48 protein-coding genes and 1 pseudogene (1 of these 49 cut by a window edge) are annotated in these 56,314 nt (G+C 73.2%); 19 read left to right on the top strand and 30 right to left on the bottom strand.

The features are described from left to right. Window positions 1-2,615: the 5' portion of a DNRLRE domain-containing protein gene (locus AB0J46_RS36045; protein WP_364338578.1), read on the bottom strand. It extends 577 nt beyond the left edge of the window; 2,615 of the gene's 3,192 nt are visible here — the first part of the coding sequence; its start codon is at window positions 2,613-2,615; its stop codon lies beyond the left edge, outside the window. Between the two features lie 280 nt (window positions 2,616-2,895). Here AB0J46_RS36045 and AB0J46_RS36040 point away from each other — a divergent pair, with 280 nt between their 5' ends. Continuing rightward, on the top strand, window positions 2,896-5,703 hold the full coding sequence (locus AB0J46_RS36040) for a BTAD domain-containing putative transcriptional regulator (RefSeq protein WP_364338577.1): 2,808 nt from the start codon (window positions 2,896-2,898) through the stop codon (window positions 5,701-5,703). Window positions 5,704-5,783: 80 nt separating this feature from the next. On the opposite strand, the gene AB0J46_RS36035 is transcribed toward AB0J46_RS36040, so the two are convergent. Further along, the gene (locus tag AB0J46_RS36035) at window positions 5,784-5,987 is read right to left on the bottom strand and encodes a hypothetical protein (protein ID WP_364338576.1); all 204 of its coding nucleotides are present in this window, start codon (window positions 5,985-5,987) and stop codon (window positions 5,784-5,786) included. A gap of 154 nt (window positions 5,988-6,141) precedes the next feature. On the opposite strand from AB0J46_RS36035, the gene AB0J46_RS36030 reads away from it, so the two are divergent. Continuing rightward, entirely contained in the window at window positions 6,142-6,894 is a 753-nt protein-coding gene (locus tag AB0J46_RS36030) for a helix-turn-helix transcriptional regulator (protein ID WP_364338575.1), read from the top strand. Window positions 6,895-6,963: 69 nt separating this feature from the next. After that, window positions 6,964-7,737 carry an SDR family oxidoreductase gene (locus AB0J46_RS36025; protein ID WP_364338574.1) on the top strand — a complete coding sequence of 258 codons (774 nt, stop codon included), beginning with the start codon at window positions 6,964-6,966 and terminating at the stop codon, window positions 7,735-7,737. A 97-nt stretch (window positions 7,738-7,834) separates the two neighbouring features. Here AB0J46_RS36025 and AB0J46_RS36020 read toward each other — a convergent pair whose 3' ends face one another. From AB0J46_RS36020 to AB0J46_RS36010, 3 genes are all read right to left on the bottom strand, one after another. After that, the gene (locus AB0J46_RS36020; RefSeq protein ID WP_364338573.1) at window positions 7,835-8,605 is read right to left on the bottom strand and encodes a class I SAM-dependent methyltransferase; all 771 of its coding nucleotides are present in this window, start codon (window positions 8,603-8,605) and stop codon (window positions 7,835-7,837) included. Between the two features lie 537 nt (window positions 8,606-9,142). Next, window positions 9,143-9,712, bottom strand: coding sequence for a helix-turn-helix domain-containing protein (locus AB0J46_RS36015; RefSeq protein WP_364338572.1), 570 nt, complete (start codon window positions 9,710-9,712; stop codon window positions 9,143-9,145). A 280-nt stretch (window positions 9,713-9,992) separates the two neighbouring features. Then, window positions 9,993-10,646 carry a hypothetical protein gene (locus AB0J46_RS36010; protein ID WP_364338571.1) on the bottom strand — a complete coding sequence of 218 codons (654 nt, stop codon included), beginning with the start codon at window positions 10,644-10,646 and terminating at the stop codon, window positions 9,993-9,995. A gap of 380 nt (window positions 10,647-11,026) precedes the next feature. Here AB0J46_RS36010 and AB0J46_RS36005 point away from each other — a divergent pair, with 380 nt between their 5' ends. Both AB0J46_RS36005 and AB0J46_RS36000 read left to right on the top strand, forming a co-directional pair. Next, entirely contained in the window at window positions 11,027-12,298 is a 1,272-nt protein-coding gene (locus AB0J46_RS36005; RefSeq protein ID WP_364338570.1) for a cytochrome P450, read from the top strand. 78 nt (window positions 12,299-12,376) lie between these two features. Then, a complete protein-coding gene (locus tag AB0J46_RS36000; protein WP_364338569.1) occupies window positions 12,377-13,186 on the top strand; it encodes an NAD(P)H-binding protein in 810 nt (269 codons plus the stop codon). Window positions 13,187-13,215: 29 nt separating this feature from the next. Here the strand turns inward: AB0J46_RS36000 and AB0J46_RS35995 are convergent, their stop codons facing one another. Beyond that, on the bottom strand, window positions 13,216-13,992 hold the full coding sequence (locus AB0J46_RS35995; RefSeq protein ID WP_364338568.1) for a MerR family transcriptional regulator: 777 nt from the start codon (window positions 13,990-13,992) through the stop codon (window positions 13,216-13,218). 243 nt (window positions 13,993-14,235) lie between these two features. Between AB0J46_RS35995 and AB0J46_RS35990 the strand changes: the two genes are divergently transcribed. Together AB0J46_RS35990 and AB0J46_RS35985 are read left to right on the top strand one after the other, a co-directional pair. Beyond that, on the top strand, window positions 14,236-15,468 hold the full coding sequence (locus tag AB0J46_RS35990) for a serine hydrolase domain-containing protein (RefSeq protein ID WP_364338567.1): 1,233 nt from the start codon (window positions 14,236-14,238) through the stop codon (window positions 15,466-15,468). Window positions 15,469-15,532: 64 nt separating this feature from the next. Beyond that, window positions 15,533-16,126, top strand: a complete 594-nt coding sequence (locus tag AB0J46_RS35985) for a helix-turn-helix domain-containing protein (RefSeq protein ID WP_352354851.1) — start codon at window positions 15,533-15,535, stop codon at window positions 16,124-16,126. Window positions 16,127-16,183: 57 nt separating this feature from the next. On the opposite strand, the gene AB0J46_RS35980 is transcribed toward AB0J46_RS35985, so the two are convergent. Beyond that, complete coding sequence (locus tag AB0J46_RS35980; protein ID WP_364338566.1) at window positions 16,184-16,960, bottom strand: alpha/beta hydrolase; 777 nt, start codon at window positions 16,958-16,960, stop codon at window positions 16,184-16,186. A 157-nt stretch (window positions 16,961-17,117) separates the two neighbouring features. Between AB0J46_RS35980 and AB0J46_RS35975 the strand changes: the two genes are divergently transcribed. The 3 genes from AB0J46_RS35975 (at window position 17,118) to AB0J46_RS35965 (ending at window position 18,757) form a co-directional block, all read left to right on the top strand. Continuing rightward, entirely contained in the window at window positions 17,118-18,074 is a 957-nt protein-coding gene (locus tag AB0J46_RS35975) for a prephenate dehydrogenase/arogenate dehydrogenase family protein (RefSeq protein ID WP_364338565.1), read from the top strand. Between the two features lie 123 nt (window positions 18,075-18,197). Beyond that, window positions 18,198-18,440, top strand: coding sequence for a phosphopantetheine-binding protein (locus AB0J46_RS35970; RefSeq protein WP_352354845.1), 243 nt, complete (start codon window positions 18,198-18,200; stop codon window positions 18,438-18,440). A 53-nt stretch (window positions 18,441-18,493) separates the two neighbouring features. Further along, entirely contained in the window at window positions 18,494-18,757 is a 264-nt protein-coding gene (locus AB0J46_RS35965; RefSeq protein WP_364338564.1) for a phosphopantetheine-binding protein, read from the top strand. Between the two features lie 61 nt (window positions 18,758-18,818). On the opposite strand, the gene AB0J46_RS35960 is transcribed toward AB0J46_RS35965, so the two are convergent. After that, complete coding sequence (locus AB0J46_RS35960) at window positions 18,819-19,646, bottom strand: S-methyl-5'-thioadenosine phosphorylase (protein WP_364338563.1); 828 nt, start codon at window positions 19,644-19,646, stop codon at window positions 18,819-18,821. 405 nt (window positions 19,647-20,051) lie between these two features. Between AB0J46_RS35960 and metK the strand changes: the two genes are divergently transcribed. From metK to AB0J46_RS35940, 4 genes are all read left to right on the top strand, one after another. Next, window positions 20,052-21,239, top strand: a complete 1,188-nt coding sequence (metK, locus tag AB0J46_RS35955; RefSeq protein ID WP_358295093.1) for a methionine adenosyltransferase — start codon at window positions 20,052-20,054, stop codon at window positions 21,237-21,239. Window positions 21,240-21,390: 151 nt separating this feature from the next. Beyond that, entirely contained in the window at window positions 21,391-22,038 is a 648-nt protein-coding gene (locus tag AB0J46_RS35950; RefSeq protein WP_364338562.1) for an isochorismatase family protein, read from the top strand. A 145-nt stretch (window positions 22,039-22,183) separates the two neighbouring features. Then, entirely contained in the window at window positions 22,184-22,741 is a 558-nt protein-coding gene (locus tag AB0J46_RS35945; RefSeq protein ID WP_364338561.1) for a hypothetical protein, read from the top strand. After that, a complete protein-coding gene (locus AB0J46_RS35940; protein WP_364338560.1) occupies window positions 22,738-23,280 on the top strand; it encodes a hypothetical protein in 543 nt (180 codons plus the stop codon). Before AB0J46_RS35945 ends, AB0J46_RS35940 begins: the two co-directional genes overlap by 4 nt. Here AB0J46_RS35940 and AB0J46_RS35935 read toward each other — a convergent pair. From AB0J46_RS35935 to AB0J46_RS35925, 3 genes are read right to left on the bottom strand one after another with little or no spacing between them, the layout of a single operon-like run. Continuing rightward, window positions 23,224-23,949 carry an alpha/beta hydrolase gene (locus AB0J46_RS35935; RefSeq protein ID WP_364338559.1) on the bottom strand — a complete coding sequence of 242 codons (726 nt, stop codon included), beginning with the start codon at window positions 23,947-23,949 and terminating at the stop codon, window positions 23,224-23,226. The two genes, AB0J46_RS35940 and AB0J46_RS35935, sit on opposite strands and share 57 nt — an antisense overlap. Window positions 23,950-23,966: 17 nt before the next feature. Beyond that, a complete protein-coding gene (locus AB0J46_RS35930; RefSeq protein ID WP_364338558.1) occupies window positions 23,967-24,737 on the bottom strand; it encodes a 4'-phosphopantetheinyl transferase superfamily protein in 771 nt (256 codons plus the stop codon). After that, entirely contained in the window at window positions 24,734-25,069 is a 336-nt protein-coding gene (locus AB0J46_RS35925) for a hypothetical protein (RefSeq protein WP_357982071.1), read from the bottom strand. Before AB0J46_RS35925 ends, AB0J46_RS35930 begins: the two co-directional genes overlap by 4 nt. A 374-nt stretch (window positions 25,070-25,443) precedes the next feature. On the opposite strand from AB0J46_RS35925, the gene AB0J46_RS35920 reads away from it, so the two are divergent. Continuing rightward, on the top strand, window positions 25,444-26,886 hold the full coding sequence (locus tag AB0J46_RS35920) for an MFS transporter (RefSeq protein ID WP_364338557.1): 1,443 nt from the start codon (window positions 25,444-25,446) through the stop codon (window positions 26,884-26,886). A gap of 9 nt (window positions 26,887-26,895) precedes the next feature. On the opposite strand, the gene AB0J46_RS35915 is transcribed toward AB0J46_RS35920, so the two are convergent. After that, complete coding sequence (locus AB0J46_RS35915) at window positions 26,896-28,482, bottom strand: acyl-CoA carboxylase subunit beta (RefSeq protein WP_364338556.1); 1,587 nt, start codon at window positions 28,480-28,482, stop codon at window positions 26,896-26,898. 274 nt (window positions 28,483-28,756) lie between these two features. Between AB0J46_RS35915 and AB0J46_RS35910 the strand changes: the two genes are divergently transcribed. Further along, on the top strand, window positions 28,757-28,927 hold the full coding sequence (locus tag AB0J46_RS35910) for a hypothetical protein (protein ID WP_364338555.1): 171 nt from the start codon (window positions 28,757-28,759) through the stop codon (window positions 28,925-28,927). A gap of 145 nt (window positions 28,928-29,072) precedes the next feature. On the opposite strand, the gene AB0J46_RS35905 is transcribed toward AB0J46_RS35910, so the two are convergent. Further along, a complete protein-coding gene (locus tag AB0J46_RS35905) occupies window positions 29,073-30,059 on the bottom strand; it encodes a helix-turn-helix transcriptional regulator (protein WP_358295110.1) in 987 nt (328 codons plus the stop codon). Between the two features lie 96 nt (window positions 30,060-30,155). Beyond that, window positions 30,156-31,220, bottom strand: coding sequence for a hypothetical protein (locus AB0J46_RS35900; RefSeq protein ID WP_364338554.1), 1,065 nt, complete (start codon window positions 31,218-31,220; stop codon window positions 30,156-30,158). Window positions 31,221-31,451: 231 nt separating this feature from the next. Between AB0J46_RS35900 and AB0J46_RS35895 the strand changes: the two genes are divergently transcribed. Next, entirely contained in the window at window positions 31,452-32,954 is a 1,503-nt protein-coding gene (locus tag AB0J46_RS35895; protein WP_364338552.1) for a benzoate-CoA ligase family protein, read from the top strand. Window positions 32,955-33,046: 92 nt separating this feature from the next. Here AB0J46_RS35895 and AB0J46_RS35890 read toward each other — a convergent pair whose 3' ends face one another. Genes AB0J46_RS35890 through AB0J46_RS35870 form a run of 5 tightly spaced genes read right to left on the bottom strand, consistent with a single transcriptional unit; the run spans window position 33,047 to window position 37,699 of the window. Beyond that, window positions 33,047-33,850: a TIGR03084 family metal-binding protein gene (locus AB0J46_RS35890; RefSeq protein ID WP_364338551.1), complete on the bottom strand. Its 804-nt coding sequence runs from the start codon at window positions 33,848-33,850 to the stop codon at window positions 33,047-33,049. Window positions 33,851-33,863: 13 nt separating this feature from the next. Beyond that, a complete protein-coding gene (locus AB0J46_RS35885) occupies window positions 33,864-34,937 on the bottom strand; it encodes a carboxymuconolactone decarboxylase family protein (protein ID WP_364338550.1) in 1,074 nt (357 codons plus the stop codon). Between the two features lie 10 nt (window positions 34,938-34,947). Then, window positions 34,948-36,600 carry a GMC family oxidoreductase N-terminal domain-containing protein gene (locus tag AB0J46_RS35880; protein ID WP_364338549.1) on the bottom strand — a complete coding sequence of 551 codons (1,653 nt, stop codon included), beginning with the start codon at window positions 36,598-36,600 and terminating at the stop codon, window positions 34,948-34,950. After that, a complete protein-coding gene (locus AB0J46_RS35875; RefSeq protein ID WP_364338548.1) occupies window positions 36,597-37,157 on the bottom strand; it encodes a DUF5987 family protein in 561 nt (186 codons plus the stop codon). The genes AB0J46_RS35880 and AB0J46_RS35875 overlap by 4 nt, the downstream gene beginning before the upstream one ends. Window positions 37,158-37,171: 14 nt before the next feature. Next, window positions 37,172-37,699: a sigma-70 family RNA polymerase sigma factor gene (locus tag AB0J46_RS35870; protein ID WP_364338547.1), complete on the bottom strand. Its 528-nt coding sequence runs from the start codon at window positions 37,697-37,699 to the stop codon at window positions 37,172-37,174. A 210-nt stretch (window positions 37,700-37,909) separates the two neighbouring features. Between AB0J46_RS35870 and AB0J46_RS35865 the strand changes: the two genes are divergently transcribed. After that, window positions 37,910-38,761, top strand: a complete 852-nt coding sequence (locus tag AB0J46_RS35865; protein ID WP_364338546.1) for a metallophosphoesterase — start codon at window positions 37,910-37,912, stop codon at window positions 38,759-38,761. A gap of 217 nt (window positions 38,762-38,978) precedes the next feature. Beyond that, entirely contained in the window at window positions 38,979-39,734 is a 756-nt protein-coding gene (locus AB0J46_RS35860) for an AraC family transcriptional regulator (protein WP_364338545.1), read from the top strand. Window positions 39,735-39,803: 69 nt separating this feature from the next. Here AB0J46_RS35860 and AB0J46_RS35855 read toward each other — a convergent pair whose 3' ends face one another. From AB0J46_RS35855 to AB0J46_RS35805, 11 genes and pseudogenes are all read right to left on the bottom strand, one after another. Further along, the gene (locus AB0J46_RS35855) at window positions 39,804-41,174 is read right to left on the bottom strand and encodes a cytochrome P450 (RefSeq protein ID WP_358295132.1); all 1,371 of its coding nucleotides are present in this window, start codon (window positions 41,172-41,174) and stop codon (window positions 39,804-39,806) included. Then, window positions 41,171-41,710: a flavin reductase family protein gene (locus tag AB0J46_RS35850; protein WP_352329447.1), complete on the bottom strand. Its 540-nt coding sequence runs from the start codon at window positions 41,708-41,710 to the stop codon at window positions 41,171-41,173. The genes AB0J46_RS35855 and AB0J46_RS35850 overlap by 4 nt, the downstream gene beginning before the upstream one ends. Before the next feature lie 22 nt (window positions 41,711-41,732). Then, a complete protein-coding gene (locus tag AB0J46_RS35845) occupies window positions 41,733-42,161 on the bottom strand; it encodes an acyl-CoA thioesterase (protein WP_352329445.1) in 429 nt (142 codons plus the stop codon). 3 nt (window positions 42,162-42,164) lie between these two features. After that, window positions 42,165-47,900 carry an SDR family NAD(P)-dependent oxidoreductase gene (locus AB0J46_RS35840; protein WP_364338543.1) on the bottom strand — a complete coding sequence of 1,912 codons (5,736 nt, stop codon included), beginning with the start codon at window positions 47,898-47,900 and terminating at the stop codon, window positions 42,165-42,167. Next, window positions 47,897-48,868, bottom strand: coding sequence for an enediyne biosynthesis protein (locus tag AB0J46_RS35835; RefSeq protein WP_358007565.1), 972 nt, complete (start codon window positions 48,866-48,868; stop codon window positions 47,897-47,899). The genes AB0J46_RS35840 and AB0J46_RS35835 overlap by 4 nt, the downstream gene beginning before the upstream one ends. 4 nt (window positions 48,869-48,872) lie before the next feature. Beyond that, window positions 48,873-50,819, bottom strand: coding sequence for a CRTAC1 family protein (locus tag AB0J46_RS35830; protein ID WP_364338542.1), 1,947 nt, complete (start codon window positions 50,817-50,819; stop codon window positions 48,873-48,875). Further along, the gene (locus AB0J46_RS35825) at window positions 50,816-51,781 is read right to left on the bottom strand and encodes a DUF1702 family protein (protein ID WP_364338861.1); all 966 of its coding nucleotides are present in this window, start codon (window positions 51,779-51,781) and stop codon (window positions 50,816-50,818) included. Before AB0J46_RS35825 ends, AB0J46_RS35830 begins: the two co-directional genes overlap by 4 nt. A gap of 155 nt (window positions 51,782-51,936) precedes the next feature. Continuing rightward, entirely contained in the window at window positions 51,937-52,929 is a 993-nt protein-coding gene (locus tag AB0J46_RS35820) for a DUF1702 family protein (protein WP_364338541.1), read from the bottom strand. A gap of 35 nt (window positions 52,930-52,964) precedes the next feature. After that, window positions 52,965-53,147: an acyl-CoA carboxylase epsilon subunit gene (locus tag AB0J46_RS35815; RefSeq protein ID WP_358295148.1), complete on the bottom strand. Its 183-nt coding sequence runs from the start codon at window positions 53,145-53,147 to the stop codon at window positions 52,965-52,967. A 144-nt stretch (window positions 53,148-53,291) separates the two neighbouring features. Continuing rightward, the gene (locus AB0J46_RS35810) at window positions 53,292-56,063 is read right to left on the bottom strand and encodes an AAA family ATPase (protein WP_364338540.1); all 2,772 of its coding nucleotides are present in this window, start codon (window positions 56,061-56,063) and stop codon (window positions 53,292-53,294) included. Between the two features lie 71 nt (window positions 56,064-56,134). Next, window positions 56,135-56,314, bottom strand: a pseudogene (locus AB0J46_RS35805) (hypothetical protein); the annotation flags it as partial.

Here is a 56,314-nt window from a genome sequence, read left to right as displayed (position 1 = left end):
ATCAGGTCGGCGCCCGGCCGCCCGTCGAGGTTGCCCGGCGCGATGATCCGGGTGGCCGCCGACCAGTCGCCGCCGCCGGGGTGCCGCAGCTCCCGCCTGCCCTCGAAGTTCGGCCAGCCGGTGCCCTCGTTGGGGTACAGCGACAGCTTGCCCGAGGCCGAGCGGACGAAGATGTCCTCGTAGCCGTCCTTGCCCATGCCGTCCTCGGGGCCGACGAAGTCGCCGCGGTGGGCCAGCAGCGCGCCGCCGAAGCCGGAGGCGCCCACGTCGGTGCCGCCGTCGGTGGTGCCGTCGCCGCGGCCGGCGTACAGGCGCAGCGTGCCGCTGTTGTTGGTGGCCAGGATGTCGGGCCGGCCGTCGCCGGTCAGGTCGCCGTCGCGGTCGCCGGACACCGTCCCGTCGGGGTCGGCCACGAACACCGGCGGCGCGGTGACGATCAGCGTCGTGTTGGTCGCCGTCTGCGAGGGCGACCCGTCGTACGGCGAGACGTTGCTGGCCACGTCGATGGCCGCGACGTGCAGCCGGTTGTTGGGCCAGCGGTGCGGATAGATCTCGACGGTCGCCGAGCCGTCGGGACCGGCCTTGACCCAGGTGCCGGCCGCGCACTTCCCCCCGCCGACCGACAGCGGGCGGTTGAGCCGGTAGCAGAAGCCGTCCAGGTTGGCGTCGCTGGAGGTCAGCCTGACCTTGCGGGTGTAGCGGGCGGGCACCTCGCCCACGTCGATGCGGCGGCCGTCGGCGGAGGTGACGACCGGCTTGGTAGGAGCCGCCTTGTCCACCTTGAACGGGCAGGAGTTGGTGGACCAGTCGCCGTCCACGCCGTCGGAGACGCTGGCGTGCCACCAGTAGTGGCCGCCGTCCTGGAGCTGGTCGGCGGGCACGGTCACGGTCGCGGTCGACCCGCTCGCCACCGTGCGGGTGTCCGACCGCACGGCCGGGCCGTCGTGGAACCACAGGCCGAAGCCCACGTCGAGGTTGCCGCCGTCGGGGTCGCTGCCCGTCGCGGTCAGCGTGACGTCGGTGTTGCCGACCACCTCCCAGGCGGGGTTCGTGGCGCTGCACGGGATCGGCCGGTCGGAGGCGTTGTTGTTCCACGGCCCCTGGTAGGCGGTCTTGGAGACCAGGCGCGGAGCGCGGTTGTAGGTGACCTGGAGCACCGGGTTGGTGCCGTCCACCTTGAACTTCTTCCACCCGTAGGTGTCGCTCTCGTCGGCGGCGCGCAGCCCGAAGGTGATGTTGCTCTGGCCGTTGTTGGCCGCCTCCTGCACCGCCCCGGCCACCGCCCCGTCGGCGAAGTCCTCGCCGGCCGACCCGCACGAGCCCCAGCCGTGGGCGAAGGACTTGGTCTGCAGGGTGCGGATCCAGCCGGGCTGGTTGTTCCAGGTCACCCAGTTGCCGATGCCGCCGGTCCAGCCCAGGTCCACCGGACGGGCCGAGCAGCTCCAGGAGGAGACGTTGAAGACGTTGAGGGTGGCCCCGAGGATCCGGGCCCCCTGCAGGCCGTTGATGTTCATCTCGAAGTAGGCGCGGGCGGTCAGGCCGGTGTCGTTCTCATGGCCGACCCGGGCCACCGGCGGGTTCTCGCTGCCCACCTTGTTGCCGCCGTCGTAGTAGACGGTGTTGGCGACGCCGGAGTTGCTCGCCTTCTTCACCGCGTTGGCCCAGTGGTTGCGGTAGCCGCCGCTGAAGATCGGATCGATGACCACCGGGTAGACGGTGGCCGGGTCGTCCAGCAGGGCCTGGTCGGGCACGATCCGCAGCGTGCCGCCGCCCGCGCCGGGCTCCACGGTGGCCTTCATGGGCGCGTTGCGGACCGGGCCGTCCTCGTGCGGCTCGGCCGCGGCCAGGCCCTTGGCGGCGGCGGTGTGGGAGGAGTCCCACATGCGCGGCACCGGAGCGGAGAAGACCGGCGTGCCGCCGTCGGCGGCGGTGATCCCGCCCTCGGCGGTCGCGGTCACGTCCAGGCCCTCGCCGCGCACGCCCAGCTTCAACGTGCGCACCCGGGGGTCGGCCGCGGCGGCCCGGTCCTTGACGATCAGGTGGTGCACGAAGTTGTCGGGCTCGGCGATCACCTTGAGGTCCACGCCGGGCAGCACGTCGGCGTACGTGGCGGTGTCGCCGTCCAGGACGGGGGCGGGCAGCCGGGACGGCCAGCTCAGCTCCAGCTTCCTGCCGTCCTTGACCAGGGTGGCCAGCGGGCCGGCGCCGCCGCCGGAGAACGTCATCGCGAAGGTCGTGGCCCGGGGGGAGACCGTGCCGTCGGGGTTGCGGCGCAGGGTGTCGTCCACCGGGCGCCAGGAGCCGCCGATCCTGGCACGTACCGGGCGCAGGTGTTCGCGCCGGGTCAGGGTGCCGTCCGGGTTCGCCAGCAGCTCGCCGGTCTCGGTGCGCGCGGCGTCCACCTCGACCGGTTCGCCGGACGTGCCGGCCTTGGCCAGCGCCGCCGCCTCGGGGGAGGGGGCGGGGGTGGGTGCGGGCGTGGTGTCGGCCAGCGCCGCGGGGGCCGGCGTCATGAGCGGCGCCAGCAGCAGCGCCGCGGCCAGGACGAGCCTCCCGGTCCGGCGCCCGGACGGGGGCCCGCCCGTCCGCGCGACGGCCCTCAGCTTGTCGATCACTTGTGGTTTCCTTTCACCGGGGGACACGCGCCCTTCGAGGGCACGGCCGTACCGTCGCGGGGAGGTCGTCGGGAGTGGGGGCGTCACACGGCTCGGCCGCGCCGGACGGGTTCGGGTCCGGCGCGGCCGTCGTCAGTTGGCCGCAGGTTCACGGCGTGGTCACGCGCATCACGCTAGGACGGCCGATCCTTGATCCACCCTCGTCGCGTCCTCGCCGCGTCCTCGCCGTCGGACGGCGGCGATCCGCAAGCCGGCGGGGCCGGGAACAAGGGGGAACGCGATGGCCACAGCCTGGTTCGGCATGCTCGGACCGATGGACGTCAGGGTGGCCGGACGCCCCCTCGCGCTGCACGGGCCACGGCAGGAGAGGACGCTCGCCGCGCTGCTGCTCGACGCCGACCGGGTCGTCACCGTCGACCAGCTCGTGGACGTCGTCTGGGAGGAGCCGCCCGCCTCCGCCCGGCGCCAGATCCAGGACCTCGTCACCCGGCTGCGGCGCACCCTGGCCGACGCCGGCGCCGCCCCCGGCCTGATCACCACCCAGCGCGCCGGCTACCTGTTACGCCCCGGCGAGCGCGGCCTGGACGCCCGTACCTTCGAGAGCCTGACCGTGGCGGCGCGGCAGACCGCCCGCGCCGACCCGGCGGGGGCCGTCGCCGGGTACCGCGAGGCGCTGTCGTTGTGGCGCGGGCCCTTCCTGGCCGGCGTGCGCGGCCGGGCCTTCGAGGGCGCGGCCCGGATCTGGCAGGAGCGCCGGCTCGCCGCCGTGGAGGAGTGCCTGGCGCTGGAGCTGTCGCTGGGCCGCCACCACGAGGTCACCGCCGAGGCGCTGACGCTGGTGGAGCAGCATCCCTACCGGGAGTCCCTGGTGGAGCTGCTGATGCGGGCGCTGCACGGCGCGGGCAGGCTGGCCGACGCCCTCGACGCCTACCGGGCGCTGCGGCGGCGGCTGGCCGACGAACTGGGTCTCGACCCCGGCGCCGGGCTGCGTCGCCTGCACGACACGCTGCTGCGGTCCCAGACCGTCCCGGCCGCGCCCGCGTCCGGGCACGTCGCGGCGATGCTGCCGCCCGGCGTGTACGGCTTCGCCGGCCGCGCCGCCGAGCTCGCCCGCCTGGACGCCCTGCTCGCCGCGGCGGGTGAGCAGCCGGCCGCCGTGGTCGTCGCCGCCGTGACGGGCACCGCGGGCGTGGGCAAGACGGCGCTCGCCGTCCACTGGGCCCACCGCGTCCGCGACCGGTTCCCCGACGGTCAGCTCTACGTGAACCTGCGCGGGTTCGACCAGAGCGGACGGCCGATGACGCCGGTCGAGGCGATGCGCGTCTTCGGCGACGCGCTGGGCGCGCCGGCCAACCGCGTGCCGGCCACCCCTGAGGCCTGGACCGGGCTCTACCGCAGCCTGCTGGCCGGGCGCAGGATGCTGATCGTGCTGGACAACGCCCGCGACGCCGAGCAGGTACGGCCGCTGCTGCCCGGCGCGCCCGGCTGCCTGGTGCTGGTGACCAGCCGCGACCAGCTCCCGGGCCTGGTGGCCGCCGAGGGCGCGCACCCGCTCCGGCTGGACCCGCTGTCCGTGCCCGAGGCGCGGGAGCTGCTGGCCCGGCGGCTGGGCGGCGAACGGGTGGCCGCCGAGCCTGACGCGACGGCCGAGATCATCGACCGGTGCGCGCGGCTGCCGCTGGCGCTGGCCGTCATCGCGGCCCGCGCGGCCACCCACCCGGGCTTCCCGCTGGCGGCCATCGCCGGGGAACTGCCCGCCGTCCACGCCTGTCAGAACGGCGACCTGGACGCCAATCTGGACGCCTTCGACGCCGACGGCCCCGGTACGCAGGTCCGTCTTGTCTTCTCCTGGTCCCATCAGGGGCTCAGCGGCGGGGCTGGGCGCCTGTTCCGGCTGCTCGGGCTGCATCCGGGGCCCGACCTCAGCCTGCCGGCCGCGGCCGGGCTGGCGGGCCTGCCGGTGGCGCGGGCGCGGCCGTTGCTGGGCGAGCTGTGCCGCGCCCATCTGCTCAGCCAGCACGTCCCCGGCCGCTACAGCTTCCACGACCTGCTGCGGGTTCACGCCGTGGAGCTCGTCCAGGAGCTCACCCCCGAGGCCGAACGCCGTGCCGCGACGCGCCGTCTCCTCGACCACTACCTGCACACCGCCCGCACCGCCGCCACCCTCCTCAACCCCCACCGCGACCCGCCCCCCGCCACCCCGTACGAGGAGCCGCCCCCCGACGCCGGGACCGCCTTCGAGGAGTCAGCGGGCGGGGCGCTGGACTGGTTCACCGCCGAGTGCGCCGTGCTCGTCGCCGCGGTCGCGCGGGCCGCCGCCCTGGGCTTCGACACCCACGCCTGGCAGCTCGCCTGGACCCTGGCCGACTTCCTCGACCGGCGCGGCATGCGGCACGAGCACCTGGCCGTCCAGACCACCGCGCTGGCCGCCGCGCGGCGCGGCGGCGACCGGCTCGGGCAGGCGTGCGTCCACGGCAACCTCGGCTGGGCCAACACCGCGATCGACCGCTTCGAGGACGCCCGCACCCACTTCCGGCTCGCCCTCGACCTGTACGGCGAGCTGGGCGACCCGACCGGCCAGGCCCGCGTCCACGGCAACCTGTCCACGATGTACAGCCGTCAGGGCCGCCACCAGGACGGCCTGGCCCACGCCGCCCAGGCCCTCACCCTGTACCGCGCGGCCGGCCACCTGACCGGCCAGGCCCGCGCGCTCAACGCGGCCGGCTGGTTCCACGCCCAGCTCGGCGACCAGGAACAGGCGCTCGACCACTGCCGCCAGGCGCTCGACCTGCACCGGCGGCTCGGCGACGTCCTGGGCCAGGCCAACGCCTGCGACAGCCTCGGCTACGCCTGCCATCGCCTGGCCCGCCACGAGGAGGCCGCCTCCTGGTACGGACGCGCGGTCGAGCTGTTCCGCGCGGCCGGCGACCGCTATCACCAGGCCGACACGCTCATCCGCCTCGGTGACACCCTGCACGCGGCCGCCCTCCCGGACGCCGCCGCCGACACCTGGCGCCAGGCCCTCACCCTCCTGGAAGACCTCGCCCATCCCTCCGCAGCCCAAGTCAGAACCCGCCTGGCCGGGTGAACTTGCGCGTGCTCATGGAATCCTGTGGTGCCCGGCTCGGCTGTTCCGGGCGTCGCCCCCTCGCCGCGGGCGGTCGCGTGTCAGCGCCTTCCCTGCCAGGAGTAGAAGGCGCCCTCCAGGTGTTCGAAACGGTGATCGACGTGATCCTCCGACCACTCCACGTCCGCAAGGATCGGCGCCGGATCGCCCTGCGGGCTCCAGGCGTAGCCGTAGGGGCTCTGCAGAGCCTCGCCTCGCTGGAAGACGACCACGCCGTGCACGCGGCGGACCTCCTCGAACGCCATCCCGCCGATGGTGCGGGGGCCGAGCCGGTCCCCCTCCCTCACCGTGTGTGCGAACGCCTCCACCTCAGCCGCGAACCGTCCACCGACACGCGGCCTCCCTCTGATCGTCGCGAACAACAGCTACCGATGATCGCAAACCAACAGAACCCTGAACATGTGCGACGTCGGCATGCCCGCCGGCTCCGGCCGTCGTGCCAAGGGGTTGCGGCGCGAGGAGGTGGCGGTGCTCGCGGGGGTGGGGGTGTCCTGGTACACCTGGCTGGAGCAGGGGCGGGAGATCCACGTCTCGGCCGGGGTCCTGGACGCTGTCGCGCGGGTGCTGCGTTTCGACACGGCGGAGCGCGAACATCTGTACCTGCTCGCCGGGCTCAACCCGCCCCAGGCCGAGCCGTCGGACCGGCCGGTCTCCGCGGAGTTGCAGCGGCTGATCGACGGCTGGCTCCCGTCCCCGGCCTACATCCTCGACCGGCACTGGAACCTGGTCGCGGTCAACCGCGCCGCGCACCTGGTGTTCGGCTACTCGGACCGCGACCACAACTGCCTGGTGAGCTTCTTCACCAACGCCCGCTTCCGCTCCTCGCTGCCCCACTGGCAGGACGCGGCCCGGGTGATCGTCGGCCAGTTCCGCGCCGACGCGGCCCGCTACCCGGACGACCTGGAATTCGGCAGGCTGGCCGCCGACATGTGCGCCGCGAGTCCTTCCTTCGCCGAGATCTGGGCCGAGCATCCGGTCGGCAACGCGACCGAGGGCGTCAAGGTCGTCCACACCTCGGAGACCGATGAGCTGATCTTCGCGTACAGGTCACTGCCGTTGCCCGACCGGCCAGGACACCGGCTGATGCTGCACACGCCGCAGCCGGGCACCGCCACCGGGGCGCGGCTGTCCGAGCTGATGGCGAGCGCCTGAAGGTGGTGGTGCCAGACCTAGGTTCGGCCGGAACTGCCGGAAACGGACGATCCGCTTGAGGATTGCCGCATGAACCGATTCCTGAACAAGACCGTTCTGATCACCGGCGGCGCCGGCGGCATGGGCTTCGCCACGGCGCAGAGGCTCCTGGGCGAAGGCGCGTACGTCGTCATCACCGGACGCGACCAGGTCCGTCTCGACACCGCGGCCGCCCGCTTGACGGGCGCCCTGCCAGAATCCGGCTCGGGCCGGGTGCTCGCGGTTCGCGCCGACGTCGCCTCCCCGGCGGACCTCGACCTGCTGATGCGGCGGATCGAAACCTGGCGCGGGAGCCTGGACGCGGTCTTCGCGAACGCCGGCGTGGGCGTGTTCAAGCCGAGTGCCGAGATCACCGAGGCGGAGTTCGACCACACCGTCGGCGTCAACTTCAAGGGCGTCTTCTTCACCGTCCAGAAGGCGCTGCCGCTGATGCGGGACGGCGGCGCGATCGTCATCAACGCGTCCTGGACGCTGTATCGCGGGCTGTCCGTCGCCTCCGTGTACTCCGCCAGCAAGGCAGCCGTCCATAATCTCGCCCGGACGCTGGGCGCCGACCTCGCGCCGCGCGGCATCAGGGTCAACTCGGTCAGCCCGGGCTACATCGACACCGAGATGTACCGCGACGCCAACCCCGACCCGGAGAGCGAGGCGCGCAACTCGGCCGAGGTGCCGCTCGGCGCCCTCGGTCACGCTGACAACGTCGCGGCGGCGGTCGCGTTCCTGGCCTCTGACGAGGCTGCCTACATCACCGGGCAGGACCTGGTCGTGGACGGCGGGCTCGTCGCCAGTGTCCCCGCCGCCTGAGCCGGCGGACCGACTTTTCAGTGCCCGCCCCGCCAGCCAGCGCCCGGCACGACGATGCGGTCACGATCAGCCGGCAGGTCCAGGAAACAGAACCTGGCTAGCCGGCTTCGAGAACGAAGAACAAGAAGCACAGGAACCTCGTGCGAGTGGGCCCGAACTCGCGGAGATCCTCGGCGAACAGTTCGCGGGCTTCCGGCGCGAACGGCGGTTCGCTGATGACGCTGATACGAAAGCCCGCCGCCGTGAAGGCTTCGGTCATCGCGTGCAGGGGCCGGTGCCAGAAACGCATCTGGACGGTCTGCCCGCCCATGGTCCATTCGTCGGTCCGGCTGCGGGTCTCGAAGTAATTGGGCTTTTCCCCGGCCATGTGCTGAAAGAGAGTGACGCTGAAAGGATGGTCGACCGAGATGAGGAGCCGGCCGCCGGGCTTCAGCACGCGTCGCAGCTCGGCCAGTGTCGGACCCCAGTCTTCCAGGTAGTGCAGCACCAGGGACGCGATGACGTCGTCGAACGCCTCGTCGGGGAAGGGCAGTGGGTCGGCCAGGTCGGCGACCCGCAGATCGGCGTCGGCACCCAGCCGCCGTCGGGCCTGCTCCAGCATTCCGGCGCTCGCGTCGACGCCGGTCACGACGGCGCCTCGATCGCGCAGCTCGGAGAACAGAGGACCCGCGCCGCAGCCGGCGTCGAGGATGCGCCTTCCGGCCACGTTCCCGGCAAGCTCCAGCATCGCGGGCCGCTCGTAGTACGCGTTGAGAAGACTGGCTTCGTTCTCGGCCGCGTACCCCTCAGCCATCCTGTCGTAGTCGTTGAGTGAGGAGGGGTTCGCGGTCTCAACGTGATCTTTGGGCATGGCAGACATGCGAGCCATTGTGGCCCAGCAGCCTCGGCGGCACAGACATACGGCAGATCTTGGTCAAGCACGCAAACGGCACGACATCCTGCCCACCGGCAAATGCAGCAGCTCGACCCGGGCCGAAGCAGCGCCGCTCGTGTGCGCGGAACTCGCCTCAAGCGCCCATCCGCCAACTGAAGCGCTCAGTCTGCCCTGTCTGGCGGACACACGGGGCCAACTGCCGCCGGGCAGGGATGTCTGGAAGCAGCCAAGAGGACAGTGAGAGCTGCTTCCGACCTGGGCGCTGTCGCTTCGATGGCCGTCAAAGAATCGCCGCCCCCGTCATCCGGAGCACTTCGGCGTCAGCGGGTCGGCTGGCGGCCTCGGGACTCCAGGGCCGGTTCGAGATGATCAGCGAGGCGGCGGAGAGTGACCGCGAACCGCCCGCGGAGGCGGAGAAGAACACGCCGGCGCGAGCGCGGCGGAATCATCCGCAGGTGTGCGGCCTCGGCTCGCCGCTCAGCCAAGTCCGCGCGGACGAGCTCTTCCTGCAAGTGATGCACGAAAGGCTCCTCAGGGCTCTTCGGGAAATGCGTGGTAGAAGATGAAGATCGGACGGGTGTCGGGCGGAATCTCGCTCGATTCGACGCGCGCCCGGGTCAGTTCGCGCCACGGCTTCAACACGGCATTGAGCTGGTCGGCGAGCTGCGTGAGCTCATCCTTGGTGAGCCGCAGGTGGCGGCTGCTGCCGAAGGACGCGTGGCGCCAGTCCTCGGGAAGCGTCATATGAGTGCGTTCGAAGTCACGCAGCCGCTCGAACTGGTCGATCACCCACTGTGAAGTCCACGCCTGCAGCGCGGCTCTGGCCTCCGGGGCTTCGGAGTCCCGCACCAAGGCCCATCCGCTCAAAGCCGCCCGCACCCAGCGTTCCCGGCTGTCCCGGGCGAGCTCCGGCACGTCCTCGATCAACCCATGGGGCTGCATTTGCCGCAGGTGATAGCTCACCTGGCCCGGGTCGGCGTCCATCCGCCTGGCGAGCTCGCTCACCGTGACCGGGCCGATCCGGAACAGGAGGCTGAAGAGCTTCATCCGGAACCGGCTGGTCATGACCTTGAGCACGTCCATGTCGTCGATCTGGCGCATGGCCACGACGGTAAGACCAGCAGGTGACGATGCTCAAGACACCTACTGGATCTTGAAACTGCGTGTCCGTGGCGTAGCCGCGCTCGGCAGTTTCCTTGCCGGTCCTGCCGTTGCGGAGCCTTGAGGGAGCCGGTGTGTCAAGGTCATTGAGTAAGATCAAGGCGCCTGTGGAAGATTGGGCTGCCGCGAAGAACGTCGCCATCACAGATGGTTTTCACCGAGAAGTGAATGGACGTCTGTGGCCGCCCTTGCCATACCGGTCCCGCTCAGCCTCGCGCGCCTATTCGTTCATATCCGGATAGTTCGACTTGCGCGCCAGCCACCACCAGCCGTCACCCAGCCGGCTGCACCACCAGTAATCGTCGAACGTGGTCGCGGTGAGATCACAGGGACTTACCCGAGCGGCGTCAGGCCGGTCGTAGATGTAGAGGAACATGTTCTCCGGCACTTCCTCGTTCGACAGGCCCATCGTGAGAACACGTCCGGGGTAGAGCTCGATCGGCACATCCTGCGTATTGAGATGATCAAAGTGCAGGACATCGAACTCATCAGGCAGATGCGCCCAGCCACCCGAAGGCATGTCCGCCGCCAGCTTCCTGTCCTTGGCCAGCTGGGCCAGCGCGGTGAACTTGCCGTGTTGGACCGCGAACCACGTACGTCCGAAGATCCCGTTCCAGGGCAGCACCACAACGGCGGCGCACAGGACGACCGCCGCACCGGCCGCGACGAAACTGCGGATGTCACCACGGCGGCGTACGAATCTCTGCGCCCACCACGACGTGGAAAGCACGGCCACGACGAACGCGATCCCAAGGATCAGCTGCTCGATGATCCGATCGTGGTACTCCAGCCACAGCAGATACCGTCCAGTCGCGACCACGAGCCAGCTCGCCGCCATGGTCGCGGTCAACGCATGCGATCGTTTCTCGATCACGCCTCCAGAGCCGGTCGGCGAGCACTGCTCCACGTGAGATCGACCTGCGGCCCTCCGCGACGTAGCGGACCTCGAACGCGCTGTCGGTGAGGTGCAACGGACATCAAGCCCCAGCAGTCACTCAACCTTCGGTGGGACACCGTAGTGGTCATCAACCTTCGATGACAATGCTCAGTTTTCGCTGCGACAGGACACTCACTATCAGGTCAACTGTCAGGAATCGCGCCGAACTCTCAGGTTGAAGGATGCCAGACGGCAGGAACGTCGGTCGTGGTGGTGTCTTGACGTATCAAATGAATGCTTTTTTAATTCGGGTGAGGGTGCGATTCACCTCAGATCGACTCCGACCGGTTCATCGACGTCAGGGATGGAGCTGCGAGATGACCGTGGACGACCGCTTCGGCCGGGAGCTGGAAGAGACGCGCAGGAACCGGATGCGCGGCACCGTCAGCGAGATCGTCACCGATCCGGTCTCCGACTGGGCCACCGACTTCTCCCACGTCGACCCCCATTGGGCCGCGGACCCGTACCCCATCCAGGACGACCTGCGGCAGCGTTGCCCGATCGCGCACACCGACCGGTTCGGCGGGGTGTGGCTGCCGACCCGGTACGAGGACATCGCCGCCATCGCCTACGACACCGAGCGGTTCTCCTCCCGGGCCGTCGTCGTCGGCAACGTCAAGCCGCCCCGCGAGCTCGCGCCGGTGGGCGGGGTGCCGCCGATCTCGTCCGACCCGCCCTTCCACCACGACGCCCGCAGGTTACTGCTGCCGGCCTTCACCAAGACGGCGGTCGCCAAGCGGGAGGCGAGCACCAGGGCGTTGTGCCACGAGCTGATCGACGGCCTGGAAGGGCGGGAGGTCGTGGACGCGGCCCGCGAGTACGCCCAGGACATCCCGATGCGGGTGATCGCCGACATGCTGGGCTTCCCGCCCGAGGACGCCGACCGGTTCCGGCAGTTCGTGGAGAACGCCCTGGAAAGCGTGAACGAGCCCACCGAGAAACGGCTGGAGCGCATCGCCGAGCTGTCGTCCTACCTGGTCGAGCAGATCCACGACCACCTGGCCCACCCGCGGGACGACCTCACGACGTACCTGCTCGGCGCCGAGCTCAACGGCGCGAAGCTGGACCCCGTCCATGTCGTCGGGACGATGACGCTGCTGCTGATCGCGGGTATCGACACGACGTGGAGCGCGATCGGGGCGTCCCTGTGGCACCTGGCCAAGACCCCCGCCGACCGCGAACGCCTGGTCGCCGAACCCGCCCTGCTCCCCACCGCCATGGAGGAGTTCCTGCGCGCCTACGCCCCCGTCACCATGGCCCGCCTCGTCAAACAAGACATGCACTGGAACGGCGTCGACATGAAAGCCGACGACTGGGTCCTGCTCTCCTTCCCCGCCGCCAACCGCGACCCCGCCCACTTCGACCACCCCACCCACATCCGCATCGACCGCGAAGTCAACCGCCACGCCGCCTTCGGACTCGGCATCCACCGCTGCGTCGGCTCCCACCTGGCCCGCATGGAACTGCGCACCGCCCTCGACGTCTGGCTCCAGCGCATCCCCGCCTTCACCCTCGCCGACCCCGACGCCGTCACCTGGGCCGCCAGTCAGGTCCGAGGCCCTCGGACCCTCCCGCTCCGCATCGGCTGACCGTGCCCGCCTAAGTGGACGACCAGCTTCCGCTTGGTGTAGAACGGGAAGCCGGCATGCCGTTCAGGGGGTTGCGTGATGATCGTGGTGACGGGCGCGACAGGCACGATCGGACGTGCGCTGATCGAGGAATTGGGCGGCGCGGCGCGGGCCGTGGTGCGGCGCGCGGAACAGGGTGACGAACTGAGGGCGGAGCTGGGCTGCGACTACGTGGTCGGCGACCTGGAGCGGCCGGAGAGCATCCCGGTCGAGCCGGGGGACAGGCTCTTTCTCAACAGCGCGTTGTGGCCGGGCTTCGCGCGCGCCCACCGGGCGGTCATCGATCACGCGGCTGCCGCGGGGGTCGCCCAGGTGGTCACCGTGTCCGTACGTGGGGTCACGCCGGGCAGCCTGCTCGGGTTTGGCCTGCACGGGCAGGTCGACGAGCACCTCAAGGCCTCCGGAGTGCCGTGGTCGATCCTGGCGCCCGTCGGTTTCATGCAGAATCTCGCGGGCGACGTCGACGAGGAGGGGCGGATCGTCGGCTCGTACGGCAGGGGCAAGGTGGGGTACATCGACGCTCGTGACATCGGGGCGGTGGCTGCCGTGCTGCTGAGGCGTCCCGTCGGGGCCGACGCGGTCTACGAGCTGACCGGCCCGGTGGCGCCCACCCATGACGAGATCGCCGCCGAGCTGACCCGGGCGCTCGGCCGGGACGTGCGGTACGTGGACCTGCCCGTCGAGGAGGCCGCCGCGCACCTGGCGGGCCGCGGCATGCCCGCTCCCGCGGCCCACGACCTGGCCACCCTCATGTCGCAGCTCGGGGACGGGCGCTGGGCGACCACGACCACGACGGTGACCGACCTCCTGGGCCGCCGGCCTCGCTCGCTGCGGGAGTTCCTGGGGTAGCAAAGACACACTGGCCCCCTCCGGGGCCGTCACCGGCGGGGGAGGTCGATGCCGGACGCTCGCAGCTCCGCCTCGACCAGGGCGTTCAGCCGGGCGATGGACGGTTCCCGGTCCTCGCCGTGGTGGTTGACCAGCCCGTAGCGGGCGGCGGTGTCGGACCGGTTCCAGAACCCGGCCGGCATCGCCCGCGGCCCCGGGCCGGCCAGCAGCTTGGCGGCCAGGGCGCAGGCCAGTTCCTCGATGCGCGGGTCGTCCGGGTCCCAGGCCCTCGCCTCCAGGGCGCGTCTGGTCAGCTCGACGTGCTCGGGGTCGTCCAGTGAGTGTTCGAGCCGGGTCAGAAAGCTGTCGAAGATCGCCGGCATCAGCGCCCTGGTCAGGACCAGCGCCTCCCGCTGGGTGGACACGTAGTCGGCGCCGAACCCGAGGGCGGCCAGCCGGTCCAGGACGGCGCAGGCCCGGTCGGGCAGCAGGACCCGGTCGCCGTGGGCCAGGCGGTGCAACGTGTCGCGACGCGCGGTCAGGTCCTCGATCCGCTCGGTCAGCCGGCGGTGGACGTCGTCCAGGGCGGCGGCGAACGGCTCGGGATCGGCGTCGAGCAGGTCGCCGATCTCGGCCAGCGGCACGCCGGCCGCGGCGAGGGTCCGGACCTGGACCAGCCGGACCAGGTCGGCCGACCGGTAACGCCGGTAGCCGGAACCGTCGCGTTCGGGCTCGGCGACCAGGCCGAGCCGATGGTAGTGCCGCACGGTCTTGACGGTGACGCCGGTGAAGGCCGCCGTCTGACCGATCGTGAGCCCGTCCGTCATCGGCTCGGCGCGGCGGCGGACGGCAGGCGGACGCGCGCCGGTCGCCGGTCGGCGAGCGGCGCGCCCGGGTACGGGGTGCGGGCATTCACAGGGCCGAGAGTAGCGCGCACGGCCATGGCGGGGTTGACCTTGACCTTGGGTCAGGGTCCAGGCTCGTCGCACGGCCACCTCGGAGGAGCCGGTGGCCCCGTCCATCACGCCTTCGAACCGTGCCGGACGCCGACCACCACCGAAAGAGGGATCATGACGGCCGAGAACGACAACGGCTTCTCCGGAGCAGGGCTGCGCCGGTTGCGCGAGGTGCTGACCCGGCACGTGGAGTCCAAGCGGATCCCCGGGCTGGTCGCCCTGGTCAGCCGGGGCGAGGAGACGCACGTCGAGGCGATCGGGACCATGCGTCACGACGGCGGCGCGCCGATGAGCCGGGACACGATCTTCCGGATGGCGTCCACGTCCAAGCCGGTCACGATGGCGGCGGCGATGGTCCTGCTGGACGAGTGCCGGCTGCGGCTGGACGACCCGGTCGATCCATGGCTGCCCGAACTGGCCGGCCGTCGGGTGCTGCGGCGTCCCGACGGCCCGCTGGAGGACACCGTGCCGGCGCGCCGGCCGATCACCGTACGGGACCTGCTGACCTCCACGTTCGGCCTCGGCATGGACTTCACGCTGCTGAACTCCCCGATCAGGGCCGCCACCTTCGAGCGGACCGACTACAGCGTGGCGTCCGGGCCGGCGCCGGACCCGGACGAGTGGATGCGCCGCCTCGGCGAGCTGCCGCTGTCGTACCAGCCGGGGGAGCGGTGGCAGTACGACCTCAGCAACGAGGTGGTCGGCGTGCTCGTCGCGCGGGTCACCGGCCGGTCCCTGGAGGCGTTCCTGCGCGAACGCGTCCTGGACCCGCTGGGGATGCAGGACACCGCCTTCCACGTGCCCGCCGTGAAGATCGACCGGCTGCCGCCCCTGTACGGGCCCGACCCGGCGACCGGGGAGTTCCTGGTGTGGGACGAGGCGGCGGGCGGCAGAACCGCCCGGCCCCCCGCGTTCCAGGGCGCCGGCGGCGGGCTGGTCTCCACCGTGGACGACTACCACGCCTACTTCCGGATGCTGCTGAACCACGGCGTGCACGACGGCGAACGCATCCTGTCCAGGCCCGCGGTCGAGCTGATGACCACCAACCGCCTCACCCCGGCGCAACAGGCCGCCCGGGACGCCATGTACGGGAACATCGTCCATGTGTCCGCCGGCCAGGGGCTCCAGGGCGGCTGGGGCTTCGGGATGGCGGTGCGCACCCGCCGCGGCGACTACGCCTCCGTCGGCCAGTTCGGCTGGGACGGCGGGACCGGCACCACCGCCTACGCCGACCCGGCCAGGCGGCTCACCGGGATCCTGCTCACCCAGGTCGGGATGTCCACCCCGGATTCGATGCGGCTCATCAACGACTTCTGGACCACGCTCTACCAGGCCCTCGACGACTGACCGGCGCGGGCGGGGGATCCGGTCGATGGTCACGTCCCGGGTGGGCGGGCTGTTTAATGCTGCCATGGGCCGAATCGCCGGCGTCACCGCCGCCGAGACTCGTGAACGGTTGTTGCGCGCCGCCGCGGAGGCGTTCGCCGAACGCGGGTACGACGGCACCCGCGTCGCCGACATCGCCGCCGCCGCCGGGGTGAGCAACGGCGCGCTGTACGCGCACTTCGGCTCCAAGGCCGAGCTGCTGGTGGCGGCGCTGCGCGCGCACGGGCGGCGCGGGCTGGCCGACCTGTTCGCCGCCGACCCCGACCGGCCCGTCCCCGACCTGCTGCTGGAGATCGGACGCTGGCTGCCGCAGCGGCGCGACGCCCGCGGCTACCTCATCGTCGAGGCGCTCGTCGCGGCCCGCCGGGACGAGGAGGTCGCCCGGCCCATGCGCGACTACGTCGGCGAGCGCGCCGGGTCGATGGCCGCGCTGGCCCGCCTCGCCCAGGACCGGGGCGAGCTGGACCCGGCGCTGTCGCCCGCCGCGCTGGCCCACTTCTGCCTGCTGCTGTCCATGGGCAGTGCCCTGGTCACGCCCGACCTGCACGCCGTCGGCGACGAAGAGTGGGCCGCCCTGCTCGCCCGGGTGGTCGGCGCGCTCATGCCCGAACCGTCCTGACACAGCTGCTCGCCCGAACCGTCCTGACCGCGCTGCTCGCCCGGGGCGTCGGCGGGCTCACGCTCGAATCGCGCTGTGTCCCGCCGCGGCTTCTATGGCGGCGGTGATCAGGGGCCAGGTGCTCGACAGGGGGTCGATCAGGCTGAAGTGGCCGGCGTCCGACGGCTCGATCAGCACCGCCGACGGCTCGGCCGCCGCCGTCCGGCGGCTCATCGACACCGGCAGCACGCGATCCCGGACCCCGTGCACGAGCACCAGCGGGCCCCGGTCGTAGGGCAGCAGGCGCGCCGGGTCCACCTCGTCCAGCAGGTCGGCGCGGTCGTGGAGCAGGGCGCGGGCCGCGCCGCCGCCGAGCCCCGCCGTGAACGCCTCGCCCAGGTCGCAGACGGCGGCCAGCCCCACCACGCTGCGGACCGCCGGTTCGGCGTGCCAGCGGGAGCCGGGCGGCAGCCGGTGCCGCAGCGCCGACCAGAGCGCGAGGTGACCGCCCGCCGAGTGGCCCACCAGCAGCACCCCGGACGGGCACTCCGCTCCTACGAGGTCGAGCGCGGCGGCCACGTCGTCGAACGTGCCCGGGTGGCCGCCGCCCTCCTGGCCCACCCTGCGGTACTCGGGCAGCCAGACCGGGTGGCCGAGCGCGGCCAGGGCGACGGCCATGGGACGGGCGTGCCGCCGGTCGTACTCGGCCATCCAGTAGCCGCCGTGCAGCAGGACGAGGGGCGGGCGGCCGGCGCCGTCGTAGACGTCGATCACCTGGTCGGGGTGGCGGTCGCCGTAGCGCAGCACGCGGTCGGGCGGGCGTACCGGTCGGGACAGCAGGTCTTGGTAGGACATGTCGTGATCGTAGGAGCGCGTCCAGGGGGTTGACCTGGGGTTGCGCTGGCAGGAACGTGCCGTGGGGCGGCAGCAAGAAGACGGGCCGCGTACCGCCGCCGGGCGCCTCGCGCCGCGACCATGGGGGAGTGACGTCCGAGGGAAGCGAGGTTCGGCCATGTCCCCAATCCGCCGTGTCGTGGTGATCGGCTGTGGGTTGATCGGCACGTCCGTGGCGTGCGCGCTGCGGCGGGCGGGCGTCCGGGTCGAGCTGGCCGACCACGATCCGTGGGCGCTGGCGCAGGCCGCTCGGATGGGCGCGGGCACCGCGCTGCGGGCCGGGGCCGGCCCGGCCGACGTCGTCGTGATCGCCACGCCGCCCTCGTCGGTGGCCGCCGTCCTGCGGGAGGCGCAGGCCCGCGGGCTGGGGAGGGTCTACACGGACGTGGCCAGCGCCAAGACGCGGATCCTCGCCGAGGTCGAGCGCGGCGGTTGCGACCTGTCCTGCTACGTGCCCGGCCATCCGATGGCCGGGCGGGAGGTGTCGGGGCCGGGCGCCGCGCGGGCGGGCCTGTTCGAGGGCAGGACGTGGGCGTTGTGCCCCCATCCGGCGCTGTCGCCGCGCGCGCTGCGCACGGTGGCGGCGCTGGCGACCGCGTGCGGGGCCGAGGTGCGGCTGCTCGCGCCGGACGCCCACGACCGGGCCGCCGCGGCCGTGTCGCACCTGCCGCTCGTCCTGTCGGCCGCGCTCGCCGCCCGGTTCGCGACCGGCGCCCAGGGCGGGCCCGCCGAACCAGCCCCGGGCGGGGAGACGGGCATGGAGACGGGCATGGAGACGGGCACGGAGATGGACCGGGATGCGGGCGGGTTGTCGCTGGCCGCCGGGGCGTTGCGGGACGTGACGCGGGTGGCCGGCAGCCCCGCCGGCATGTGGCGGGACATCCTGGCGCACAACGCGACCCCGGTGGCCGACCTGCTGGACGAGCTGACCCGCGACCTGAGCCGCGTCGCCGCCGCCCTGCGCGCCGCCGACGACGGCCCGGTGGCCGAGGTGCTGGCCAGGGGGAACGAGGGGCACGCGCGCATCGTCCGGGCGCTGTCGCGTACGCGGGAGGCGGAACGGGCCGCGTCCTGACCCCGCCGCGCGACCAACGGGCCCGCACTTGCGAACGGCCACGAGTGCGCACGTGAGGACAAACACCCGCCTCCCCCGCGGCTTATGGTCCCCCCAAGGGAGCCTCACGGGAGGACGCGCGACGTGGACCCGGCGGACGTCGACAGGCACGTCACCGACATCTGGAACACCGTGCTCGGCGTCGGCCCGGACGAGGCCGGCGCCACCTTCGGCGAGCTCGGCGGCACGGCGCTCGCCGCGCTGCGGATGGCCGCCCGGATCGAGGACCGGCTCGGGGTGGCCGTCGAACCGGCCGTCCTGCTGTGCGACGGGACGCTCGACGCGCTGCTCGGGCAGGTCAGGGCCAGGGCATCCTCGGAGATGTAGCCGCCGAGGCGCCGTTGCGACAATCACCAGCAGACCTTGAGAAGGGACGGCCCATGACCGGCGGACGCAGCCTCGCCGAGCTTCGCGAGAAGGTCGGCGACATCTGGAACGAGGTGCTCGACGTGCCCGAAGGGCTGGAGGCGGCGACGTTCTCCGACCTGGAAGGGGAGTTCGCGGCCGCGGCGCGGCTGGTCGGGCGGATCAAGGAGGAGCTGGGCATCGCCATCGACGTCGGCGACGTCTTCGACGCGGACCCGAACCTGGAGGCGCTGGTCGAACGCGTCGCCCTGGACGCGCACGTGCCGATGGCGGTGTAGCCCCCGCGATCACACCCGGGTTCCCGCGGGGACCCGGGTTTCCGCATGCTCTAAGAAGGGTTCAGGCGGGGAGCGGGCCGAGGTGGTCGGCGTCGGCGGGGAGGGCGGCGTCCTCCAGGGCCCGCGCGCAGCCGCACGTACGGGTGCGCGGCAGCCGGGCCACGGTCGCCAGCACCAGTGCCCGCAGCCGGTCCAGCCCCTCGTGGAAGATCGTGAACAGCTCGTCCCGCCGCGCGCCGGAGCCCACGCCGAGCCCGGCGTCCAGGTCCGTCACCAGCGCGACCGGCACGTAGCACAGGGCCAGCTCGCGGGCGAGCGCCGCCTCCGGGCAGGCCGTCATGTCGAGCAGCGACCACCCCTGCGCGGCGTACCACTGCGCCTCGGCCCGGCTGGACAGGCGCGGGCCCTCGACCACCACCGTCGTCCCGCCGTCCACGCAGTCCTGGCCGGTCGCCACGGCGGTGTCGAGCACCGTCTCGCGGCCCACCGGGCAGTACGGGTCGGCGAACGGCACGTGCACCGCCGCGTCGTCGAAGTACGTCCTGACGCGTCCGCAGGTCCGGTCCACGAGCTGGTCGGGCACCACCATCACGCCCGGCCCCAGCTCGGGCCGGAGCGAGCCGACCGCGCACGGCGCGATGATCTGGCGCACGCCCACCGAGTGCAGCGCCCACAGGTTGGCCCGGTAGTTGATCCGGTGCGGCGGCCGGCGGTGGTCGCGCCCGTGCCGGGGCAGGAAGGCGACCGTGCGGCCGCGCACCCGGGCCAGCGAGAGCGGCGCCGACGGCTCGCCGTACGGGGTGGTGAGCGCGACCTCCCGGGCTCCGTCGGCGACCGAGGAGAACCCGCTCCCGCCGATGATCCCGATCTCCGCGCCGATTCCGTTCATGATCAGCCTTTCGTCGCCGGTGCGGCCGGGACCCGGCGTAGGTGATCCGCCCGGCGGGAAGAGCCGTCCGGGCATCAGGAGCATCGTGGCCTCCCGGCGCGTCCGGGGCATCTCCTGGATTGCCCGACCGGTCCCGACGCCGCACAGGGAAAGAACCCGCCACGCCCGGCCGTGGTTATTCTCGAAAGCGAACCTCCGTCGCGCAGGTCATCGGAGAAGAATGCTCGACGCGAAATCTTGGATGATCTGTGTCCGGGAAATTCGAGTTTTCCCGCCGCCGAGATGTGGAGCAATTCCATGCCCAAAGTGATTCGCGTGCCGAGGCCGAAGAAACCGCGTACCCCCGTGACCGCACTCGACCTGCGCACCCCCGCCGGGCGCCGGCTGCCCTACTAGGAGGCCCCGGTGTCACGTCGTTTGTTCACCTCAGAATCGGTCACCGAAGGCCACCCCGACAAGATCGCCGACCGGATCAGCGACGGCATCCTGGACGCCCTGCTGGCCAAGGACCCCGGCAGCCGGGTCGCGGTCGAGACGCTGATCACCACCGGCATGGTGCACGTCGCGGGCGAGGTCACCACGCAGACGTACGTGGACATCCCCGGCCTGGTCAGGGAGACGATCCTGCAGATCGGCTACGACGCCTCCCAGAAGGGCTTCGACGGCGCCTCCTGCGGCGTGTCGGTGTCGATCGGCACCCAGTCGCCCGACATCGCCCGCGGCGTGGACGACGCCTACGAGCACCGCGGCGCGGCCGCCGCCGACGAGCTGGACCGGCAGGGCGCCGGCGACCAGGGCCTGATGTTCGGCTACGCGTGCGAGGAGACGCCCGAGCTGATGCCGCTGCCGATCATGCTGGCCCACCGGCTGGCCCGGCGGCTGGCGGCGGTCCGCAGGTCCGGGACGGTGCCGTACCTGCGGCCGGACGGCAAGACGCAGGTCACCGTCGAGTACGAGGGCGACCGGCCGGTCCGCCTGGACACCGTCGTGCTGTCCACCCAGCACGCCGCGCACGTCGACCTGGCCGACATGCTGACCCCCGACGTCACGCGCGAGGTCGTCGAACCGGTGCTGGCCGAGGCGGGGATCGACACCACCGGCCACCGGCTGCTGGTCAACCCGACGGGCCGGTTCGAGGTCGGCGGCCCGATGGGCGACGCGGGCCTGACCGGACGCAAGATCATCATCGACACGTACGGTGGCATGGCCCGGCACGGCGGCGGCGCGTTCTCCGGCAAGGACCCCTCCAAGGTGGACCGGTCGGGCGCCTACGCCATGCGCTGGGTGGCCAAGAACGTGGTGGCCGCGGGGCTGGCCGGGCGGTGCGAGGTGCAGGTGGCGTACGCGATCGGCAAGGCGCGGCCGGTGGGCCTGTTCGTGGAGTGCTTCGGCACCGAACGGGTCCCCCGGGAGCGCGTCCACGACGCCGTGCGCGAGGTGTTCGACCTGCGCCCGGCCGCGATCATCCGGGACCTGGACCTGCTGCGTCCCATCTACGCGGGCACCTCCGCCTACGGGCATTTCGGCCGCGACGAGTTCACCTGGGAGCGGGTGAACCGGACGGAGGAACTGCGGGCGGCGGCCGGGCTCTGACCATGGGCCCGGTGTACACCCCGGAAAAAGAAAATGGCTGGAAACGGCGGCGGGAAGTCAGCTTCCTGCCGCCGTTCCGCATTTCGAGGGACGCCGTGGCGGCACATCATGGAAACAGCCTCAAAAAGCTGCGAGAAATTCGGAGGTCGCCGTGCCGGTCGTTTCAGAGATCGAGCCCTACCCGATGCCGGACGCCGCCGAGCTGCCGCCCGCCGCGGTCACCTGGACGCCCGACCCGCGCCGGGCCGTCCTGCTGCTGGTCGACCTGCAGCACGCCTGCCTCGACCTCTTCCCACCCGGCGAGGCGCCGCTCACCGACCTGGTGCGCAACGTGACGGCGCTGCGCGAGCTGTGCGCGCGCCTCGGCGTGCCCGTCGCCTACGCGGCCCAGCCGGGCCTGCTGACCGGTGAGCAGCAGGGGCTGGCCAGGGACTTCTGGCGGCGCAGCGACCGGCTGGAGCCCGCCCGGCGCGGCTTCCCCGAGCCGATGGCGCCGGGACCGGGCGACTGGGTCTTCACCCGGCGGCGCTACAGCGCCTTCCACGAGACCACCCTGCTGTGGTGGCTGCGCGAGTCGGGACGCGACCAGCTCCTCATCGCCGGCGTCTACGCCCACATCGGCGTCCTGACCACCGCGCTGGACGCCTTCACCCACGACATCCAGCCGTACGTGGTGGCCGACGCCGTCGCCGACCTCAGCGCCGCCGACCACCGGCAGGCGCTCGGCTACGTCGCCGGCCGCTGCGGCGTCACCCTGACGACCAAGCAACTGCTCGCCGGCCTGCCGCGCAATTTGTGAGTTGTCAGGCGCGGGATCACAACGGACACTGAACTCGCGATCTCCCGGAGCAGGCGCGACCGAAGGGGACCGAAGAGCATTCGCCGGCGACCTCGCCGTGCCGGGACGACGCGTGACCGACGATCCCGGAAGCCGAGGTTCCCGCATGGCCACCCACACGGTGTCGACGTCCGGCGGCCTGTTGAGCGCGCTCAACACCCGCTACCACAAGCCCGCCCTCACCCTCTACCTCGTCGTCGTGCTCGCCCACTGGGCCGAGCACGTCGCCCAGGCCATCCAGGTCTACGTGCTGGGCTGGCCGCTGAAGGAGGCGCGCGGCGTCCTCGGCATGCCCTTCCCCTGGCTGGTCAGCTCCGAGTGGATGCACTACGGCTACGCGCTGCTGATGCTCATCGGCCTGCTGATGCTGCGCTCCGGCTTCACCGGCAGGTCCCGTACGTGGTGGAACATCTCCCTGGGCATCCAGGTCTGGCACCACCTGGAGCACCTGCTGCTGCTCCTGCAGGCGCTCACCGGGAACAACCTGGCGGGCCGTCCGGTGCCGACGAGCATCATCCAGCTCCTCGTCCCGCGCATGGAGCTGCACCTGTTCTACAACGGCCTGGTCTTCGTGCCCATGGTGGTGGCCATGCTCCTGCACCGCAGCCCCCGTCCGGCCGAGCGGGCGGACATGCGCTGCGCCTGCGCGGTGTCGCCCGCGTGATGGCGCGCTCCGGGCGCCGCGGGGTCTCCCCGGCCTTCTCCTTCGCGCTCAGCCTGGTGGCGGGCTTCCTGCTGTTCCTGACCGTGCCGAACCTCGGCACGGTCGTCCGCGCCGCCCGCGCCGACGGCGTGCCCGGGGTGTTCGTGCCGCGCACGCTGGCGTGCATCACGCATCCGGGGCACGAGTCCTGCGTCTGGACGGGCGACTTCCGCTCCGACGACGGCACCACCGGCCGGACGGGCGTCGAGATGTACGGCAGCGACCGCTACACCCACCGGGCCGGGCAGCCGGTCCGCGCGGTGGACATCGGCTCCGGCGGCCGCGTCTACGGGCCGGGCGGGTCGAACGAGTGGGTCTTCAGCGCCCTGCTCCTGGCCGTGGCGCTGGGCCTGCTGTGGTTCCTGCACGCCGGTTCGCTGCGACGGCTGCTTCCCGCGTCCTCGCGGCCCGGGCTAGCACCGGGCCCGGAGGCCGCCGGCCGCTCAATGGCGGCCGGCGACGGCGTCGGACAGCAGAGCGCTGAGCGGGCCGGGCGCTGAGACCATCGGCCAGCAGCCGGTGTCCAGGGTGTGGAAGTCCCAGGACGGCGCCGCGCGCAGCGCGGACACGTCGGGCGACAGGCTGCCCTGGAAGTGGTCCAGGTCGCACACCACGTAGCTGGCCCGCTGCCGCTCCAGCGGCGTGCTGAGCACGGCGGCCTCGGCCACGGCCCGGCCGGGGTGGCCGACGAACCGGGCGGCCAGCCAGCGCGCCTGCGCCGCCGTGAGGCCCTGTCCCTCGGCCACCAGGGTGTGGTCGGGGGCGGGCCAGCGGCCCCCGCCCGACTCGATCAGGCGCAGCTCCTGCTCCCGCTGCCGGTCGGGGAAGGCGTGCAGCATCGAACGGCCGTCGTGCGGCAGGAACGCCTCGACGTAGACGGTGTGGGCGACGCGGCCCGGCGCCCGGTCGGCGACCTGACCGGCCACCAGCCCCGAGTAGCTGTGCCCGACGAGCACGACATCGCGCAGCCCCTCGTTCTTCAGCAGGGTCAGCACCTCGTCCACGTGCGTCTGGAGGCCGACGCCGGCGACGTCGTCGCCCGGCCCGGACAGGCCGCGCAGGGTGACGGCGCGGGCGTCGTGCCCGAGCAGGCGCAGCCGCCGGACGACGGGCTCCCAGATCCACGCGCCCGACCAGGAGCCCGGCAGGAGGAGGAAGGTCCTTCGCATCTGGATCGTCCTCCTCCTCACGCGACGCCGGCCAGCGGCCCCGGCAGGGGGCCCCGTGCGAAGTCTGCCCGCGCGGCGGGCAGGTGGAACTCCACCGCCTCGACCGGGCGGCCGGTGATCACCGCGACCGCGGCGACATAGCCGCGGCCCGGCGACAGGACCCGGAACCGCAGGCTCTCCGGCGGGATGTCCAGCGGCCAGCTCAACAGGGCCGGGTCGTCGGCCGGCCCGCTGACCGCCACCTCCGTCGGAGGCACCCGCAGGCCGTGCCCGGTGGCCTTGAGCGCCGCCTCCTTGCGCACCCAGACCTTCGCGAACGCCTCGTACCTGTCCTGCTGGGGGAACGCCTCCAGGACGGCCAGCTCGGCCTCGGTGAGCGCGCAGCGGGCCAGGTCGTCCACCGGGTCGGCGGGCACGGCCTCCACGTCCACCCCGAGCGGCCCCTCGGTCGTCACGGCCACCGCGACCCGGTCCTCGGAGTGCGAGACCGACACGTGCAGCGGGAAGCCGGGCGCCCGGACCTGCGGCTTGCCGTGGTACCGGGTGCAGTCGGGGCACGACCGGTCCACCACGACGTCCTCGGGACGGACCCCGAGCTGCACGGCGCTCGCGGTGCGCAGCAGCCACGAGCCGGTCAGGAAGCGCCTGCGGTCGGGCTCGCGGCGGAACCGCGCGGCCCGTTCGAGCTCGGGCTCGCTGAGCACCGACAGCAGGGTCCCCTCCGGATGGTCGCGCGGGCCGGCCCACCAGACCTGGCACTCTCCTGGCGCCACCACAGATGCGATCACTGGTCTTCCTCCCTTGCGGCTGTGCTGCTGTGGGACAGGACGCGGCAGGCCACCAGCTCCCACCGGTCCACCTCGGGGTTGGCGAGGGTCTGCGTCACCTCGGCGCGCACCTGCGCGCTGGTCAGGGGCTCGTCCACGCGCATCCGGATGACGATGTCCCCGCCGGCCTGGGTGAGGTCCTTGTGCCAGTGGCCCGGCAGGAGCGCCATGATGCGGATCCCGTCGATCGGGGAGCCGAGGATCGGCATCCCGCGCACCTGGCGCATCGTCACCTGGATCAGCATGGCTTCCTCGTCGCCGTGCGGCGTGAAGGGGCGAACATGGGGTCTCATCTCCATCTCGTCTGCCGGAGGTCTGTCTGTCGTACCTCCACTGTGGGATCCGGGAAGGGCGCGATCCAGGGATGGCGACGTCAGGAAGCTGCAGGCCGCCGCCGCATGCTGTCACCTGGCCGGCCCGCCCCTGGTCCTAGGTCCAAGGTCCCGGGTCACGGTGACCGGACGGCCGATCCCGCGGGCCGCGGCGGACGGCATAGTCGTCCCGGAGACGACGCGGGACACCTGGGGAGGGGCGATGACCGGACCGGACGGCCCGAGCCCGGGCGCCGCCCACCCCAGTGCCCTCAGGGGGTGTGCCAACAAATGTCCGCCGGTTCCGGTGCAGCCATGACAGGCCACCGAACCCCGTACGGACGAAAGGCACATCCATGTCCATCACCCGCTCCCCGGACCGCATCCGGCGGCCGGGATGGAGCCTCGCGCTGCTCGCGCTGGGGCATCTGATCATCAGTCTCGACTTCACCATCATCTACGTGGCCCTGCCGGACATCGCGTCCGACGTCGGCTTCACCGCGCACACCCTGCAGTGGGTGGTCACCGCGTACGCCGTCCTGTACGGAGGCTTCCTGCTGTTCGGCGGGCGCCTGTCCGACCTGGCCGGACGCCGGCGGATGTTCGTGCTCGGCATGGCGCTGTACGGCGTGGCCTCCGTGCTGGGCGGCCTGGCCACGGCGCCGGGGGTGCTGCTCGCCGCGCGCGCCGTGCAGGGCCTGGCCGGCGCGGTGCTGTTCCCCGCGGTGCTGGCCCTGGTCAACACCGCCTTCGCCGAGGGCAGGGAGCGCAACCGCGCGCTGACCGTCTGGGCCATGGCGGGCGCCGGCGGGCTGACGGCGGGCGCGCTGGCCGGCGGGGTGCTCACCCAGGCCCTGGGCTGGCAGGCCGTGTTCTACGTCAACGTGCCGCTGACCGCCGTGGGCGTCGCCGCCGCCTTCGCCCTGCTGCCCCCCGACGGCCGCGCCACCCGGGGCAGCGTGGACGTGCCCGGGACGCTGACCGGCACCGCCGGCATCACGCTGCTGATCTTCGCGGTCGCGCACGGCTCGGAGGCGGGCTGGGCGCGGGCCGAGGTGGTCGCGGCGGCCGTGCTCGCGGTGGTGCTCGTGGCGGTGTTCCTGCGCCTCCAGGCCCGCGGCCGGACGCCGCTGATGCCGCTGCGGCTGTTCCGTAACCGCGCGCTCAGCGGCGCGGTCGTGGTCATCCTGCTCTTCGGCCTGACGATGCAGGCCGTGCCGTACTTCCTGACCCTGTACCTCCAGGACGTCCTCGGCTTCAACGCCCTGGAGACCGGCCTGGCGTTCCTCGCCCCGACCCTGTCGATCACGGCCGGCAACTTCCTCAGCGAGCGGCTGGTCCACCGGCTCGGCACCCGCGGCACGCTGATCGCCGGCATCCTCGTCAACGCCGTGGGCGCCGTGCTCCTGGCCCCCGGCATGCAGGGGGACGGCTCCCTCCTCACCGTCCTGCCCGGGGTCGTCGTCATCGGCCTGGGCATGGGCATCACGTACGAGGCCATGTGGATCGCGGCCGGCACCGGCGTCCCGGCGGACGAACAGGGCCTGGCCTCCGGGGTGGCCTCCACCGCGCTCCAGGTGGGCACCGCGGCGGGCCTGGCGGTCCTGGTGGCCGTCGCCAACCAGGGCATCGGAGGGCTGGCCGGGCAGGCCCTGCGCGACGCCTCCGCCCAGGGGATGCGCGCGGCGGTCCTCGTCCTGGGCGCCGTCATGCTGGCGGGCGTCCTGGCCGCGCTCAGGCTCCCCGGACAGCGCGCCCGGACGGCCGCGGCCGTCCCCTGCGCCGACCAGGGGAACTGACGGGAAGCGCTACAAGGGAAGGTTGCCGTGTTTGCGCGGCGCCACGTGCTTGCGCTTGTCGCGCAGCATGGCCAGCCCGCGCGCCACCGCCGACCTCGTCTCCACCGGGTCTATGACGGCGTCCACCAGGCCGCGCTCGGCCGTGTACGCCGGATGGACCAGCTCGCGGGTGTACTGCTCCAGCAGCTCCGCCCGCCGGGCGGCGGGGTCGGCCGCGGCGGCCAGCTCCTTGCGGTGGATGATGTTGACCGCCCCCTCGGCGCCCATCACCGCGATCTCGTTGGTCGGCCAGGCCAGTGACAGGTCGGTGCCGATCGACCGGGAGTCCATCACGATGTACGCCCCGCCGTAGGCCTTCCTGACGATGACCTGGACGCGCGGCACGGTCGCCTCGCAGTAGGCGTACAGCAGCTTGGCGCCGTGCCGGATGACGCCCGAGTGCTCCTGCTCCTTGCCGGGCAGGAAGCCGGGCACGTCCACGAGCGTGACCAGGGGGATGGAGAAGGCGTCGCAGAACCTGACGAACCTGGCCGCCTTCTCCGCGGCCGACACGTCCAGCACGCCGGCCAGCACGGTCGGCTGGTTGCCCACCACGCCGACCACCTGGCCGTCGATCCGGGCCAGCGCGCAGATCACGTTGGGCGCCCAGCTCTGGTGCAGTTCGAGGAAGTCGCCGTCGTCCACCACCTCGGCGATCACCAGCCGCATGTCGTACGGCTTGGTCGGCTCCACCGGTACGATCTCGGCCAGCCGGGGCCGGGCGTCGCCGGCCGCGGCCCGCGCGGGCAGCGCCGGCGGGCGGCTCATGTTGTTGCTCGGCAACATCGAGACCAGGTCGCGCACGGCGGCCAGGCAGCTCTCCTCGTCGTCGTGCACGAACGTGGCCAGCCCGGACCGGCTGGCGTGCACCTGCGCGCCGCCCAGCTCGGCGTGCGTGATGCGCTCGCCGGTGACCGCCTCGACCACGTCCGGGCCGGTCAGGTAGAGCTGGGCGGTGTCGCGCACCATGAACGTGAAGTCGGCCAGCGCCGTCGAGTACGCGGCCCCGCCCGCGCACGGGCCGAGCACGACGGCGATCTGCGGGATCACCCCCGACGCCTGCACGTTGCGCTGGAAGATGCCGCCGTAGCCGTTGAGCGACAGCACGCCCTCCTGGATGCGGGCCCCGCCGCTGTCGTTGAGCCCGATGAACGGCGACCCGCTGGACAGCGCCAGGTCCATCACCTTGTGGATCTTCTGGGCGTGCGCCTCGCCGAGCGAGCCGCCGAAGACGGTGAAGTCCTGCGCGTAGACGAAGACGCGCCGGCCGTCGATGGTTCCCGATCCGGCCACGACCCCGTCGGTGTGCGGCCGCTGGGCCTCCATGCCGAGCCCCTGGGCCCGGTGCCGCCGGAACATCTCGATCTCCAGGAACGAGCCCTCGTCCAGCAGCAGGTCGAGCCGTTCGCGCGCGGTGCGCTTGCCCAGTGCGTGCTGCCGCTCCACGGCCTGCGGGCGGCCGCGCGCGATGTCCTCGCGCGCGCCGGCGAGCTCCTCGCGCAGACGGTCCATGGCCGACGGCGGGGCTTCCTGGAGGACCTCGGGGGAGATGGTCATCGTTTCCTCCTCGGACTCTTCCGGTACGTCCAGTTAAGGAGCGATGGCCGTTTCCTGTCACCTCCTGCAGTGCTTGACCGCGCCGGACGTGGCAGGAAGCGGAAACGCCCTGCAGCTTGCTGCCTCGCTGAAGCCTGGTTCGCGCCCTCGCCGCGGCGCAAAGTTGGAAGTGCAAGGGAACAGCGACAGGAACCGCCGAGAAAGAGGCAGTGAAATGACGAACAGCATTGTTGCCAAGAGGATTTCCCAGTGGATTATCGCGATTGTCTCCGGAATGCTCCTCTGGGCCGTCGGCGCCACCGCCGCGCAGGCCGCCGCCGCTGCCACCGCCACGGTGGTGCTGCAGGCGGACGGCAACACCTGGCCCGCGCCGGCCGGCACTGACGGCAACACCTGGCCGCTGCCCACCCCGCTGCCCTCCCCGCAGGGCAACACCTGGCCGTAAAAAGCCCCGACACCGGAAAGGAATTGACCGTGAATTTCCCCGAGGAGGTCTGCCTATAGGACGAGGGCCGAACACGAGAGAACCCCCGCGACCGGGTCGCGGGGGTTCGTCATGCCGTACGGCGAGAAACTGCGGAAGAAACGCCTCAGATCCAGTTCTCCTCCTTGGCGCGCAGCGCGGCCTGGAAACGGTTGACCGCGCCGAGCCTGGCCATCAGGTCGGCGACGTAACGGCGGTAGGTGCGCACCGAGATGTCCAGCTCGCGGGCGGCGATCTCGTCCTTGTCGGCCGTGGCCATGACCGCCAGCACCCGCTGCTCCATCTTCGACAGCGTCGGCTCCTCGCCGGGCGGGTCGAGGTGGTCGGCCAGCGGCACGGCCGCCTTCCACAGGCCCTCGAAGTAGATGACGAGCTGGGAGATCAGGCCCGGCTCACGGACCAGCAGCGCGCCCGTGGAGTGCGCCTTGGGATCGATCGGGACGACGGCCACGCTGCGGTCGTACATGAGCATGCGGTCCATCGGCTGGTCGGTGACGCGGATCTCGGCGCCCAGGTGTGCCAGCTCGCGCAGGTACGACACCATGCGCTGGTCCTCCAGCGCCTTGGGGTGGAAGATCTCGCGCAGGGCCAGGCCGCGCCGCAGCGAGCGCGTGTCGAGCGGCAGCGCCGACTCGATCATCACCTCGTTGAACGGCCCGCCCGGGTGCAGGCAGAGCGTCTCCTTGTAGGAGAAGAAGGCCAGGTCGTCCAGGCGCTGGCGGACCCGCGCGCCGCTCTCCACCCGCTCGATGTCCAGCACCGCGTCGGAGCGGTCGCCCTCCCGCTTGTCCTCCAGGAAGCTGGAGATGGCGTCGCGGGCGCCGAACACCCGGCGGATCTCCGCGTTCAGCTCCTCCAGGCGCTGCTCGACCAGACGCTCGATGGCGATCCGCGGCTCGGTCGCGGTGACCCGGTGGCGGTCGTTCAGGTCGAGCATGGCGAGCCGGTCGAGCGTCTCCACCGCCGACTCCACCGTCTCGGGATCGAGGTCCAGGGCCTCGGGCACCGAGCCGACGCTCTCGCCCCGATGGCGCAGGAAATAGCGGTAGACCGCCTCCGCTTCGGGGGTGACTCCAATGACGGACAGATCCACGCCCCACCTCCCGGGGGTTCGGCGGCCGGAGCTTGCACTTCCATTATCGGAATCCGGACGGCCGGCGCTCCTCGCAGGTTGCGGTGTCCGCTCAGGTCAGGGCACGGGACAGGGCAGCACGGTGGCCCCGGGCGCGGCCCGGTAGCACGCGGCCCCCGGGCACAACACCTTGACGACCTCGCCGCCGGCCCGCACGGCGACCGGCTCGTGCCCGAACCGGCGCGCGGCGATCTCCGGCCAGCCGGACGGACGCAGCCCGCTCACCTCGTCCACCAGCCGCGGATCGGCGTCGACGGCCAGGCGCTCCAGATGGGCGGCGTAGTCGCCCTCCCGCTGCCACACCGCGAACCGGCGCAGGCAGTCGGGCAGCTCCAGCGTGCTCCACGGCTGCGCCCTGGCCGCCATCGCGCGCAGGAACGCCTCGCACACGGCCGACTTCACGGTACGGCCGGCCGCCGCGGCCAGCGTCGCGCCCTCGCCGCCGACGGTCACCAGCGCGACCCGGAGATCGGGCACCGACAACACGAACGCCGACATCCGCAGCCCCAGCCCCGAGGCCGCGGCCGTCACGCCGGGCGGCAGCAGGCGGTCCAGCGAGCCGGAGACCCGCAGCAGCGGCTCGCGCGGCTCGGCCCACCAGCGCGCCACCACGTCGTGGGCGACCACCTCGGCGATCGCCTCCGGCACGCCGCTGTCCACCACGCCGCTCGTGGCCGGCTCGACCAGGCATTCGTGCCCGCCCGTCCATACCACCTCGACGGGCAGCCGGTAGCGCCGCCCGCTGAGCAGGCCGGTGCCCGGCACGTGCCGCCGCAGGCTCGTGGGCGGGTCGGCGACGAAGTCCGACAGGCGCAACTCCGTACCCGTCCACGCGGGCCGGGGGCCGTCGCCGGGCAGGCGGCGCAGGCGGCGCAGGGCGGCGAGCCGGGCCAGGGCCCGCGCCCGGCTCTGGGCCTCGTAGCCGGCGAACCCGGCGACGATGACCGCGAGGTCGTCCCGCGGGGATTCGGCGCAGGCCAGATGGACGGCGCCGCCGAGGCAGTCGGCCATCGGCGCGGCCGTCCCGATCGCCGTCTCACCGGTCATGTCACCGGTCATGTCACCGGGCGCCTCACCGGTCGTCTCCGTCACCGGCCACGAGCCCGCGGGCGTGGATGCCATCGCTTCTCCTCCGCAGCGCGACGGCCGTCGCGGCCGCCGCATCCCCAGTACACGCGCGGCCCGGCGGGCCCGTCAACGCCGCGGCGGCCATCCCGCAATCCGGGAGAAACCCGTCAGCAAGCTGCCACGACCGCCAGCTTGCTGACGCCTCCCGACCCCCTGCGGACGGCCCGCGCCCGGCACCGTGGAAGGCGGAACCAGCCCGCGAGCAGAGCAGCGAGAAGGCATGTCATGGACTCTTTCAACATCGCCGCACGATTCCTCGACCGCGCCGACGGCGCCAGGACCGCGCTCGTCACCCGCCAGGGCCGCGTCGACTACGCGACGCTGCGCGCCCTGGCCGACCGCGCCGGCAACGCGCTGCGCGAGCTCGGCGTACGCCGCGGCGACCGGGTGCTCATCGCCGCCGACGACAGCGTGGAGTCGGTCGCCACCTGGTACGGCGCCCAGAAGATCGGCGCGGTCACCGCCGAGGTGTACACGTTCCTGCGGCCCAAGGACTACCGCTACTTCGCCGGCTACGCCCGTCCGCGCCTGGTGGTGGCGGGACCGTCGGCGCTGGAGAGCCTGCGTGCGGCGGGGCTGACCGGCCTGCTCGTCACCGGTGTGCCGCGTCACCTGCTGCGCCCCGGCGAGCACCACTTCGACACCCTGGTCGCCGCGCAGGACGCGCGGCTGGACCCGGCGCCGGTCGCCGCCGGGGACGTGGCGCTGTGGAAGTTCACCACCGGCAGCACCGGCGCGCCGCGCGCCTGCGTGCTGCCCGCCAGGAGCCCGCACGTCAGCTTCGACTCCTACGCCCGCGGCGTGCTGGACCTGCGCCCGGACGACGTGGTGCTGCCCGTGCCCAAACTGTTCTTCGGCTACGCCCGCGACCTGACCGCCCTGTTCCCCTTCGGCGTCGGCGCGGCCGGGGTGATCTTCCCCGAGCGCAGCCGGGTCGAGACGATCTTCGAGCTGATCGCCGAGCACCGGCCCACGGTCCTGGTGAACGTGCCCACGATGATGAGCGCCATGCTCGCCCACCCCGACGCCGGCCGGCAGGACCTGAGCTGCCTGCGGCTGTGCACGTCGGCGGGCGAGGCACTGCCGCCGGAGCTGCACCGCCGCTGGAGCGACACCTTCGGCGTGGAGGTGGTGGACGGGCTCGGCTCCTCCGAGGCGTACCACATCTTCCTGTCCAACCGCCCGGGACGGGTCCGGCCCGGCACGCTCGGCCAGGTCGTCCCCGGCTACCGCGCCCGCGTGGTGGACCCCGAGGGGCAGGAGGTCCCCGACGGCGAGACCGGACGGCTGGAGGTCACCGGCGACGCCGTCGCGCTGGAGTACTGGCAGGACCCGGAGCGGACCGCGAGCACGTTCGTGGGCGGGCGGACCGTGCGCTCGGGCGACCTGGTGACCAGGGACGCCGACGGCTACTTCCGCTACCGGGGACGGGCCGACGACCTGCTGAAGGTGGGCGGGTCCTGGGTGGCGCCGGCCGAGATCGAGAACTGCCTGCGCGAGCACCCGGCCGTGGTCGAGTGCGCGGTGGTCGGGTACCGGCTGCGCGGGCTGACCCGGCCGCACGCGTACGTGGTGGCCTCGGCGGCGGTCGAGGCGGCCGAGCTGAAGGCGTTCGTCCGGGCCCGGCTGGCGGCGCAGAAGTTCCCCCGGCGGATCACGTTCGTGGAGCGCCTGCCGCAGACGGCCTCGGGCAAGGTGGACCGCCGCGCGCTGGAGGTCGGGACGTGAGAAGCGGGCGCGCCCGGGACTGGGGGAGTTCCGGACGGGCGCGCCCGCGGTTCGGGAAGTCTTCTCAGACGCCGCTTCTCAGACGCCGCCTGTCAGACGCCGGCGCGGGCGAACTGGCCGGGGCGCCGGCCGGCGCCCGCCGGCCCGCGGTAGGCCTGCGCGATGTCCAGCCAGCGGTCGGCCTCGGCGCCGGTCGCCGTGACCGCCACGTCGGCGCGGTGCCGCCGCCTGGTCACCAGCAGGCAGAAGTCCTCGGCCGGGCCCGAGACCCGCTGGGCGGCGTCCTCGGGGCCGTAGGCCCACACCTCGCCGGAGGGGCCGGTGATCTCGAAGCGGAACTCCTCGGCCGGCGGGGTCAGCCCGCGCGACAGGTAGCCGAAGTCCCGGGTGAGCACCGCGAAGACGACCAGGTGCCGCAGCCGGTCGGTGCGCTCCAGCCGCACGCCCAGCGCGTCGGCGACGTCCTGCCCGTGGGCGAAGGTCTCCATGATGCCCGCGCACGCCAGCACGATCGGCGGCAGCGGGTTGACCAGCCACGGCACGACCTCGCCCGCGGGCACGGCGGCCAGACCGGCGTGCACCTCCGACCGTCCGGCCCGCCACTTGGCCAGCAGCGTGTCCGGCGAGTCGTTCTCGAACGCCTTGAGCGCGGCGTTCACCGCGCCGTCGAAGTTCTTCTCCGCGCCGGCCGTCATGGCCGCGAACGCCTCCGCGTCGGTGGCGGCGGCGGTGGCCAGGCGGAAGATGAAGGCCAGGTGGGCGATCTGGTCGGCGATCGTCCAGCCCGGCGCGGGGGTGGGCAGCTTCCACTGCTGGGCGTCCAGGCCCGACACCAGCGCGTCGAGCTGGTCGCCGTCGGCCGCCAGGTCGTCGAGCACTACCTCTAGCTCGGTCACGTCCTCGTTCCTTTCAGTCGGCTGTCGATACGGTCGGAAGCGGGGTGGCGGGCAGCCCGGCCCAGACGCCGGTCCGGCGGGCGGCGGTCATGGCCGCCCAGGAGGCCGCCTCGACGAGCGCGGCGTCGGTGAGGGCGGCGTCGGTGAGCGCGGCCGAGCCGGTCGTCGCGGCCCGGAACTCGCCGACCGTGCGTGCGTCCACCTGGTGGGAGGCCAGCGCGGTCAGCAGCGCCAGCCGGGCGGCCGGACGTTGCGCGGGCGGCAGCGCGGCGGCGGCCTGACCGGCCCAGCCGCTGCCGGGGCCGGGCGGGACGCCGTCCCAGCCGGACACCCGCTCGGCGACCAGCTCGCGGACCGGGACGGGCAGCCGCCGCGCGCCGCCCTCCTCGATCGCCGCCGCGGCCCTGGCGAACGCCTCGCCGAGCCGCGGCACGCCGCCCGCCCAGGCCAGGTCGTCCGGCAGCGGCGCGCCGGGCAGCAGGCCCAGCGAGCCGCCGGGGGCCGCGGGCCGCCGCGCGGCGGGCCGCATGAGCGCGCCGAACACGCGCAGCGCGGGCCCGCGCGCCGCGCCCGGCAGCTCCGGCGGCAGCGGCGAGTCGCCGAGGAACACGTTGACCATGCGGTTGAGGTACTGGAAGGTCACCGCGACCGCCACGAGCTCCACGGCCGCCGCCCCCGTCACCGGCGGGCCGCCGGCTCCGGGGACGGCGCTCGCCCTGGCCCAGGCGGCCAGCGGTCGCAGCCGGGGATCGGCGGGGGTCAGCGCGCGCAGGGTCGCGCCGTGCACGTCCACGCAGTACGGGCAGGCGTTGCCGGCCGAGACCTCCCGCGCCACCAGCTCCCCGGCCACCCGCCCGGCCGCCCCGGCGGCCAGCAGCGACTCGCGCAGGACCAGCCAGCACGCGGCCAGCGCGCGCGGCGCGGGGGAGTGCAGGGCCACCGGCGGCGCGAGCATGCCGAAGTCCCGCTCGACCTGCTCGTACACCCGGGCCACCAGGCCGCGGGCGGCGCCCGGCCGCACCGGGCGGACGTGCCGCACCTGGGCGAGCGCGCCGGGCGCCGTCATCCGGCTGAGCAGCCGTCCCATCGCCGGCGCCCTAACCGCGCAGCGCGGCGGCGGCCAGCGACGCGGTGGCCCGGCGGCCGGCGGTGGAGCCGTCCGGGGCGGGCGCGCCGTAGGAGACCTGCACGCCCCGCTCCCGCGCGGCCCTGACGATCCCCGGCACGGCCCGCTCGGCCAGCGCGGAGATGGTCATCGCCGGGTTGACGGTCAGCGCGCCCGGCACGGCCGAGCCGTCCGTGACGAAGATCCCCGGGTGCCCGCGCAGCTCGTGCCCGTCGTCCAGCGCCGAGGTGTACGGGTCGTCGCCGATCCGGCACGAGGCCAGCGGATGCACCGTGTACGCGCCGACCAGGTCGTTCGTCCACGGCGTCACCGTGGCCAGCCCGTCGCGCTCCAGGATCTCCTTGCACTCGGCGTCGGCCATCGCCCAGGCGGCCGAGGTGTTCGCGGTCGGCTTGTACGACAGCCGGCCGACGCCCAGCATCTGCTGGGACACCCGGTCGGCGTTGCCGCGCACGGGCGGCGGCCCGAAGACGCCCTCGTTGTCGTCCTCGATCATCTGGAAGATGATCAGCCAGGACCGCCAGCGTTCCAGCATCTCCTTCTTGCGCAGCCCGAACCACGCCGGGTCGGGGCCGCCGGCCAGCGCGAGGATGGTGCCGAGGCCGGGCGGGAAGTAGAGCTGCTCCAGCGAGTAGCGGGTGTACTCGGGCAGCGAGCCGTCCAGCCGGTCCCAGTTGGCCACCGTCGGGCCCTTGCCGATCTGGTTGGCCGCGTACGCCAGGCCGTCGCCGCGCTCCAGGCCCAGCACCTCCCGCACGCGCTCCTCGTTCAGCACGGCGGTGTTGAGCCGCTCGCCGTTGCCGGAGAAGTAGCGGCCCACGGCGTGCGGCATCGCGCCGAGCGCGGCCTCGCTGCGCTGCAGGATGACCGGCGTGGCGGCGGCGCCGGCGGCGAGGACCACCACCTTGGCCTCGATCGTGCCCTCGCCCTCGGTCAGGCGGTAGTCCTCGCCATGGACGATCTTGTAGTGCACCCGGTAGGAGCCGTCGGGCGTGCGCTCGATGCTCTGCACCTCGTGCAGCGGCCGGATCCGGGCGCCGTGGGCGAGCGCCGCCGGCAGGTAGTTGACCAGCAGCGACTGCTTGGCGTCGAACCGGCAGCCGGCCATCATCCAGTTGCAGTTGACGCAGGCCCCGGTGTCCACGGCCGCGGGCACGGGGTTGGCGGTGCGGCCCGCGTGCCGGCAGGCCGCCGCCCACAGGCCGCCGGAGTAGGAGACGTCCTCCCAGCCCTGCTGGGTGATGGAGATCGACTCGGCGACCCGGTCGTACCAGGGGTCGAGGGTGTCGCGGCTGATCGCGGCCGGCCACATGCGGCGCCTGATGCTGCCGCGGCGCTCGAAGACGAAGCGCGGCGCGCGCGGCATGGCCGCGAAGTAGACCACGCTGCCGCCGCCCACGCAGTTGCCGCCCAGCACGCTCATGCCGTCGCCGACGGTGAAGTCGAAGATGCGGGTGTAGGACGAGCCCAGCTTGAAGTCGTGCTCGTAGTCGGCCGACTCCAGCCACGGGCCGCGCTCCAGCATGACCACGTCGGCGCCGCCGGCGGCCAGGTGGTAGGCGGGGATCGCGCCGCCGAAGCCGCTGCCGATCACCAGCACGTCGGTGCGTTCGACGCCGTTCATGCGGGGCTCCCTGAAGCTGTCGTGTCCGGGTGGAGATCGGCGAGGGGACGGCCGTAGGAGTAGGCGGGGAAGCGCCAGAGCCCGTCCGCGTCCGGCGGGGCGATGCCCATGGCGGTCAGGCCGGGATGCCCCGCCCTGATGGCGTCGGCGGTGTGCAGGTGGGCGGCGGAGTCGTAGGCCATGTAGCAGAACAGCACCAGCAGCACCCACAGCGCCTTCTCCGGGTGGCCGGGCGCGGTCAGCGTGCGCACCAGCGCGCCGCGCTCCTCGAACGGCAGGGCCACGAACGCCGGCACGCCCTCCGCCAGCACGATGCCGTGCTGGTCGGCGTGGGCGCGGGCGTGCTCGTTCAGCGAGCGGGCGTAGTCGTCCAGGCCCTCGGTGACGCCGGTGGCGTCCCATTCCAGCAGTTCGACGGCGCCGGCCGCGACCGCGCCGCCCGTCGGGCTCATGCCCGCCACCGCCCGGTCGTCCGGACCGCGCTTGGGGCCGGGCACGATGGTGTCCGCGAGCGCCTCCAGCGTCTCCACCCTCGTCTCGTAGAGCAGTGGACCCATGGGTACTCCCTCGTTCAGGTCGGCTTTCGGTCGGTACGGTCGGCGGGGTCGGTGCGCGCCAGCGCGGCCCGCAGGGTGCTCAGCGCCCTGACGGTCTGGCTGCGGACCGTGGAGGACTCGTTGCCCATGACCCGGGCCGTGTCCTCGGCGCTGCGCCCCTCCCAGAACCGGAAGAAGATCGTCTCCCGCTGCCGCGGCCCGAGCCTGGCCAGCGCGCCCATCAGCACGATGCGCTCGCCCACCAGGTCATAGGGGTCCAGCGCCGCGGCCGCGTCGGGCGGCGCGCCGCTGAGCACCTCCCGCGACCAGCGCAGCGACCTGCGGTCGCTGATGAGCAGCCGCCGCATGATCTGCCGCGCGTACGCCTCGGCGCGGTCGCGCCGGTCGAGGCCGTCCCAGTGCCGGTGCAGCGCCAGCAGAGTGCGCTGGACGAGGTCGTCGGCCTCGTGCCAGTCGTCGGAGAGCCGGAAGGCCACCCGGCGCAGCATGGGCCTGGCCTCCCGCGCGAAATCAGCGAATTCCTGCCCCCGTACATCGGCCATCACCCTCACCCCCGGAACACGGCCGTGCAATTTCCGCTTTCTTCGGCATGCTCAGAATTGAATGCGCGGTGCACCGCAACAACCCCTAACGGACGCCCCCGCGCCCTTATCCACAAAGGCGCCGCCGCCACCCCCTATTCGCCCCTGTGGGACCCCTGTTTTTCTCGCCGTACGCTGCCCGGCCCGTTCTCGCGCGCATACGCTCGCGGCGTGAGCGCCTCCGGTGCGGCATTACTGGCGATCAGCGACCTCCATGTCGGATTTCCCGAGAACTGGGCGGCCGTCGAGGAGCTGCGCCCGCGCACCGAGAACGACTGGCTGCTGGTGGCCGGGGACGTCGCCGAGCGGCTGGACGCCTTCGAGCGCACGCTCGGCCTGCTCGCCGAGCGCTTCGCCAAGGTGGTGTGGGCGCCGGGCAACCACGAGCTGTGGACCACGCCCGGCGACCCCGGCCTGCGCGGCGAGGAGCGCTACCGGCGCCTGGTGCAGATCTGCCGGCGTCTCGGCGTGCTCACGCCCGAGGACCCGTACGCGGTCTGGACGGGGGAGGGCGGCCCGGTGGCCGTCGTCCCGCTGTTCCTGCTGTACGACTACAGCTTCCGCCCGCCCGGCACCACCCGGGAGCAGGCGCTCGGCCTGGCCCGCGAACAGGGGGTGGTGTGCAGGGACGAGTTCCTGCTGCATCCCGAGCCCTATCCCAGCAGGCAGGCGTGGTGCCGGGCCCGGGTGCGCGAGAGCGAGCTGCGGCTGGACGCGCTCGACCCTGCCCTGCCCACGGTCCTGGTCAACCACTTCCCGCTGCTGCGCGCCCCCACCCGCGTGCTGCGGCACCAGGCGCTGGCGCAGTGGTGCGGCACCGAGCAGACGGCCGACTGGCACCTGCGCTTCCGCGCCGCCGCGGTCGTCTACGGCCACCTGCACATCCCGGGCACGAGCTGGCACGACGGGGTGCGCTTCGAGGAGGTCTCGCTCGGCTACCCGCACGAGCGGCGTCCGCACCACCGCGACGGCCGGGTGCTCAGGCAGCTGCTGCCGGCCCCCCGCCGCGAATGGGCCCTATAAATCGCATTCTCAGAGAAATTGCCGAGATTTCCGAAGATTTCCCAAAAAAGGGCGATTTGTCATGCAGCGTACTGCGCGCCCGGGAGCGTGTACCAGGTGGCAACCGAAAGGCAATGCATCCGGAGCGCCGAGGAATCGTCGCACCCCCCGGGAATTCTCCGGCCGGAGAATCGACGGGGGACGCGCGCCCGAGGGCTTCCGGGTTCCGGGAGACCATATGGACGACGTCATCGAACGAGCGGTCCTGCGGGTCATCGAGAGCATGCAGGAGAACCACGGCGAGCAGCTCACCATTGACGACATGGCGCGGACCGCGATGTTCAGCAAGTTCCACTTCTCGCGCGTCTTCCAGCGCGTGACCGGGCTGTCCCCTGGACGGTTCCTGTCCGCGGTGCGGCTGCGCGAGGCCAAACGCCTGCTCGTGTCCACCTCGCTCAGCATCACGCACATCAGCCACCAGGTCGGCTACTCCAGCGTGGGCACCTTCAGCTCGCGCTTCACCCACAGCGTGGGCCTGTCGCCGAGCAGGTACCGGCAGTTCCTGAGCGTCACGGCGGCGGACCTGGCCGGCGGCGAGCGCGCGTTCGGCGGCCCGGCGGCGACCCTGCACGGCGTCGTGACCTCGCCGCTGGCCGACCGGCCGGTGTTCGCCGGCGTGTTCCCCGGCCAGATCCTGGAGGGCAGACCGGCGAGCTTCACCCTGATCGACCGGCCCGGCCCGTACGTGCTGGAGAACGTGCCCAAGGGCAGCTGGTACCTGATCGCCCAGTCCGTGGCCGAGTCCCGCGCGGACGCCGTGCACCACCCGCCCCAGGGTGACGCCGCGACGTGCATCGCGCGGATCGGGCCGATCGAGGTGGGCGGCGGCGGCAGCGAGCGCGCCGACCTGCGGCTGCGTCCCATGAACGCGCTCGACCCGCCCGTCCTGCTCGCCCTGCGCGACCTGCTGGCCTGGACCGACACCCACACCTGACAGGAAGGGGCGGCACGTGCGGAAGGGCCCGCGGACGACGTCCGCGGGCCCTTGCGTGACCTGCGGTCTCTAGGCCGGGCTCACCGTCATCGGCAAGCCGCCGCGCACCCGCAGCGACAACATGGCCTCCGGGACCGCCCGCCGGCCGGGCAGCCCGGTCAGCCGCAGCTCCCGGGTGACCATCGCCAGCACGAACGTGGCCTCCATCATCCCCAGGTGGTTGCCCACGCAGAAGCGCGGGCCCGCGCCGAAGGGGATGTAGGCGTACCGCGGCCGGTCCGCCGGCGCGCCCGGCTCGAACCGCTCGGGACGGAACGCGTCCGGCTCCCGCCAGTACGCCGGATGCCGGTGCAACGTGTACGGGCTGACGAGCACGTCCGCCCCCGCCGGGACCCGGTACCCGCCCACCTCGTCGTCCTCCCGCGCCACCCGCGTCAGCGCCCACACCGGCGGGTACAGCCGCATGACCTCCTCCAGCACCGCCGCCGTGTAGGTCAGCCTGCGCAGGTCCTCGTACACCGGCGGCCGGTCGCCCAGCACCGAGACGGCCTCCGCCCGCACCCGCTCGCGCACCTCCGGATGCCGGTCCAGCAGGTGGAAGGCCCACGACAGGGTGCTGGCGGTGGTCTCGTGCCCGGCCAGCAGCACCGTGACCAGCTCCTCGCGCAGGCGCTGCCGGGCGGCCCGCGGGTCCTTCCGCAGCCCGGTGGACTCGATCAGCAGGGACAGCAGGTCGCCGCCGCCGGTCGGGTTCGCCAGCCGCTCGGCCACCAGCAGGTCCACGACCCGGTACAACTCCCGCCGGGACCGGCGGAAACGCAGGTGCAGCGGCAGCGGCAGCCACAACGGCACCATGGCGAGCGTCACCATCTCGAACATGGCCTGGTCCTGGACGCCCTCGAAGGCGTGCCCGACCGAGCCGTGCGCGCCGAGGTCGGCGTCAAGGAGGGTGCGGCCGAGCACCCCGAGCGCCAGGCCGGTCATCTCCCCGGCCACGTCCACGGGCCCGCCGCCCACCCGGGCCCGCAGCCGCTCGACCAGGCGGCCGGCCTCCTCGGCCAGCACGGTGTCCTGCTGGGCCAGCCGCTTGTTCTGGAACAGCGGCTGGATGGTCCTGCGCTGCTGCCGCCACCGCTCGCCGTCGCTGGTCAGCAGCCCGTCGCCGATCACCCGCCGGGCCTCGGCCAGGCCGATGCCCTTGCGGTAGTTGCCGCTGTTGTCGGCCAGGACGTGCTTGGCGTGGTCGGGATGGTTGAACAGGTAGATGCTCTTCGGGCCGATCGTCATGCGCACCGCGTCGCCGTACCGGGCGGTCGCCTTCGACAGCAGCGCCAGCCGGTCGCCGACCAGCCGCCGGTACAGGACGGGCGCCGCCCAGGGCGGCGGGCCGGGCGGCACGCGGCCGCCCAGCGCCACCGGGCGGGTGCCCAGTGTGGTCACGCCGACACCCCCTGCAGAGCGGGGGAGGTCTCGCCGAAACGGCCCCGGTAGACCAGCAGGCCGTCGCAGTCGTCCCGCCGGCTCAGGGACAGCACCTCGCCGACGAAGATCGTGTGATCGCCGCCGTCGTAGGCGCGCCAGACCCGGCACTCGAAGCGGGCCGCCGCGCCCGCGATGAGCGGCACCCCGGTGACCTCGCCCGGCGTCACCTCGACGTCGGCGAACTGGGCCAGGCCGAGCGGCCGGTAGCGGTCGGCGAAGTGCCGCGCCTCGGCCTCCTGGTGCCCGGCCAGCACCGACACCCCGAACGACGTGGCCGCGGTGATGCACTGGTGCATCACCGCGCCCTTGCCGACGCACACCAGCAGCAGCGGCGGGTCGAGCGAGACCGATGTGAAGGAGTTGGCCGTCATGGCGTGCGGGACCTCGCCGCCCGTGGTGATCACGGTGACGCCGGTGGCGAACGCCCCGAACGCGTCGCGCAGCGCCTTGGCGTCCGCGACCTGCGGCGCCGGGGCCGATGAGTGGAGTTGCACGGTGACCTCCTGGGTCCGGGTTCTAGGCCAGGTACGGTTCGAGCGCCCTGACCAGGGGCTCGGGGACCCTCGCCGGCGCGGTCTTGGTGTTCGGCCCCCGCATGCAGGCCACCCGCTGCCTGCCGCGGGCGACGAGGACCTCGGGCGCGCCCGGGGTGACCCGGACGTAGTCGAAGCCGAACTCGATCTGCGTCTGCGCCAGCTCGATCAGGCGCATCCGGATGGACAGCTGGTCGAAGGCCGTGATCTCCGCGAAGAACTCGCAGTCGACCTTGAGGGTGAACAGCTTGAGGTCGTCCTGCAGGTCGGCGAGCACGTCCCGGGCCCGTTCCATGAGGAACATCTCCCGGCAGCGTCCCTGCCAGCGCAGGTAGTTGACGTAGTAGACGTTGCCGACGAGGTTGGTCTCCTCGAAGCCGACCGTGTGCAGGTACTCGTAGTAGGTGCCCATGGGCTAGGACCGCCCTTCGGTGAGGATCGCGACGACGACGGGGGCGGGCAGGCCGTGCACCCGGGTGGCGAGCGTGGCCACGGCCGCGCCGCCGCCGGTCAGGACCACCCATCCGTCGGCCGCGGCCCGGGTGACCGCGAGCGGCACGTCCGTGCCCGCCGCCGTGCCCGCCGCCGTGCCCGCCGCCGTCCCCGCTGCCGTTCCGGCGGTGCGCAGGCAGGCGAGTGCGGCGCGGGTGCGGGCGCGGGCGGTGTCCGCGTCCTCCCCGGAGGCCGCGGCGATCTCGCCGGCGAGCGCGTCCCGGTCGCCCGGGTCGCCGGGCCCGGCGGGGGTGACGGGCTCGACGGCGCAGGACAGCGGCCCTGGGGCGGCCACGCACACCGTCAGCCCCGGCACGTGCGCCGACGCCGTCCGCACACCTTCTGCCGTGCCCTCCGCCGTGCCCGCCGTGCCGAGCCGGGCCACGGCCAGGTCGCCGGTGCCCTCGCCCGGCTCCACGACGACCGCGACCCGCGCGCCCGTCAGGTCCTCCAGCGTGCGCTCCAGGTACGGGCCGAGCAGCGGCGCCGCCCACGGACCGGCCCCGCCCTTCTTCCGCACGGCCTGCAACCGCAGCCCCTCCCAGCGTTCGACGACCTCGCCGTCCTTCGTCCGGACCGCGACGTCGTAGACGTAGGCGTCGCCGTCCCTGGACCGCTCGGAGGCGCAGTAGCGCACCTCGTCCGCGCCGGACAGCGCGGCCCCGGCCGGGTGCACGCGTTCGATGCCGGTCGGCAGCAGGGTGGCGTCGGGCACGCACACCTGGTTGCCGTGCATCAGCGCGTCCCGCATGCCGGGGTCGCCCAGGAGCAGGTCCGGCGGAAGGAACCCGGCGAACCAGTCGCACTCCTGCGCCACCTGCAGGTCGGCGTCCACCTCGCGGGCCGCGGCCCGGTGGTAGCGGCGCAGCCGCTGGAAGCGCCTGCCCTGGAAGAGCACCTCGCCGTAGAGCTGGGTGTCGGGGTCCAGCGCGACCGGCGGCAGCTCGTCGCCGGACTGCTCGGGCGGGCCGGCGGGCGGGGCGCCGGCGTCCAGGCGCAGCACGGCCGTGAAGTGGTCGACGTCGAAGCCGGTCTCCTGGCTGCGGATGGCGACCGCGACCGTGTCGTGCCCGGTGACCGTCGCCGCCACCCGGAGCGTGGTGCTCCCGTCGGGCGGCACGATGATCGGCCGGACGAACTCCGCCTGCTCCACGACGGGCGCGCCGGGACGGCCGGTGGCCGCGTACGCCACCTGCGCCATGGCCTCCAGCCCGAACACCGCCGGGAACAGCAGGTTGCCGTCGAGCAGGTGATCGGCCAGGTACAGGTCGGTCCCGGCGTTCACCTCGACCTCGCTGACCAGCTCCACGCCGTGGTAGCGGACCAGCGGCGCGCCGACGAAGCGCAGCAGCGGCAGCTCCGGCTCCTCCCGGCGCACGGTGTGGATGCCCTCGGTGCGCCCGCTGATCACCACGACGCCGGGCGCGTCGGGGTCGCTCACCAGGCGGCGCATGATCTCCACGCCCCGGTCCACCGGGATCGGCGTGATGCCCTGCTCGACCAGCCGGTCCACGACCGACAGCCGCTCGCCCATGCCGACCTCGGACCAGACCGACCACTCCATGCAGACCGCCCGGCAGCCGGGGTGCCGCTCGCCCGCCTCGCGGGTCAGGTCGGCCAGCCACTCGTTGGCGGTCGCGTAGTGGCCCTCGCCGTGCAGGCCCGCCCGGCCGATGATGCTGCCGAACGTCACCAGCAGCCGCAGCCGTCCGGGCTCGACCGCCTCCAGCACGTTGCGCAGGCCGTCCACCTTGGGGGCGAACGTGCGGCGGAAGGCGTCCATGTCCAGCCCGGCGATGCCCTCGGGCTCGTTGCGCCCGGCGCCGTGCAGGACGGCGGTCACCGGCCCGAGCGCCTGCTCGGCCGCGGCCACGGCCGCCCGCACCTGGGCGGCATCGGTGACGTCGGCCCTGGCGTAGTGGACGGTGAGCCCGGTCGCGGCCATGCGCCGCAGGTTCGCGGCCAGCTCCTCGTCCTGGGCGGGGTCGGAGCGGCCGAGCACGGCCACCTTCGCCCCACCCGCCATGGCCATGGCGCACTCGGCCGTGATGCCCTTGCCGCCGCCGGTCACCAGCAGCACGTCGGAGCCGGTCAGCGGCTCCTCCGCCCGCTCCTGCCGGTACGGCAGCGCCCGCAGCGTCGGCACCCGCCGCACGCCGGCGGCGTCGTAGTGCACCTCGCAGAACGCCGTCGTGGCCGCCGCCTCCGCCGCTACCCGGGCGGCGGCCTGCGGCGCGTCCTGCGGCAGGTGCACGACCGTGGTGGGCAGGCCGCTCTCCAGGTGGAGCGTCTTGGCCAGCCCCGCCGCGCCCCGGCCGTGCTGGACCAGGACGAACCGGGTGCCCGGCCCGCCGGCCAGTGCCGCCTTGGCGCCGAGCAGCGCCTGCTCCAGGTCGTCGGCCGCGCACCGCGCGGGTAGGCACACCAGGACACCGGAACCGATCTTCTCCCCTTCGAGTGCCTCGCGCAGCGGCCCCGCCAGGGGCGCACCGGCGGGCGCGAACACCTGCCACGACCCCGCGCGCTCCTCGGCCGTCCGCCGGGGCAGCGGCTGCTCGTCCAGGTCCACGGCGAACGGGCGCACCCACGGCGCCGCGCCCGCCACGCCCCGGGCCGACTGCGCGCGCGGCTGCGCGGCCAGCCGGTCCAGGGCCTCGCCCAGCTCCTGGAGCGTCGCGGTGGCGACGTTGGCCGGCGCCATGCCCGCGGGCACGCCCAGATGCTGGGTGGCCTGGTCAATGATGTGCATGACGGTGACCGAGCTGAGGTGCAGCTCGTCCAGCGGCTTGCTGTCCTCGGTCACCATCTCCAGCGGCAGCTCGGCGCGTTCGGCGGCCAGCCGCCGCAGCAGCTCGACCGTCGACTCGCCCGGCTTCGCCGCCGTCCCGCCGTTCGCGCTGCCGTCCGGCCCGGCCGCCCGCTCCGCCGGCTGCGGGGCGGCGGCCTTGACGCGCACCTGCGGCGCCTGCTCGGCCGGGCTGGTGAAGAACGAGAACGCCGCGCCGATCTCCAGCGGCTTGACCAGCCGCCCGTGGAACAGCTCCTCGCAGGCGACGGGCACGCCGGCCACGTGCGCGGCCCCGGCCACGCCGAGCAGCCCGGCCAGCGACTCGCTGTCGGTGTCCAGCGCGACGGCCGGCACGTCGGTCAGCTCGGCCGCCAGCCTGCTGAGCACCCGGCCGGGGCCCACCTCGACCAGCAGGTCCGCGTCCGCGGCCACGGCGGCCAGCGCCTGGGCGAACAGCACGGGCGCGGTGATCTGCCGGTGCAGCAGCGCCGGGACGTCGGTCCCGGCGGCCAGGTCGTCCCCGGTGACGGTGGAGACGACCCGCCGGGCGACCGGCCCGAACCGCTCCTCCGCCAGGTAGCCGGCCAGCGCCTCGGCCGCCGGGGCGACCAGCGGCGAGTGGAAGGCGTGCGAGACGTTCAGCCTGGTCCAGGTGAGCCCGGCGCGCTCGGCCCGGCGGCCGGCCTCCTCCACTGCCGCCACCGGCCCGGCGACGACGGTCTGGAGCGGCCCGTTGTACCCGGCGATCACCACCGGCAGGTCGCCCACCAGCGCCGGCACGGTCTCCGGCGCGGCCCGCACGCCGGCCATCGTGCCCGGCTCGCTGCGCTCCCGCATCGCCCGGCCGCGCTTGGTCGCCACGCGCAGCAGCGCGTCCTCGTCCATCGCGCCCGCCCAGTGCAGGGCCGACAGCTCGCCCAGGCTGTGCCCGACGGCCGCGTCCGCCTCGATGCCGAGCAGCGACAGCGCGCGCAGGCCTGCCATCGAGCCGGTGACGATGCGCGGCTGGGCGACCTCGGTGGCCGCCATGTCGCCGTCGGCGGGCAGCGCCGCCGTGGCGTACACCTCGGCGACGTCGGCGAAGCGCCTGGCCAGCGCGCCGCCGTCGGTCCCGCGGCCCGAGCCCTGCCCGGGGAAGAGGAAGCCGATCCTCGGCCGTGCCGCCGCGCGGCCGAGGAACGCCTTGCCGTCGGGGGTGGACAGCGCGTTCTCGCCGGACTCCAGCGCCGTCAGCACGCGGGTGAGCTGCCGTACGGCGTCGTCGGGTGAGGAGACCACGACGGCCGCCCGGAACGGCAGGCCGCGCAGCCGCCCGCGCAGCGTGGCGGCCAGGTCGGCGAGCTGGCCGTAGGACACCTTGGGCACGAAGCCGAGCAGCTCCGACACCAGGCCGCGCAGTTCGTCCCAGGTGCCGCCGTCCAGCAGGAACAGCTCCGCGTCCTGGGACGCGGCGGCCAGCGCCTTGACCCGGCTGGACACCCGCCGCCGCGGGCCGGTGTTCTCCAGCACCACGTGCGTGTTGATGCCGCCGAAGCCCATGGCGGTCACCGCCGCGCGCAGCGGCGCGCCCTGCGGCCACGGCTCGGCCGTGCGCAGCACCCGCAGCGTGGCGCCCTCGTCGGTGAGCACCTGGTGCGGGTCGACGCACCCGATGGTCGGCGGCAGCACCTGCTCGTGCACGGCCATGGCCGCCTTGATCAGGCCCGCCACGCCCGCCGCCGCCTTGGTGTGGCCGATCATGCCCTTGATCGAGCCGACCGCGGCCGGCCGCGCGGCCGTGGCCCTGGCCCGCGACAGGGCCGTGAGCTCGGTCGCGTCGCCGAGCGCCGTGCCCGTCCCGTGGCCCTCGAACAGCTCGACGCTCTCGGGGCCGAACCCGGCCTTGTCGTACGCGCGGCGCATCGCGAGCAGGTAGCCGCTCACCTCCGGACGGGTGATCCCGCCCTTGCCGTCGGAGGAGACGCCCCAGCCGGCGATCGTGGCGTAGATCCGCCGCCCGGCGGCCAGCGCGTCCTCCTCGCGCATCAGCACGACGATGCCGCAGCCCTCGCCGGGCCAGAAGCCGTTGGAGTGCCGGTCGTAGAGGCGGAAGTCGCTCTTGGCCAGCGCGCCGGTCTTGGCGAACCCGATCACCTCGAACGGGTCGATGGACAGGTCCACGCCGCCCGCGACGGCCACGTCCACGTCGTGGTCGGCCAGCGCCTTGCCGGCCGTCACCACCGACAGCAGGGACGAGGAGCAGGCGCCGTCCACGGTGTAGCCGCCGCCGTTGAGGTCGAAGTGGTTGCAGATGCGCCCGGCGATCGTGTTGGACAGCCCGCCGGCCAGCGTGTCCTCGTCCACCGGCGGGAAGGGGCTCTTGTAGGCCACCTCGTAGTCGGCCAGGAACGCGGCCAGGCGCTCGTCGTCCCAGCCCTGCTCCTTCAGGGCCGCGGCCAGGGTGCGCCGCACGTACGGCCAGCGCAGCCGCAGCACGTTCGCGCGGGTGAACTCGCCGGTGAGCGTGTTGCCCACGACGACCCCGGTGCGCTCGCGCGGCAGCCCCTCGCCGCCGGCGAACCCGGCGTCGGCCAGGGCCCGGCCGGCCATGTCCAGGGCCAGCCAGTGGGCCAGGTCGGTCGACCGGTACGTGCTGCCGGCGATCTTGTGTGCCACCCGGTCGAAGGCGTAGCCCTCGATGACCGCGGCGGTCTTGGCGTAGAAGCGGTCCGGCGCTGCGGGATCGGGGTCCCAGTAGTCCTCCAGCCGCATGCGCTCGTCCGGGAGCCGGCGGAAGGCCCGGCGGCCGGCCACCGCGTTCTCCCACAGCTCCCGGGGAGAGGCGGCGTCCGGGTACCGGCAGGCCATGCCGACGATCGCGATCCTCGTCATGCCTTCGCGACCTCTTCCCGCGCGTGCTGCAGCGCCTGGGCGGCGGCTGCGCTGACCCTGGCGGCGTCGAGCTCGCGCGCCTTGTTGACGATGTGCAGCGCCCACAGGAAGCCGCCGCGGATCAGGCAGACCGCCGCCGTGGCGAAGAAGATCCCGTACGGGATGTTCATCCCCATGAGCAGGCCGTACACCACGGCCACGCCGCCGCCGAAGGCGACCTGGGACAGCGGTCTGGACGGGCTCGTGCCCGGGTCGGTGATCATGTAGTTGGTGAACAGGATGAACGCCACCCCGGTCATCATCGACAGCCCGCCGAGGATGGAGATGTCGTCGATGATCAGCCCGCGCACCACGGCCTGGAGGGCGAAGACGCCCACCCATCCGCCGATCAGCCACATGCGGCCGGTCAGCTTACCGTTGATCATGGTCCCGCCGATGATGATGATCCCCGGGATGATCCAGTCGATCGGGTTGTCGACGTTCTCCGTGAAGTGGTACGGCGGCGCGATGCTGGCCCACGGCAGCAGCAGCAGGATGATCGCGATGCCGAAGTTGGACGGGTTCATGAAGTGCCGCATCCGCCCGCGCACCGGCGCCTTGAGCACCCACTTGGCGCCCACGGCGACGGTCACGCCGAACATCATGACCAGCACCTGGTCGTTGACGTAGATCAGCATGTTGAGCGCGATGGAGGTGATGTGCGCGGGGTAGAGGAACTCCATCAGCCCGCGCGGCCCGTTGCCGAGGAAGCGCGGCGCGCGGCCCTCCTGGCGGGCGCCGATCACCTCAAGGATGATCTCCACGGTGTAGCCGGTGGCCAGCGCCACGAACGGCCACGACCACGGCTGCTCGAACCCCAGGACGGTGTAGCCGAGGATGTTGAAGATGGTGATCGAGATCGCGAACCGGCGCAGCGCCGTGATCACTTTGGGATCGTGACGTGGCGGGGTGATCGTCTTGGCGGCCATGCCGTCACTTCTCCTTCGCTTGCGAGCCGAGCTGGAGGGTGTGCCAGCCGGGGGTGAGCGTGAGCTCCTGCTGGTGCCGCTGCCCGGCGCGGTCGCGCCAGCTCAGCTTGACCCGCACGGGGCCGGTGACGTTCGCGCCGAGGCCGATGTGCACCGCGTGCGCGCGCTTGCCGGAGTGGCCGCTGCCGCCGTCCACGCGGCCCATGAAGGAGCGGCCGTCGGGCGTGGTGGCGGTCACCGTCGCGCCGATCACCGGCGATCCGGCGGCGGGCAGCGGGCCGGCCGCGGAGGGGGTGTCGTGCAGCAGGCGCAGCCCGAGGAACGAGCCGGCCGACCGGCTGGTGTTGAGGTAGAAGGCGGGGGCCTCCCACTGGCGGGCCACCGCGAAGTCGATCAGGCCGTCGCCGTTGACGTCCCCGGTCGCGATGCCGCGCGTCGGCACCGGCACGGCCAGGCCGAGCTGCTCCGACAGGTTGGCGTAGCGGCCGTCGGGGCCCTTGGCGAAGAAGGCCAGCGTCTGCGCGCCGGCGATGTCGCCGCCCTCGGTGACGTTCGGCCACGACTTGGGGTTGCTGGTCACGCCGTCGTTGGCGGCGGCCAGCTCCTGCAGCGGCGGCCAGCGGTTGACGTCGCCCTTGACGAACCCGGTCGCCTGGACGATCTCGTTCTCGCCGTCGTTGTCGAAGTCCTCGATCTTCGGGTCCCAGCCCCAGCCGGACCAGGCGGTGCGCAGCTCGGCGCTGAGGTCCTTCCACGGCGCCTGGCCCTGCCGCAGCTTCTCGCGCAGCTCGGCCTGGGTCTTGACGGTGGACAGGAACGTGAAGTTGCTCTCCTGGATGCCGTACGGGGTGGTGATGTTGCTGACGAAGAAGTCCAGGACGCCGTCGTGGTTGAGGTCGCCGGCGTCCGAGCCCATGCCCTTGAAGGAGTCCTCGCCGAGCACCTTCGACTTCGGCACGCCGATCTCGTGCGCCCCGACCGTGGGGGAGAACTTGATCGTGCCGGGGGAGGAGGTGTTGTAGAGCAGGTGGTCGGGCCCGAAGTCGTTGTTCAGCAGCAGCTCGGGCAGGCCGTCGCCGTCCAGGTCGGCGCTGGTCGCGCCGAGCTCCCAGCCGGTGGAGACGTCCGGCGGCAGCACGCCGTCCAGGCGGGTGAAGCCGCCGTTGCCGGTGCCGCGGAAGAAGTAGTCCCGGCCGCCGTTGACGGCCTTGGACAGCGAGTGGTTCATCTGCACGCCGCCGTCCACGCGGCTGTCCAGGACCGGGCTGCCGTCGGGGAAGTAGTTGCCGACGAAGATGTCCTGTCTGCCGTCACCGTCGAAGTCGGCCACGGTCGCGACGTTGCTGTTCCACACCTCGCCGGTGTACTTCGCGCCGCCCGCGTTGGGCACCAGCTCGGCCGCGTCGAAGGCGGCGGCCTCGAACCGGGCCGCGGTCGGCCGCTGCAGGTGCAGCGTGGGCGTGCGGCCCCACCAGTAGACCAGCAGGTCCGTGCGGCCGTCGTCGTTGTAGTCGGCGGGCACCGCGCCCATGGGCGCCATCGCGTCGGTGACCGGCAGCGAGCCGAGCGACAGCGCGAACGGCCGGTACCGCTCGCCGCCGCCCTCGACCGGCGCCGGGGTGACGACCACCTGGTCGGTACGCGGGTCCACGATCACCAGGTCGTCGTCCCTGCCGTTGCCGTCGAGGTCGTTCAGTGCGATCGCGGCCCCCACCGAGGAGATCCAGGCGTCGATGTGCTTGTAGGCCTGGTTCACCTTGCGGACGGTCTTGGCCGGGCCTCCGCCCGGCATGGCGATCGCCAGGGACTTGAAGCCGTACGCGCCGGCCATCTCGGCCTTGGTCGCGTCGGAGGCGAAGGTCGGGTGGCCGATCGCGAAGACGGCGATCATCAGCGCGAGTGCGGCGACTCCGGCCGCCTGCTTGCGCAACCACGCGGCTACCGAGCTCACGAGGGAACACCTCCATGGAAGACGAACGTCTCGGCGATACGCCGGCGCCACGCCTCATAGGCGGGCGGCGAGTCCTGTGCTGTCGCGGTGGGGCGGGTCACGCGGCTCACCTCGGCCGCCTGCTCCGCCGTGGTGCCGCAGAGAACGCCCACGGCCGACTCGGTGTGCGGGAAGAGCAGCCCGGCGCGGATCCTGGCCTCGGCGGCGAACACGCTGCCCTGGGCCAGCGGCCCCCGGTGCGCTCCGGCGCGCTCGCGCAGCCACCGCAGCTCGGCGTCGTCGGCGCCGCCCGCGTAGGTGGCGGCCAGGCCGATGCCGGCGTACAGGTCGGCGTGGCGGGACTCGGGGAACCGTTCGAGCAGGGTGACCGCCCGTTCGGCGCTGGTGCCGGCGACGAACCACAGTGCGCGGCCGATGCCCTGGTCGAGGGCGTGGGCCGCGTAGTCCTCCTGGCCGGCCGGCCAGGAGAAGCGGGGTTCGCGCACCTGCTGGTGCACGTACCGGTCGGTGTGGAAGTAGGCCTGGTGGAAGCCGTACCCGTCGTGGACCAGCCACAGCAGCAGCGGGTCCAGCAGCCGGGGCTTGGGCCACAGGAAGCGGGGGAGCCGGGCCATGGCCCAGCCGATCCCCACGTAGATCATGTAGTTGTGGTGGTGCCCGCGTCCCTGGAGGCAGGCGTTGACCCGGCGCAGGTCGCCGAAGGTCATGCAGTCCAGGATGGCGAAGCCCATGCCCGCGCCCTCGTAGGCGAAGCCGCGGAAGCGGGCGGGCACCTCTTCGAGCCGGTCCTCGGCCTCGGCGACGGTGTGTGACTCCACGGCGTGGGCGTAACCGGCGAGAAAGTATTCGCCGACCGTCTCCAGTAATTCGGTGGACGCCGCGTTCTTCACCCAGAAGCCGCGCGTTTCGACTTTCGTCTCACCGACGTCCGGCACCAGAATTCTGCGTCTCAGTGACCGCAATGCGCTTGCCAATTGAGCCTCCGCCGCTTATAGCCCGAACAATCCAATTTCATTGACACATGCCGCCCGGTGGCCGGACAACTTCGGGTTTGCTCAGCTCGGAGGCTCATTTTTGGGCGTGCGAAAGCGAATGACGTGCTTATTCCGGGAAACACTCAGCGGGCCGGGAGCTCGGCCTCGGCCGCGAAATGCGCGCGCACCCTGCCGCGCCACAGCTCGTAATCCGGGACGCGTTCCGACGTGCCCGCGGCGACTTCGCCGTCGTCGGCCAGCGCGACCGCGCCGGCCACGTCGAGCCCGGTCAGCACCGCGCCCGTGGCCGCCGAATGCTCCGGGACGAACCCCGAGTAGTGCCGGGCCTTGGTCGCGAACACCGAGCCCTGTGCCAGCTCGCCCCGGTGCTCCCCGGCCTCCTCGCGCAGCACCGCCGCCGCGCCCGCCGCGCAGCCGGCGAACGTGGCCGCCAGCCCGACCCCGCTCCACAGGTCCGCCTGCCGCCCCGCGGCGAACGCGCGCACCGCCGCGGCCACGTCGCCCGGCCTGCCGCCGTGGATGAACCACAACGCCCGGCCGACTCCCTGGTCCACGGCGCGCGGGAAGTAGGCCGCGTTTCCCTGCCAGGGGTAGGGGGACGGCACCTGCTGCCCGTCCACGTACCGGCGGGTGTGGAAGTAGGCCAGGTCGAAGCCGTACCCGTCCACGGCCAGCCAGCTCATCACCGGGTGGTACGGGGTGCCGTCCAGGTCGGGCAGCACCTTCTTCCACAACACCCGCGGCAGCCGGGCCATGGCGAAGCCGATGCCGATGTAGGCCAGGAAGATGTGCGGTTGCCCCGGACCCATGAGCAGGTCCCGGGTACGCCGCCCGCGCCCGCCGCCCATGGCGTCCAGCACGGTGAAGGCCATCGTCGCGCCCTCGTAGGCGAAGCCGCGCTGCTCGACGTCCACCAGGGACAGCCGGCGCTCGATCTCCCACTGGTCGCGGACGTCGATGCCCCACTCGAAGCCGCACACGACGGCCTGCGGGATGGCCTCCAGGCGGCCGGTGAGCGCCGAGGGGACGACGGGGAAGCCGCGTGCGCCGAAGGTCACGTCGGCCAGGGATGGCGCCAGCACGAGCCGGCGCAGCGAACCGAGCAGAGACGACATGGTGTGCTCCTCCTCCAGTACCGTGAAGACCCGGGTCAGCTCGCCCAGGCCGCCAGCCGCCAGTCGCCGCCGGGCAGCGGCCTGGGCACCAGGACGGACGGGTCCGACCACGCCGACGCCTCGCGCTCGGCCGCCTCGGCCAGGCGGCGGAAGACCGCCGCGACGACCGCTTCGAGTTCCTCGGGGGTCGCCTGCCCCCGCACCACGGTGAGTTCCATGCCTTCGACGCTCGCCCGATGGCCCGCGCGGCCGCAACTTCCTGCATGCCCGGTGCCCACCGGGAGCACAGGTGAGCACGGGCGAACCCGGTCCGGCGGCGGAAGGCTCGCCGGACCGGGCGGGCCCGGGTCAGGATCGGGCGGTCAGGATTGGGCGGTGTCGTCGAACTCCACCACGAGCGGGAGGTCGGCCCGGCGGCGGATGTTCAGCTTGCGGTAGGTGCGGGTCAGGTGCTGCTCGACGGTGCTGATCGTGATGTAGAGCTTGGATGCGATCTCGCGGTTGCTGTAACCGGCCGCCGCCAGCGCGGCGACCCGGCGCTCGCCGACGCTCAGCACGCCGATCAGGTCGCCCGGCAGGGGGGACGGCGCGCCGTCGGCGTCCGCCGCCCGGCTGAGCGCGCCGATCATCGGCTCGGCCCCGCACTCCAGGGCCGCCGCCTGCGCCCGTCCGGCCACCGTGCGGGCCCGCCGGAACTCGCCCAGCGCCTCGTACGCCTCCACCAGGTCGAACAGAGCCCTGGCCAGCTCGTACCGGTCGCCGGCGAGCTGGAGGTACTCCACCGCCTGGCGCAGCAGCGCCGGACGGCGGGCCGGCTCGGAGACGGCCGCCTTGAGCCGCATCCCGATGCCGCGTCCCCGGTAGGCGCCGGGGCCGCAGCCGTCCAGGTGGGCCTTGATCAGCTCCCTGGCCTCCTCGGTCTGGCCCATCCGCAGGCACGCCTCGGCCGCGTCGGCCTGCCAGGGGATCAGCGCCGGGTTGTTCAGGCCCCAGGCCGTCACCAGCTCGCCGCAGCGCAGGAAGTCGTGCAGCGCGGCCACGAACGACTCGCCGGCCAGGTTGTAGCGGCCGCGGGCGTACAGGTAGTGCAGGCCGTAGCGGGTCTGGAACATGGCCTCGGCGACCGGCCGGTCCAGCGGGTCGCGCACGGCCTCGTGCCGGCCCATCGCGGTCAGCGCGATGACCAGGCTGGCCAGCGGGCCGCCGATGGCCACGCCCCAGCTGCTCATCGGGATCGTGTCCAGCGCGATGCGGGCGTGCCGCTCGGCGGCGGGCATGTCGCCCTGGCGGATCGCGATCTCGGCCCGGATGGCCGCCAGCCGGGCCCGGCGGCTCGGCGCCTGCCTTGCCGCCGCCTCGTCGCCGAACAGGTCGCACAGCGGCGCCGCGCGCTCGCAGCGACCGGCGTAGGTGAGGGCGAGCAGCGAGTTCTCCACGACGTCCAGGGACATCTCGTCCAGCCGCTCGCCCTCCAGGATGCGCTCGACGGCGTCGAGGTTGTGCTCGCGCGGGCCGTGGGTGAGCACCTCGGCCAGGGCGAGCGTGGACTCCAGCCGCCGGTTGACGGCGACCGACACCATCCCGGCCAGGATGTGCTCGCGCGGCGGATTGGCCACGTACGCGGCCAGCGGCGGACAGGTCACCCGCAGCCAGAGCTGCGCCACGACCAGCTCGGCCAGGGTCGCGTGGTCGGACGCCGACGCCTCCTGGTTGAGCTGCTCCAGCACGTCGCGGGCGTCCTCGAAGCGGCCGTGCCACAGCAGCGCGCGGGCCAGGACGACGGCGTCGCTGCCGTGCAGGCTGCCCTTCTGCAGCGCCTCGGTGAGCTGGTCCAGGTGCCCGGCGGGGGTGGCCGGGTTGATCCGCCACTCCGCGCGGACGAGCATGGTCATCAGCTTGGAGCGCTGGAGCTCGTCGGTGCACTCGCGCCAGGCCAGCTTCAGGTAGGCCACCGCCGACTCCACCTCGCCCTTGCGCAGCGCGGCCAGCGCGGCCTCCTCCAGCGTCGGCACCACCCACGGCGCCTCGACCCTGGCGGCCTGGAGCAGGCGGTCGGCGACCACGCCGGGCCGCACGCCGCGCGTGTAGGCCAGCTCGGCGGCGCGGCGGTACAGCTCCTTGCGCTCGGACAGGTCCATGCCGGCCAGCACCGCCGAGCGCACCGCCTCGTGCCGGTAGCCGCCGCCGCGCAGCAGGCCGGTCGCGCCGATCGTGAGCAGCTCCCTGCTGACGTCCACGGCGGGCAGTTCGAGCATCTCGGCCAGCCCGTCGGCCTCGCCGAGGATGGCCAGGCCCTGCGCCACCCGGACGGTACGCGGGTGGCTGCGCCGCAGGCACGTCTCGACCGCCCGGACGAACCGGTCGCCGACGACCAGCTCGCGCGGCGGCTCCTCCACGGCCCGCAGGTGCTGGCGGTAGTCGGCGGCCAGCTCGCCGGCCAGCAGCGGGTTGCCGCCGCTGATCGTGTGCCACTCGTCGGCGAACCGCTCGGTCGCGCTGAGCCCCACCTGGCCGGCCACCAGCGCGGCCACGCCCCTGCGGGAGAGCGGGGCGAGCTGCAGGCGCAGGCAGTGCGGCAGCCGCAGCAGGTCGGTCTCCAGCGGACCGTCCGTGCCCTGCCGGTCGTTGAGCGCGAACACCGCCACGATCCGCGCGTTGCGCACCCGCCGCGCCAGGTAGGCCAGGCAGAGCAGGGAGGTGCGGTCGGCGTGGTGCACGTCGTCCACGACGACCACCAGCGGGCAGCGTTCCGACAGGTCGAGCAGCACCGTGACGAGGGCGTGCACGACCTGCGGGTCGAGCAGCCGCTCGGCGTCGGCGTGCGCCGCGGTCGCGGTCCGCACGCCCTCCGCCAGCAGTTTCTCCGAGCGCTCGCGCTCCTCCTCGACCAAGGGGGCGTCCTGGATGAGCTGACGGAGCAGGCCCAGCTGCAGGTCCTGCTCCATGCGCGATCCTGTCGCCGTCACCGCGAGCGCGCCCAGCTCCATGGCCTGTTCGGACAACGCGCGCAGCAGCGCGCTCTTGCCCGTCCCGGCGGGCCCGCTGACCAGCGCGACCCGTCCACGGCCGAGGATGGCGTTGGCGACGAGCGACTCCAGACAGGACATCTCCTCCTGCCGTTCGATGAGAGTCATGGCCGTCTCCCCACATGTCGTGTTGCGCTCACGCTAGGCCGGGGTGGTATTCGATCTCTATCGTCCCGCCATCAGCCGCCGGTTCCTGGCCGCGCGCCGGCGTCCGGGCTCGGGAAGGGGCAGGTCGGGGGCGGGTGCGGCGGCCGGCGGGTCCGCGCGGCGGGCGCGGGCCACGGCCGTGCCCACGGCGGCAGGGCCGCGGCGACCGCGTCGGGCGCGGCGCCGGCGCCCCACGCCGCGCCGCCGTCCAG

Origin of the sequence: Nonomuraea sp. NPDC049758 (assembly GCF_040674635.1) — a bacterium.
Classification (GTDB): domain Bacteria; phylum Actinomycetota; class Actinomycetes; order Streptosporangiales; family Streptosporangiaceae; genus Nonomuraea.
The sequence above is the reverse complement of the archived record's forward strand: the minus strand, read 5'-3'. Positions and strand labels throughout refer to the sequence as shown.

What these genes read in the sequence shown, in the direction of transcription:
- AB0J46_RS36040 (WP_364338577.1), top strand. Translation starts at nt 2,896, where the DNA reads ATGGCCACAGCCTGGTTCGGCATGCTCGGACCGATGGACGTCAGGGTG.
- AB0J46_RS36035 (WP_364338576.1), bottom strand. Translation starts at nt 5,987, where the DNA reads ATGGCGTTCGAGGAGGTCCGCCGCGTGCACGGCGTGGTCGTCTTCCAG.
- AB0J46_RS36030 (WP_364338575.1), top strand. Translation starts at nt 6,142, where the DNA reads ATGTGCGACGTCGGCATGCCCGCCGGCTCCGGCCGTCGTGCCAAGGGG.
- AB0J46_RS36025 (WP_364338574.1), top strand. Translation starts at nt 6,964, where the DNA reads ATGAACCGATTCCTGAACAAGACCGTTCTGATCACCGGCGGCGCCGGC.
- AB0J46_RS36020 (WP_364338573.1), bottom strand. Translation starts at nt 8,605, where the DNA reads ATGGCTCGCATGTCTGCCATGCCCAAAGATCACGTTGAGACCGCGAAC.
- AB0J46_RS36015 (WP_364338572.1), bottom strand. Translation starts at nt 9,712, where the DNA reads ATGCGCCAGATCGACGACATGGACGTGCTCAAGGTCATGACCAGCCGG.
- AB0J46_RS36005 (WP_364338570.1), top strand. Translation starts at nt 11,027, where the DNA reads ATGACCGTGGACGACCGCTTCGGCCGGGAGCTGGAAGAGACGCGCAGG.
- AB0J46_RS36000 (WP_364338569.1), top strand. Translation starts at nt 12,377, where the DNA reads ATGATCGTGGTGACGGGCGCGACAGGCACGATCGGACGTGCGCTGATC.
- AB0J46_RS35995 (WP_364338568.1), bottom strand. Translation starts at nt 13,992, where the DNA reads ATGACGGACGGGCTCACGATCGGTCAGACGGCGGCCTTCACCGGCGTC.
- AB0J46_RS35990 (WP_364338567.1), top strand. Translation starts at nt 14,236, where the DNA reads ATGACGGCCGAGAACGACAACGGCTTCTCCGGAGCAGGGCTGCGCCGG.
- AB0J46_RS35985 (WP_352354851.1), top strand. Translation starts at nt 15,533, where the DNA reads ATGGGCCGAATCGCCGGCGTCACCGCCGCCGAGACTCGTGAACGGTTG.
- AB0J46_RS35980 (WP_364338566.1), bottom strand. Translation starts at nt 16,960, where the DNA reads ATGTCCTACCAAGACCTGCTGTCCCGACCGGTACGCCCGCCCGACCGC.
- AB0J46_RS35975 (WP_364338565.1), top strand. Translation starts at nt 17,118, where the DNA reads ATGTCCCCAATCCGCCGTGTCGTGGTGATCGGCTGTGGGTTGATCGGC.
- AB0J46_RS35965 (WP_364338564.1), top strand. Translation starts at nt 18,494, where the DNA reads ATGACCGGCGGACGCAGCCTCGCCGAGCTTCGCGAGAAGGTCGGCGAC.
- AB0J46_RS35960 (WP_364338563.1), bottom strand. Translation starts at nt 19,646, where the DNA reads ATGAACGGAATCGGCGCGGAGATCGGGATCATCGGCGGGAGCGGGTTC.
- AB0J46_RS35945 (WP_364338561.1), top strand. Translation starts at nt 22,184, where the DNA reads ATGGCCACCCACACGGTGTCGACGTCCGGCGGCCTGTTGAGCGCGCTC.
- AB0J46_RS35935 (WP_364338559.1), bottom strand. Translation starts at nt 23,949, where the DNA reads ATGCGAAGGACCTTCCTCCTCCTGCCGGGCTCCTGGTCGGGCGCGTGG.
- AB0J46_RS35925 (WP_357982071.1), bottom strand. Translation starts at nt 25,069, where the DNA reads ATGAGACCCCATGTTCGCCCCTTCACGCCGCACGGCGACGAGGAAGCC.
- AB0J46_RS35920 (WP_364338557.1), top strand. Translation starts at nt 25,444, where the DNA reads ATGTCCATCACCCGCTCCCCGGACCGCATCCGGCGGCCGGGATGGAGC.
- AB0J46_RS35915 (WP_364338556.1), bottom strand. Translation starts at nt 28,482, where the DNA reads ATGACCATCTCCCCCGAGGTCCTCCAGGAAGCCCCGCCGTCGGCCATG.
- AB0J46_RS35910 (WP_364338555.1), top strand. Translation starts at nt 28,757, where the DNA reads ATGCTCCTCTGGGCCGTCGGCGCCACCGCCGCGCAGGCCGCCGCCGCT.
- AB0J46_RS35900 (WP_364338554.1), bottom strand. Translation starts at nt 31,220, where the DNA reads ATGGCATCCACGCCCGCGGGCTCGTGGCCGGTGACGGAGACGACCGGT.
- AB0J46_RS35895 (WP_364338552.1), top strand. Translation starts at nt 31,452, where the DNA reads ATGGACTCTTTCAACATCGCCGCACGATTCCTCGACCGCGCCGACGGC.
- AB0J46_RS35885 (WP_364338550.1), bottom strand. Translation starts at nt 34,937, where the DNA reads ATGGGACGGCTGCTCAGCCGGATGACGGCGCCCGGCGCGCTCGCCCAG.
- AB0J46_RS35880 (WP_364338549.1), bottom strand. Translation starts at nt 36,600, where the DNA reads ATGAACGGCGTCGAACGCACCGACGTGCTGGTGATCGGCAGCGGCTTC.
- AB0J46_RS35875 (WP_364338548.1), bottom strand. Translation starts at nt 37,157, where the DNA reads ATGGGTCCACTGCTCTACGAGACGAGGGTGGAGACGCTGGAGGCGCTC.
- AB0J46_RS35870 (WP_364338547.1), bottom strand. Translation starts at nt 37,699, where the DNA reads ATGGCCGATGTACGGGGGCAGGAATTCGCTGATTTCGCGCGGGAGGCC.
- AB0J46_RS35860 (WP_364338545.1), top strand. Translation starts at nt 38,979, where the DNA reads ATGGACGACGTCATCGAACGAGCGGTCCTGCGGGTCATCGAGAGCATG.
- AB0J46_RS35845 (WP_352329445.1), bottom strand. Translation starts at nt 42,161, where the DNA reads ATGGGCACCTACTACGAGTACCTGCACACGGTCGGCTTCGAGGAGACC.
- AB0J46_RS35840 (WP_364338543.1), bottom strand. Translation starts at nt 47,900, where the DNA reads ATGACGAGGATCGCGATCGTCGGCATGGCCTGCCGGTACCCGGACGCC.
- AB0J46_RS35835 (WP_358007565.1), bottom strand. Translation starts at nt 48,868, where the DNA reads ATGGCCGCCAAGACGATCACCCCGCCACGTCACGATCCCAAAGTGATC.
- AB0J46_RS35820 (WP_364338541.1), bottom strand. Translation starts at nt 52,929, where the DNA reads ATGTCGTCTCTGCTCGGTTCGCTGCGCCGGCTCGTGCTGGCGCCATCC.
- AB0J46_RS35815 (WP_358295148.1), bottom strand. Translation starts at nt 53,147, where the DNA reads ATGGAACTCACCGTGGTGCGGGGGCAGGCGACCCCCGAGGAACTCGAA.
- AB0J46_RS35810 (WP_364338540.1), bottom strand. Translation starts at nt 56,063, where the DNA reads ATGACTCTCATCGAACGGCAGGAGGAGATGTCCTGTCTGGAGTCGCTC.